This window comes from Lysobacter sp. M2-1 (assembly GCF_022662495.1).
In the GTDB taxonomy this organism is placed as follows: Bacteria; Pseudomonadota; Gammaproteobacteria; order Xanthomonadales; family Xanthomonadaceae; genus JAKPBU01.
This window is the reverse complement of the sequence record NZ_JAKPBU010000011.1, coordinates 113,728-171,398: the sequence shown is the minus strand read 5'-3', so window position 1 is coordinate 171,398 and position 57,671 is coordinate 113,728. Positions and strand designations below refer to the sequence as shown.

Sequence of the window (57,671 nt, the reverse complement as noted above, 5' to 3'; positions counted from 1 at the left end):
GGACACGCAGACTACCGGCTGTTGCGGTGTCTGTTCGAACCCAGGCGACGTCCAGTCGCGCGGTGCCAGGATCCGCAGCAGCGAGCCCCGTTCGCGACATCGGGCCGGTGGTCGTCGGCTGACTTCGGCAAAGCGCGCATAGTCGCCGCGGCTGACATTTCCGTCGGCGATCGCGACGCTTCCTGCCCTGGTGCGCAGCAGGGTCCAGCCACGTTCGCGCGGCATGGGCTGCGCGGCGACCCGTTCGGCCTGTGGGGCGATGGCGATTGTGGTCCCGCGCAGGCGCGATGGATCGAGACCGAGCTTGCGCGCGTCCGCGACGATACCGGCTACTGCATCCCGGTCCCCCTTTTTTACGGCTTCGTCGACACGCGTCTGCAATGCATCGGTGACTTGCGATTCCATCCGCAGCAGGGCCTGCGGCTGCGTGGCTCCGTTGGCTCTGGGCAGGGCAATACGCTCGGACAGCGCGCGCGCGCGCGTAATCGCTTCCACGGCGGGCGCGGTTTCGCCGCGTCCGAGGGTGCGGACCGCCTGCTGGGCGAGCGCGGCGATCAGTTCGCCCGCAACCGGGGCCAGGCGCGGGTGGGTGGGATCGGCCTGCGCAGCGGTCATCAGGCTTTCGTAGGCGTTGTCGCCCCGCGGCGTGGTCCAGCGCTCCTGCTCGATCTGCGCTTCGGCGGCCACGAGCCAGCGCTCGGTGGCAGATTCCGGCAGGGGACGCTTCAAGGTATCCAGGCCATCGACGGCCAGCGCCTGCGTCCCCTGCTGCGCGGCCGCCCCGGATGCCGGTGACGTACTGCCGGCTGCCGGCGTTGCGGAACCAGCCACGCCGCGTTGCGGCGAGCCCCAGGGCCAGGCCATGAAACCGGCCACCAACGCGAGCAGCACCGCGGCGGCCCCTGCCCAGGGTAGCCAGCGTTGCGCGTCGCCCGAAGTGCCGTGGGCGTGCTCCGGCACCTTGGCGAGCGCCGCGCGCATTTCCTTCGCGCTGGCGAATCGCGCCTCCGGCGTCTTGGCCAGCGCGCGATCGAAGAACTTCTGCCAGTGGCGCAGCTCCGGCGGCAGGCGCGGGATCGGTTCCTGCGCGTGCTGCAGGGCCATCGAGAGGGCATCGCCGGCGTTGTACGGCAGGCGTCCGGTGAGCATTTCCCAGCCCAGCACGCCCACGCTGTACACATCCGCGCGACCGTCGACGTTGTGCCCGCGCGCCTGCTCTGGCGGCATGTAGGCGGTACTGCCGACGGCCAGGCCGGCGGTGGTGACACGGGTGCCATAGCCGCGGCGCAGGGCGATGCCGAAATCGGCCAGCAGCGGCCGGTCGGCGTCGTCGAACAGCACGTTCTCGGCCTTCACGTCGCGGTGCACCACCCCGCGGCTGTGCGCGTATTCGAGCGCGGAGAGCAGTGCATCGAGGATCGAGCGTACCTGCGCCGGATCGGCGCCGAAGGCGCGCTGGCCCACGTGCCCGCGCGCCAGGTAGGGCATGGCGTAGTAGGGCAGCCCGTCGCGGGTGCGGCCGACCTCGAAGATGCCCACGATGTTGGGATGGTCGAGCCGGGCGATGGTGCGTGCCTCGTTCTCGAAGCGCCGGCGGCTGATCTCGTCGGTCAGCGCCTCGGGCAGCATGACCTTGAGCGCGACTTCCCGGTCGAGCGAGATCTGGCGCGCGAGGTACACGGTCGACATGCCGCCATAGCCGAGCACGCGTTGCAACCGGTATCCGAAGATGTCCGGCAGCGCGGGATTCTGGCCCGAAATGGATGGGTCGCGATTCATGTCGTCCCCGGGTCGACAGCGGCGAGGATACGCCGCGCCGCGGGCCGGCAACCACCGGCCGGCGGCTTCCCGCATGGTTTCAACGGTTTTTGCGACGGACGTACAGCTGCTTGCGCACGCGCACCCGGCATCGCCGGCGAGTGCGGGGCGGCCTGCTGCGGACAGGCGATGGCAGGGCGCGCGATGCCGTCCCCGGGCCGCTTACACCAGCAACAGCGAAGACATCTTGCGACGGTAGCGGCCGACCAGATCCTCGTCCTCGACCACGCGGAAGGCATCGATCAGCGCCTTCTTCGGCAGTCCGTCGTTCCAGTCGCGGTTGCGGCGCAGCATCTCCAGCAGCTGCTCGAGCCCGGCTTCGGCGTTGCCGGCCACGAGTTCGTGCGCACCCAGCAGGTGCCGCGCGCGCAGATCGTCCGGATCCGACGCGATCGCCGCCTGCAGGGTCTGTGCCGGCGGCGCGTCCTTGAGCAGGGCGGCAAATCCCAGGCGCGCGCGCGCCTTCACGGCGCGCTCGTCGGTGGACAGGTTGGCGGGCAGGGCGTCGAGCAGGGTTTCGGCCTCGGCCGCCGCGCCGGTCTTCAGCAGCGCCAGGGCCAGGTCCAATCGGTGCCCGGCCTGGTCGGGCTCGGTTTCGACCAGCTTGCGCAACCGCACCACCTCGGCATGCGGGTCGGGCGGCGGCGCTTCCGCTTCGATGGTCGGTTCGGCGGCTTCGGCCGGCGCGATCCCGTGGTGGGTGAGGAATTCGCGCACCTGGCCTTCGGGCAGCGCGCCCTGGAAGCCGTCGACGATCTGCCCGCCCTTGACCAGGAAGACGGTGGGGATCGAGCGGATCTGGAAGGCCGCGACGATCTGCTGTTCGTGCTCGGTGTCGACCTTGGCCAACACGAACCCGCCATTGAACTCGGCGGCCAGCTTCTCCAGGATCGGCCCGAGGGTCTTGCACGGACCGCACCAGTCCGCCCAGAAGTCGACCAGGACCGGGGTTTCCAGCGATTTCGCCAGCACCTCGGTCTCGAATCCGGCGGTGGTGGCATCGAAAACGTGGGGATTGCGTACGTCTGCGGGCATCGGGGGATCCGGGGTGGGAGCGGACCGAGATTGTGCCAGCCGCCTCGCGATGCAAGTCCGCGCTCGCCGAAGCCGGCATTTCCGGCGCAAGGCATGATTGGCGCGGAACGATGGCCAGCGAGGGGTCCGATGGGTGGGAGCGCCATGCACGAATTACAGCGCCGCCTGCCATGGCTGGCGGCGCTGCTTTGGCTCGCCGCGGTGGCGGGTTTCGGCATGGCCTCGCCGGGCTACTCGCAGCTGGTGCATCCGGTGGCGCTGCTGGGGGCCCGCGGCGAGCCGCATGCGCTCGCCTTCAATCTGCTGGGGTTCCTGGCACCGGGCGTGATCCTGGCGTGGTGCGCGTTCGCCTGGCGTTCGGCTGCGACTGCGGACGGCTGGATGGCGCGGATCGGGCTGCAACTGTCGATGCTGTCGGCCCTCGCCTTCGCCGCGCAGGGCGTGCTGCCGCTGGATCCCTACAACCTGCTCGCGCCCGCCAGCCGCCTGCATGCCGTCGCGTGGACGCTCTGGTGGGTGGCGTTCGTGCCGGGCGCGCTGCTGCTGGCGGCCGCCGTCGCGCGTCGGCGCCTGGCCGGCCTGGCGTTCGCGCTGCTGTTGCCGGCGTGCGCGCTGTACGGCGTGGCCCTGATGCCCGCGCCGCTGGCTCAGCGCGTCGCCTTCGCCCTGTGGTTCTGCTGGTGGCTGCTGCTTCCCGCTAACCGTGGCGCAGTTTCATCGCGAGGATGACCGAAGCGAGCACGAAGGTGATCGCGTTCGACACGATCATCGGCCATGAGCCGAGCACCAGACCGTAGCCGAACCAGAACACGACGCCGATGGTGAACACCACGTACATCCCCAGCGAGATGCCCCGCGTGTCGCGCGTGCGGATGGTCTTGAGCGCCTGCGGGACGAAGGCGATGGTGGTCAGGGTCGCGGCGACGTAGCCCAGCCATTCCATCTTGATTCTCCTGCAGGGTTACTGCGTCGGCGTCTTGTACACCACGCCATCCTTCATCACGAAGTCGACGTTCATCACAGCGTTGATGTCGGCCAGCGGATCGCCAGGAATGGCGATGATGTCGGCGCGCTGCCCGGCTTCCACCACGCCCTGGTCCTCGACGCCAAGTACTTCGGCGGCGCGGATCGTGGCCGCCTGCAGCGCGTATGCGGCCGGTATGCCGGCCTCGTGCATATAGACGAATTCACGCGCGTTGTCGCCGTGCGGCCCCACGCCCATGTCGGTGCCGAAGGCGATCTTCACGCCCGCCTTGTAGGCCTTGGCCGCGGTGTCCTGGATCTGCGCGCCGATGCGCGCAGCCTTGGGCCGTACGATTTCGGGAAAATAGCCGTCGACCTTGGCCTTGTCAGCGACGAACCGGCCGGCATAGATGGTCGGCACGTACCAGGTGCCCTTGCGCTTCATCAGCGCCATCAGCTCCTCGCTCATGTAGGTGCCATGCTCGATGCTGGTCACGCCGCCCTCGACCGCCCGGCGCATGCCTTCCTCGCCGTGCGCGTGTGCGGCGACCTTGTAGCCGTAGTCCCGCGCCGTGTCGACGATGGCGCGGACCTCTTCCACGGTGAACTGCGGCGCGTCGCCTGATTTTGCGTAGCTCAGCACGCCACCGGTGGCGGTGATCTTGATCACGTCGCTGCCTTCCTTGTAGCGCTGGCGCACCGCCTGGCGGGCCTCGTCGATCGAATTGACCACGCCCTCGGTCGGGCCGGGCGGGCCGACCAGGTGCGAGAGCTCGGAGTTGTAGCCGTTGGTGGGGTCGGCATGGCCGCCGGTGGTGGCGATCGACTTGCCGGCGGCGAAGATGCGCGGTCCCCTGACCAGGCCCTGGTTGATCGCGTCGCGCAGGTGCGGGGCGACTTCGCCGCCGAGGTCGCGCACGCTGGTGAAGCCGGCCATAAGGGTCTTTTCCGCATATCCGACGGCGCGGAACGCGAAATCGACGTCGTCCAGGCGGAAGCCTTCGGAATAGCTCTGCGGACTGGACTGGCTGGCCATGTGCACGTGCAGATCCGTCCAGCCCGGGCTGCAGGTACGGCCGGACAGGTCGATCGCGGTCGCGCCCGGCACCTGCACCTTGCCGGGGAGCACTTCGGCCACCTTGCCTTCGCGAACCACCACCGTGCGTGCGTCCAGCAGCTGCCCGCTGCGGCTGTCGAACAGGCGTTCGCACTGCAAGGCTTGCGCAGGCGCGGGCGCCGGAGGCGCCGCGGCTACCTGCACAGAGCAGACCAGCCCCAGTACGCCAGCCACGCAGGACGCTGTTCTCATGTCCGACTCCGTCGAGAGGAGGGGCGATGGTGCCACGCATGGCAGGGTTTTGTGCGCTGCGGTAGGCTGTCCGGCCGCTTCCACGCCCAGTCTTCCGTGCCCTCCGAGCCCGCCGCCTACGATCCCCGGACCATCGAGCCCGCCGCCCAGCATTTCTGGGAGGCCACAGGCGCCTTCGAGGTGGACGAATCCTCGCCCAAGCCCAAGTACTACTGCCTGTCGATGCTTCCGTACCCCTCGGGCGCGCTGCATGTGGGTCACGTGCGCAACTACACCATCGGCGATGTGATCAGCCGCTACAAGCGCATGACCGGCTACAACGTGCTGCAACCGATGGGCTGGGACGCGTTCGGGCTGCCGGCCGAGAACGCCGCGATCAAGAACAACACCGCGCCGGCCAAGTGGACCTACGCCAACATTGCGCACATGCGCGAGCAGCTCAAGGCGATGGGGTATGCCATCGACTGGACGCGTGAATTCGCCACCTGCACGCCCGAGTACTACGTGCACGAGCAGCGCATGTTCGTGCGCCTGATGCAGCAGGGCATCGCCTACCGCAAGAACTCGGTGGTGAACTGGGATCCGGTCGACCAGACCGTGCTGGCCAACGAGCAGGTGATCGACGGCCGCGGCTGGCGCACCGGTGCGGTGGTGGAGAAGCGGGAAATTCCGCAGTGGTTCCTGCGCATTACCGACTACGCGCAGGAACTGCTCGACGGACTGGATGCGCTCGACGGATGGCCGGATTCGGTCAAGACCATGCAGCGCAACTGGATCGGTCGCAGCGAAGGGCTGGAGATCCAGTTCCGCATCGAAGGCGAATCCGAGCCGCTGACTGTGTTCACCACCCGCCCGGACACGCTCATGGGCGCAACCTTTCTGTCGATCGCGGCCGAACATCCGCTGGCGGTGAAGGCCGCCGCAGCGGACCCGGGGCTGGCGGCGTTCATCGCCGATCTGCGCAAGGGCGGCACGTCCGAAGCCGAGCTCGAGACCCAGGAAAAGCGCGGCATGGACACCGGCCTGCGCGCGCTGCACCCGGTCACCGGCGAGGAGCTACCGGTGTGGGTCGCCAACTTCGTGCTGATGGGCTACGGCACCGGCGCGGTGATGGCGGTGCCGGGCCACGACCAGCGCGATTGGGAATTCGCCAAGGCCTATGGGCTGCCGATCCGGATGGTGGTTGTTCCCACGGCCGTCCGCGACGCGCTGGCGCAGGTCACCGCCGATATCGGCAGCGACGCCGATCCGATGGGCGCGGCGCTGGGCGAACGCGCGCCGGTCGATGCCTACGACACCGGCGCCGCGGTACAGGTGGTCCAGGATTTCGTGCGCAGTGTGCAGGAAGAGGGCGCCTATACCGAGCGCGGCTTCCTGGTGAACTCCGACGAATACAACGGCATGGACTTCCAGGCCGCGTTCAACGCGCTGGCGGCGAAGTTCGAAGCCGAAGGCCGCGGCACGCGGCGGGTGAACTTCCGCCTGCGCGACTGGGGCGTCAGCCGCCAGCGTTACTGGGGCTGCCCGATCCCGGTGATCTATTGCGACGCCTGCGGCGCGGTGCCGGTGCCCGAGGACCAGCTGCCGGTGGTGCTGCCCGAAGACGTCGCCTTCAGCGGCGTGCAGTCGCCGATCAAGGCCGATCCGCAATGGCGCAAGACCATCTGCCCGCGCTGCGGCGCGGCCGCCGAGCGCGAGACCGATACCTTCGATACCTTCATGGAGTCGAGCTGGTACTACGCGCGCTACACCTCGCCGGGTGCGGAATCGATGGTGGACCGGCGCGCGAACCACTGGCTGCCGGTGGACCAGTACATCGGCGGGATCGAACACGCGATCCTGCACCTGATGTACTTCCGCTTCTACCACAAGCTCATGCGCGACGCGGGTCTGGTGGACAGCGACGAGCCGGCCACGCGCCTGCTCACCCAGGGCATGGTGGTGGCTGAAACCTTCTATCGCGAGAAGGCGGATGGGTCCAGGGACTGGGTCAATCCCGCCGACGTCGAGCTGCTGCGCGACGAGCGCGGCCACGTCGCCGGCGCGACGCTGAAGGCCGACGGCCAGCCGGTGGCGATCGGCGGCATCGAGAAGATGTCCAAGTCCAAGAACAACGGTGTCGATCCGCAGCTGCTGATCGATCGCTACGGCGCGGACACCGTGCGCCTGTTCTCGATGTTCGCGGCGCCGCCGGAGCAATCGCTGGAATGGAGCGATGCCGGAGTCGAGGGCATGGCGCGCTTCCTGCGCCGCCTGTGGCGGGAACTGCACGCGCACGTGGCCCAGCCCGATCATCCCCCGGTCGATCCGCCTGCGCTGGATGCGGTGCAGAAGACCCTGCGCCGGCACGTGCACGAAACCATCGCCAAGGTGGGCGATGACTACGGTCGCCGCCATGCCTTCAACACCGCGATTGCCGCGCTGATGGAACTGCTCAATCATGTCGGAAAGTTCACCGACATGAGCGACCAGGGCAGGGCGGTGCGGCATGAGGCGTTCGAGGCGATCGTGCTGCTGCTCAATCCGATCACGCCGCATTTCTCGCATGCCGCATGGCAGGCGCTGGGCCATCCGGAGACGCTGCTGGAGGACGCGCCCTTTCCCAAGGCCGATCCGGCTGCACTGGTGCGCGACGCGGTGACCCTGGCGGTCCAGGTCAACGGCAAGCTGCGCGGGCAGATCGAAATGCCGCTCGACGCCTCGCGCGAGGCGATCGAAGCGGCCGCCATGGCCGAACCGCGGGTGGCGATGGTCCTCGAGGGCCTGGCGGTACGCAAGGTGATCGTGGTGCCCGGCAAGATCGTCAATATCGTGGCGGGGTAAGCCCCTGTAGTGGCTTACCCCCTGAAGTTTCGTGCCGAAACTTTGGGCCCCACGCCTTGGCCTCCATACCCCCATTCGCACTGCGCGCGAGACGTTCCTTCCGTTGGAGCGGCGTCAGCCGCGATTGCTTGGCCAAGCCAATCGGTACAAGCCCCTTCGCGGCCCGCCTGAACCCGATACGCACGCCAGCCTTGCCGCATACCGCCGGCTCGTCCAGACTTCGCGCATGACCAGATTCCTGTTTGCGGCCGTGGCCGCGCTTGCACTCTCCGCCTGCGGGTTCCATCTGCGCGGGGCGCTCGAGCTGCCCGCGGATGTCGGCGAGATCCGGGTCGTGGCGAAAGATCCGTACAGCCCGCTGGCCGAGTCGCTGGCCCAATCGCTCGATCGCGTCGGCGGACAGGCCAGGGCCGACGGACCGAAGGAAGGCGTGTCGACGCTCAACATCCTGTTCGAGAAATGGGGCAATACGCCTATCTCCGTCGACGTGCAGGGCCGCGGCCAGGAGTTCAGCCTGCGCTACGCCACTATTTTCGATCTGCGCCGTGCCGACGGCACGGTGGTGGTACCGGAGCAGTCGATCGAACTGTCGCGCGACTACATCTCGGTGCCGACGCGATCGGAAGGAACCGAGAGCGAGCGCGAGATCCTCACCCGCGAAATGCGTCGCGAAATGGTCTCGGCGATCCTGCGCCGGATCGACGCGGTGACCAAGGCGCCGCAGCCTGCCGCGTCCAGCACTGTGGAATCGCCCTGACGGGCATCGCGCCACTTCCGCCATGGAGTTGACGCCCGAACGCCTGGTCGCGCAGCTCGACAACGAAACGCTGCGCCCGGCGTACCTGATCGCTGGCGCGGAGCCGCTGCGGGTGCTGGAGGCCGCCGACGCCGTCCGCCTGCGCGCGCGGGCGCAGGGCATCGGCGAGCGCGAAATCTTCGACGTCGATGCCCGGTTCAACTGGAGTCTGCTCGAAGCCAGCCTGCGCGCGCCCAGCCTGTTTTCCGCGCAGCGGTTGCTGGAAGTCCGCCTGCCCAGCGGCAAGCCTGGCACCGACGGGGCCAAGGTCCTGGGCGGGTTCTGTGCCGATCCGCCTCCGGACGTTGTGTTGCTGGTGACCTGCGACGAGTGGAGCCGCCAGCATGGTGGCAAGTGGAGCGAGGCGATCGCGCGTGTCGGCCATGTGGTCGTGGCCTGGCCAGTCAAGGCGCACGAATTGCCGGAATGGATCGAACGCCGCATGCGTGCGCGCGGCCTGCGCGCGAATCGCGATGCGGTCCAGGTGCTGGCCGAGCGCGTCGAGGGCAACCTGCTCGCAGCGGCTCAGGAGATCGACAAGCTCGCGCTGCTGGACGAAGGCGCGACGATCGATGCTGCGCGCATGGAATCGCTGGTGGCGGATGCCGCGCGCTTCGACGTGTTCCGACTGCTCGATGCCGCGATGAATGGACAGGGCGCCCACGCAGCGCGGATGCTGGCCGGCTTGCGCGCCGAGGGCATTGCGGTACCGGCGCTGCTCGGGATGGTGGCGATGGAGTTGCAGCGTGCTGCGGCGTTGGCCCAGGTGCAGGCCCGTGGCGGAAACCTGGCGGCGGAATTCAAGGCGCAGCGAATCTGGGATTCCAAACAGGCCGCGTACAAGCGCGCGCTGGCGCGGCACGATGCCGCGCGCTGGGACGAGTTCGTCGCCCGGATCGGTCGCGTCGACCGCGCCGCGAAGGGCCGGGGGGACGGCGATCCCTGGCAGCAGCTGGAACGGGTGCTGCTGGCGGTGGCCGATGCGAAGGCCGCACGGCTGGTTGCAGGCTGAGATGCCTTTCTGGATGAAGTGCGCGGCTCGCAGGCCGTGACCGCTGCTCGCATGCTACGCATCCTGTATGGCGGAACCTTCGACCCCGTGCACTGCGGGCATCTGGGCGTCGCCCGCCATGCGCGCGATGCGCTGGACGCCGAGGTCCGGCTGATGCCCGCGGCCGATCCGCCGCACAAGGGACCCACGCATGCGAATGCCGCGCAGCGTAGCGCCATGCTGCAACTTGCAGTCGCTGACGAGCCCGGCCTGTGCGTGGACCTGCGTGAGCTGCAACGCGATGGTCCTTCGTATACGGTGGATACGCTGCGTGCGCTGCGTGCTGAAGTCGGCCCCGGCCAGCCGTGGGCGATCCTGGTCGGCGCCGACAGCTTCTGTGCGCTCGACAGCTGGAGCCGCTGGCGCGAACTGTTCGACCTGGTCCATCTCGTGGTGGCAGCGCGTGCGGGCAGCGCGCTCGGGGAACTCTCCGGGCCCGTATCGGAGGCCGTCGCGGGCCGCTGGGCGCGCTCGCCGCAGGAGCTACATGCCTCGGCGGCAGGCAGGGTCTTCATCCTGGACCAACCGATATTCCCGCAGTCGGCCAGTGCCCTGCGGGCCCGGATCGCCGCCGGCGAACCCTGGCGCGACTGGGTTCCGGCGGCGGTCGCGGGCTACATCGACCGTCACGGGCTCTACCGATGATCCGCCGGTATAATTTCCCCGCGGATTTCCGCGCCGATCGCGAGCACCAGCGCCCTTGACCAGCAACGCCCAAGTCATCAAGACCCGTCTTCCCAACCCGCCGCCGCCGGTCGATGTCCTGCTCAGGCAGGTGCATGCCGCGGTCGAGGAACTCAAGGCCAGGGATGCCGTCGAGATCGACGTGCGTGGCAAGAGCAGCGTCTGCGACTACATGGTGATCGCTTCGGGCACCTCGACCCGGCACGTCAAGTCGATCGCGGACGAGGTGGTCAAGTTCGCCAAGAAGCTCGATGTGCAGCCGCTGGGCGTCGAGGGCGAACGCGAGGCCGAGTGGGTCCTGGTCGATCTGGGCGACGTCGTCGTGCACGTGATGCTGCCGCGGGTGCGCGAGTTCTATGCGCTCGAGCGTTTGTGGACGGTCGGCGACCAGCCACCTGAGGTCGATCTCTCCGAAGCGGGCCGGTAAGAGCTCCCCACCGCATCCGAAAGAAAAACGGCGCCTTGCGGCGCCGTTTTAATGTTCCGGGCTTGCGTAACGCCTACAGCGGGCCGTGCAGCCACGGCCCGGTGATGGCGAAGGTGATGCCGGGCGTCTGGATGTTGACGAACAGCGTGCGGCCGTCGGGACTCCAGCATGCGCCGCAGAACTCGCTGCCGCGATGGTCGCCCTCCTCGACCTGCTTGTCTGCGCCGGCGATCTGGGTCGAGGTGAGCTCGACGTTGTTCTTGCCCAGGTAGAAGGATTCGCCGCCGCGGGTCAGGCCGATCAGGCGCGCGCCCGGTCCGTACTGATCGGGACTCTCGCCACCGTCCTCGCACAGCACCACGCCGCCGCGCGGGCTGACGGTGATGTTGTCGGGATTGTGGGCGGCCAGCTGATTTCCGCTGACGAACAAGGCCTTGAGACGCTGCGTGGCGAGGTCGAGCACCCAGACCGATCCATTGCCGCGTCCCTTGCGGCCGCTGCTGTCGGTACCGGTACTGGTATCGATGATGAACATCTTCCCGTGCGCGTACCAGATGCCCTCGCCGCGGCTCATGCGCAGGCCGCCCTCGGCCCAGCCCTGCGCGAACGGGCCGCTGAGCGTGTCGCCGGCAGAGACATCCGGAAAGCCGGAAGGAGCGACGATGCTGTCCAGATCCGGATCGGGGATGTCAACCCATTCCAGGTCGAACACGTCGCCGATCGAGGCCACCGTCAGGTCGGCGTTGGGCCGGCCCTTGGCGCGCGCGGCCTGCAGCCGGCCACCGTTTTCCAGGGAGCCGTAACGTCCGCTGCGGTCGTTGGGAACGAAACGATAGAGGCCCGACTTGTTGCGATCGTCTTCGGTCAGATAGACGTAGCCGGTGCGCGGATCGATCGCCACCGCCTCGTGCGAGAAGCGCCCCAGGGCGATCAAAGGCCGGCCGTTGGTACGCTCGGCGTCGGGGTGCACCTCGAACACGTAGCCGTGCTTCTTGCCGGCGCTGGAGACAGCGTTGGTCTTGACCTCCTCGCAGGTGAGCCAGGTACCCCACGGGGTCAGGCCGCCGGCGCAGTTCACCACCGTGCCGCCGAGGCTGGCTTCCACGCCCAGCCATTCGCCGTTGCGGTAGCGCAAGGTCGTGGTGCCGCCGCCGGCGAGATTGCCGCCCCCGACGTCGCCGGTGTCGTACACGCCGGGCGCGCCGATCGGGTTGGAAACCGCTCCGCGCTCGTGGTTGCGGATCAGCACGAGTTCCGGGCCGTGTCCCTGGCCGCGTCCGTTGCGGCCGACGCCGTGGGCGTGGCCGCGACCGGTGGCCATGACCGCCATGCCGTCGTGACGGTCGGGGCAGGGCTGGCCATCGGCCATGACGTCGCCGCTCCAGGCGAAGGTGCTGTAGGCGAAGCCCGGCGGCAGCTGCAGCAGCGACAGTCCCGTGACCGCATCGGCAACCGGCGCCAGCGGTCCGTACGGACTGGGTACCGGCGCGAGCCGGGTCGGGTCGCCGGCGGCGATCGCCTGGCGCGAATACAGGCCGCCGAGACTGCCCACGGCACCCATGGCCATCATCGCGGCTGAGCCCTTGAGCAGCTGGCGGCGGGACGGGTTGATCGAATTCATCTGTCGCACTCCTGGCGGTTCGCTGGGGGAGCGCAGACCGTAGGCGCTGTGGATAACGCAGCGATGACAGTCCGATGACGCAGCAGGCGCAGCGGATAAGATCCGTGCGATGAAAGCCCGTCTTATCGCCGTGGGCGAACGTGCGCCGGCCTGGGTCGCGCAAGGCTTCGCCGAATACCGCAAGCGCCTCTCGCACTGGTTGCCGCTGGAACTGGTCGAAGTGGAACCGGGCCTGCGCGGCAAGGGCCGCGATCCATTGCGTGCGATGGCCGATGAGGGACAGCGCGTGCTTGCCGCATTACCGAAATCGCCGCACGTGGTGGCGCTCGATGGCCGCGGGTCGGCATGGTCGTCGGAACAGCTGGCGCAGCGCCTGGCTGCATGGCGCGAGCAGGGCCGCGATCTCGCCTTCCTGATCGGTGGCCCCGAGGGCCATGCGGCCGAGGTTCGTGCGCGGGCGGACGAGAGCTGGTCGCTCGGCGCGCTGACACTGCCGCACATGCTCGTGCGATTGGTGGCGGTGGAGCAGCTGTACCGGGCAGCGGCGATGCTCGCCGGGCATCCTTACCACCGCGCCTGAGCGGGGAAGGTTACTCGGCGAACGGTTCGGATCCGCGCGGCGTGCAACGACGAAACCCCGCCTATCGGCGGGGCTTCTACTTCCTGATGAGCGGCACGGGCGTCGGGATCACTGCAGCTTGAAGTCAATCGGCACCAGCCCGATCGCCTGGACCGCACGCCCATCCTTCATCGCCGGCCGGAACGTCCAGCGGCGCAGGATGTGCTGCTGCGCGGCCCGGTCGAGCTCGCGATTGCCGCTGCTGCGATGGATGCTGACCTGCAGCGGTTTTCCGTCGACGTCCACCAGCACCTGCAGCAGCACCTGGCCCTCGATCCGGTCGGTCAGCGGACGGCGGGGATAGGACGGCGGTGGGGCGGAGGCGTATTCGAGGCGCACGCCTGCGATGGGTCCCACTTCGGAGATGGGCGGTGAGATAGGCCCCGGGTCGGCCAACGGCTCGACGGGCAAGTCGACGGACGAACCCTGGTCGGTGATGACGGGCGGATCCACGGTCGGAGTCGTGATCCGGGGCTCGACCACGGGCCTGACAGGCTCGGGCTGGGGTCTGGTGACCGGCACGCGCTCGGGCTTCTCGGGCGGTTGCTCCTTCAGCTCAGGCAGCACCCAGCGAAATGGTACCTCTTCGATGACCGGTGCCGGCGGCGTCTGCATCGGCATCATCAATGCCATTAGCAAGGCGATGTTGAGCGCGATTGCCCCGGCGATGCCGAGGATGCGGGCCGGATTCGGATGGACTCTGGAGAACAGCGATTGCGGGGCGGACTGCACGAGCACCATGGCGCACCTCCTGTGATTGACCGCGTGGCGAACGTATCCGGAACAACGCGCCGGTAGAGGAGGCGGGGTTGGCTTGGGACCGCATCCTGCGCCGTCGCTGCCTGTTGCGCTTCCACGCTGCGGCCGGTCCGACACGAACGGCAAGCGGTCGCCGATGGGTGGCGTGGCACAAGCGACGAATGGTAATCATTCGCATCGACAGCCGTCAGAGCCGCGTACAAGGTCCGCGTCCACGCCGCGCAGTCGGAACTGATACGACAAGCCCGCCAGTGGGCGGACTCGTCGGTCAGGCGCGCGCGGCGGTCAAACCGCCGGGTCCGGATCGCGGTCGAGACCGCCCTCGTCGGGATTGCGTTTCTCGGGTGCCGGCGGGCGCTGAGCATCGTCCTTGTCGCGCGGCTGCGGTTCGGCATAGCCCGGATTGCGCCCACGTCGTGGATCCGGGGTCGGTGGAGTGGTCTTGCGTTGCGTCACGCTCAGTTCCCCAGCTCGAAGACCACATCGAGGTTGGCCGACAGTGCGGTTTCGCCGGGAGAAATCGCGGTGTCCGCCTCGGCCTTGCCGCGCGCCATTGCCACCATCGGCATCGGTACCGGCGGGCGAAAGCCGCCGCCCTCGCTGATGCTGACGATCCGGCGGACCTTCACTCCCAGCGACTTGGCGTACATCTCGGCCCGCGCCTGGGCTTTTTTCAAGGCCGCCTGGCGGGCTTCGTCGTAGGCCGCTTCGGGCTGGTCGATCTCGAAGTTCGGGCCATTGACCTGGTTGGCCCCGCTGGCGACCAGCGCGTCTAGCACCTTGCCCAGTTTCGACAGGTCGCGGACCTTGATGTTGACGGTATTGCTGGCCTGGTAGCCGGTGATGATCGGCGCCTTGTTTTCTTCGTAACGGTAGTCCGGATTGAGATTGACGCCCGTGGTCTGGGTATCGCGCTCGGCGATCCCCGCGGCGCGGATCGCGGTCATGACCTTGTCCATCTGCTCGGCATTGGCGCGCATGGCGGCATTGGCATCGGCCGCGCGGGTGACCACGCCGGTGGACACCGTGGCCACGTCGGGAACGCGCCGCGCTTCGGCCTGGGCCGAGACCGACAGCAGGGTGCCGTCGTTGGAAATCGCGTAGCTGCCGCTCTGGGGCGGTGTGTTCTGGGCGGATGCGGTCATTGCGGAAGTTCCCAGGGCAAGGGCCGCGGCGAGCAGCAGCGGACGGACGACGTAACGGGGCATTGTGATCTCCATGAAAGTGGCTGCAGGGTCTGCAGGCAGCGGTGAACGCTTCGTGAGCCGTGCCGGGGTTGCACGCCTTCAGCGGACAGTCGGCCTGGTTGCGCAGGGTATCCTTCCCCGATGCTGCATCTTGCCTCGCAATCCCCCCGCCGGCGCGAACTGCTCAGCCGCCTCGGCGTGCCGTTTGGCGTCCTCGATCTGGAGATTCCGGAGCAGCGTGCACCCGGCGAGCCGGCAGAAGAGTACGTACGCCGTGTGGCCCGCGAGAAGGCAGGTGCCGGATTGCTTGAGGTGATGACGGTCCCCGGCGCGGTGGTGCTGGGCGGCGACACCGAAGTGGTGCTGGACGACGAGGTCTTCGGCAAGCCGCGCGACGAGGCCGATGCCGCGGCCATGTTGCGGCGCCTGTCGGGGCGCACCCATCGCGTGATCTCGGCGGTATCGCTGGTGTCGGCCGACCGCGAGGCGCAGGCGGTGTCGACCTCGGAAGTGACGTTCGCCGAACTCGACGACGCGGCCATCGAGCGTTACGTGGCCAGCGGCGAAGCCATGGGCCGGGCCGGGGCGTATGCGATCCAGGGCACTGCGCAGACTTTCATTTCGCACCTTTCGGGGAGCTATTCCGGGGTGATGGGCCTGCCGCTGTACGAAACCGCGTGCCTGTTGCAGGAATTCGGCCTACGGCCGGGTGGCGACAAGGGCGGTGTGTCCCGGCCTGCGGGGCAGCACGCGTGACCGAGGAGATCCTGGTCAACGTCACCCCGCGCGAGACCCGCGTGGCCGTGGTCGAGAACGGCATGCTGCAGGAGCTGCACATCGAGCGCGGCTGGAGCCGCGGCGTGGTCGGCAACATCTACAAGGGCCGGGTCCAGCGCGTCATGCCCGGCATGCAGGCCGCCTTTGTCGAGATCGGACTCGAGCGTGCCGCGTTCCTGCACGCCAACGACATCTTCCGCCCCACGCCGGTCGCCGGTGCCAGCATCCAGGAAGGCGATGTCGCCCTGCCGGCGCCGGCGCCGCGCCCGATCACCGAACTGGTGCGCGAAGGCCAGGACATCGTGGTGCAGGTGCTCAAGGACCCAATCGGCAGCAAGGGCGCGCGCCTGACCACGCAGCTGAGCATTCCCTCGCGCTACCTGGTGCTGCTGCCGCAGTCGCAGGTGATCGGCGTTTCGGCGCGCATCGAGGACGAGGAGGAACGCGCGCGCCTGAAATCGCTGGTGTCGGAACTCGCGCCGAGCAGCGCCCAGGGCTATATCGTGCGCACCAATGCCGAGTCGCAGCCTTCCGAGGCGCTGGCCGAAGACATCGCCTACCTCGGCCGCGCCTGGGCGCTGGTCGAGGCGCAGGTGCAGGAAAGCCGCACCGGCAGTTGCGTGTATGAGGACCTGAGCCTGCCGCTGCGCGCGGTGCGCGACCTGATGCGCCGCGATGTCGAGAAGGTCAAGGTGGACTCGCGCGAAACCTGCGATCGCCTGCGCACCTTCGCCGCGCAGTACATGCCCGGCCTGGCCGAGAAAATAGAGCACTACGGCGGCGCGCGCCCGATTTTCGACCTGTACGGCGTCGAGGACGAGATCCAGCACGCGCTCGAGAAGGAAGTGCCGCTGAAATCGGGCGGCTACCTGGTCATCGACCAGACCGAGGCCATGACCACGGTCGACGTCAACACCGGTTCCTTCCTCGGCCAGCGCAACCTCGAAGAGACGGTATACCGCACCAACCTGGAAGCCGCGCAGTCGGTCGCGCGCCAGCTGCGTCTGCGCAACCTGGGTGGGATCATCATCATCGACTTCATCGACATGGTCGATCCCGAGCACCGCCGCCAAGTGCTGCGCACGCTCGAAAAGTCGCTGGCGAAGGACCATGCCAAGACCACGGTCTACGACTTCTCGCCGCTGGGCCTGGTGGAAATGACCCGCAAGCGCACGGTCGAGAGCCTGGAACGGCAGCTGTGCGAGCCCTGCCACGAGTGCACCGGCCGCGGCATGCTCAAGACCGCCGAGACCGTGACCTACGAGATCTTCCGCGAGATCACCCGCGCGGTGCGCCAGTTCGAAGCCGCGCGGCTGCTGGTCATTGCGTCGCCGAAAGTCGTCGCGCGGATCACCGACGAGGAATCCACCGCAGTCGCCGAACTGGAGGAATTCCTCGGCAAGTCGATCCGCTTCCAGGCGGACGAGCAGTACCTGCAGGAGCAGTTCGATGTGGTGCTGCTGTAAAGCCGGGATCGGGGATCGGGGATTGGGAATTCGTGAGAGCAAGGAGCTTTTGACGTTCCGAATCCCGAATCCCCAATCGCCAATCCCGGCGCGCGCAGCGCGCATCAGCGGAGCGCATCGCTGATGCACTTGCGCTGGCTGCAGCGATTGCGTCGCGCGCATCATGGCGTGGCGTATCTGGTGACCGCCGTGCTGGTGCTGATGGCGCTGGTGGGCCTGGCGGCGACCCAGATCCTGCCGCTGGCCGAGCGCCACCCTGACCGCGTCGCCGGATGGCTGAGCGACCGTGCAGGACGTCCGGTCCGTTTCGATGCGGTCGACACGCAATGGACCCGGCGCGGACCGCTGCTGAAGCTTGCGAACCTGCGGATCGGTTCCGGCGCAGAGGAGATCACGATCGGCGATGCCGAGATGCTGGTCTCCCAGTACTCCGGGTTGCTGCCCGGCCGCTCGTTCACCGAGCTGCGCGTACGCAACCTGGATCTCACCCTCGAACGCGAGACCGGTGGCCGTTGGCGCGTGCGCGGCCTGCCCGGGCAGCAGCGCCCCGGCGGCGATCCGCTGGCCTCATTGCAACGTCTGGGCGAACTGCAGGTGATCGGCGCGAAGCTGCATGTGGTCGCGTCGTCGCTGGGCCTGGATACACGGGTGCCGCAGGTGCACCTGCGGCTGCGGGTGGAGGGCGATCGGGTGCGTGCGGGCGTCCGCGCATGGATGCGGCCGGGCGGTGCGCCGGTCGACGCGGTCTTCGACTTCGACCGCAAGGCCGGTGACGGCCAGGCCTGGATCGCGTCGCGCCGCACCGAACTCGCGCAGTGGTCGCCGTTGCTGCGCTATGCGGGCGTGAGCGTGGAGGCCGGCGGTGGTCGCGCGCAGGCGTGGGCGAAGCTGCGTGCGCACCGTGTGGTGGGCGTGTTCGCGGATCTTGCGCTGCAACGCGTCGAGCTGCAGGGCGAAGCAGCGCGTCCCGGAGCAGCGCTGCCGCGGGTCAGGCTCGATCGCGTGCGCGGCAAGTTGCAATGGACAACGGTGGACGGCGGCTGGCGGCTGGACACGCCGCTGCTGGAATTCGCCGATGGCGCGGGTGCGCCGCGCCTGCAACGCGTCACGATCGCAGGCGGCAGCAGGAATGTGCTGCTGGCTGCGCGCATCGATGCTGCGCCGTTGATTGCGGTGACGGCGTTGAGCGACCGCCTTGCGCCTGGCCTGCGCGGATGGCTGCAGGCGGCAAGACCGGAGGCCACGCTCACCGACATTCGCGCCGTCGGCGTGCGTGGCGGCGCGCTCCAGGTCAATGGCCGCCTGGCCGACACCGGCTTCCAGCCGGTGGCAGGCGCTCCGGGGTTGCGCGGGCTGGGTGGGGAATTGCTGGGCGACGCCGACGCGTTGGACTTCCGTTTCGATCCGGCTTCGGCGGTGACCGTGGACTGGCCGCGTGGATTCGGCGTCGCGCATCGCATGTCGTTGCGCGGCAATATTGTCGGCTGGCGCGAGGGGGCGGGATGGCGCGCGGAAACCTCCAGCCTGTCGGTGCGCGGGCGCAACTACGGCGTCGACCTGCGCGGAGGCTTGTGGTTCCAGGGCGACGGCACCCGTCCGCGGATGGACCTGGCCGCCAACGTCGGCCCGGCGCCGGTGGTGGCCGCCAAGGGATTCTGGTTGCGCCACGGCATGCCGGCGGCCGCGGTGCGCTGGCTCGATACCGCGCTGCTCGGTGGCACCGTGCAGGGCGGACGGGCGCTGGTCTCCGGCGATCTGGACGATTGGCCGTTCCGTAGTCGCGACGGCCAGCCGGCGAATGGCGTGTTCCATGCCTCGGCACACATTCGGAATGCGGTCGTGAAGTTCCAGCCGGAATGGCCGGCGGCCGAACGCATGGACGCGGAAGTCGACTTCATCGCGGATGGGTTCCGGGTGCGCGGGCAACGCGCATCGATCGCGGGGGTAACGATCGGCAGCTTCGATGCCGGCATCGAGCATTTCGGTCGTGCGGTGCTCACGGTGGATGCGAACGCCGCGACCGATGCCTCGCGGCTGCTCGACCTGCTGCGACAAAGCCCGCTGCGCAAGGCCCATGGTGAAACCCTCGCCAACATCGAGGCGACCGGCCCTGCGCGGGTGGAGTTCGGGCTTCAGCTGCCACTGCATCGCGGCGCGCCGCCATCGGTGATGCAGGGCACGGTCGCCTTGCAGCGCGCCCGGCTCTCGGAGAAGCGCTGGGACCTGGCGTTCGCCGACGTGAGCGGCAGCGCGCGCTACGGGCGGGGCGGCTTCGATGCCGACGGGCTCGAGGTCGTGCACCAAGGCCGGCCGGGCCGGCTGGCGCTGCGGGCCGGCGAGTATGTGCGCGATGAGCGCCAGGCTTTCGAAGCCGAACTCGACGCACAGCTGAGCGCGGAGGATCTGCTCGATCGTGCACCTGACCTGCGCTGGTTGCGGCCCAGGATCAGCGGGACGTCGGCATGGACCCTCGCCATGGGCGTGCCCAAGGCAGGCGCGTCGCCGGCGGCGCCGAGCAGGCTGCAGCTGCGCTCGAACCTGGTCGGCACCACGCTGACGCTGCCGGCGCCGTTGGACAAGCCCGCGTCGACTGCGCTTCCGACCACGGTCGACGTGGCGCTGCCCCTGGGCGAGGGCGAAGTCGCCGTGGCGTTCGGCAACCGGCTGGCGCTGCGCGCGCGCAGCCGTGGCGGACAGACCGGAGTGCGGGTCGTGCTGGGTGCCGGTCGGGTCGACGCCGCGCCGCCACCCTCGGGCCTGGTCGCCACCGGGCGCAGTGATCGCCTGGATGTGATCGACTGGGCGGCGCTCACGCGTGGGGGCGGTCCTGCAGCAGCAGGGGCGTCGCCCCCTTCGGCGTCATCCGCAGCGACGAGCGGGGGCGTGCCCCTGCGTTCGGTCGATGTGACCGTGGCAGGTCTGCAGCTGATCGGCGCCAGCTTCCCCAACACCCGCCTGCGCGCCGCGCCGGCAACCGGCGGCACCGCGGTGCGTATGGAGGGGAGTGCGCTCAGCGGTGCCTTCATGCTGCCGCAGTCCGCCGCCGAGGCGATTGCCGGCCGCTTCGAACGCCTGCACTGGCGCGCGGCGAGCAAGGCTGTGACCGGTGCGGCTCCTGCTGCGACGCCGTCTCCTATGCCTAATGAGCGCGCCCCGGCTGCGAATGAGCGCGCCCCGGCTGCGGACGACACCGATCCGTCCAAGGTTCCGCCGTTGATTCTCGTGATCGACGATCTGCGCTTCGGCGACGCGCGCCTGGGCACGGCCAGCCTGCGCACCCAGCCGGTCGCTGCGGGCATGCGCATCGTCCAGTTGCAAACGCGTGCCAAGGGGCAGTCGATCGACATCAGCGGCGACTGGATGCGGCGCACCGGCAGCATGCAGACGCGTCTGGACGGGCGCTGGCAGAGCGAGAACTTCGGCGCGCTGCTGGGTGCATTCGGTTTCCGGCAGATCGCCAAGGGCGAGGGCGAGGTCCGGCTGCAGGCGCAATGGCCGGGCAGTCCGGCGACATTCCGCCTCGCCGACCTGGCGGGCGACATGCGCCTGGACCTGCGCGACGGCCAGCTGGTCGAGGTCGAACCTGGAGCCGGCCGCGTGCTGGGCCTGCTCAGCATCGCCCAGCTGCCGCGCCGTCTGGCATTCGACTTCCGCGACTTTTTCGACAAGGGCTTCGCGTTCAACAAGATCAGCGGACAGGTGCACTTCGGCGGCGGCAATGCGCGCAGCAACGATCTGAACATCGACGGGCCCGCCGCCGAGATCCGGATCCGCGGCGCGGCCGATCTTCGGGCGCAGACCTACGACCAGACCATCGATGTGTTCCCCAGGGCCGGCAACCTGCTGACGGTGGCTGGCGCGATCGCGGGCGGGCCGGTCGGCGCCGCAATCGGTGCCGCGGCCAATGCGGTGCTCAACAAGCCCCTGGGCCAGCTGGCGGCCAAGTCCTATCGCGTGACCGGGCCGTGGAAAGATCCCAAGGTCGAAACCATCAGCCGGGGCGACGCCGCAGCCGTCACCAAGGAACCGCCCGGTTGATTGCGTCGCCGTTAGTCGCAATCTCTTCAACCTGCCATCCCGTCGCCGGCAGCGCGAATCGATGCCTGCAGTCGGGATGATGGTCCTCCAATTACGGGAACGCCCAGCCTGATGTCCAGCTCACTCCAGATCGCCCAGTCCCGCCTGCTGCTGCCGGCCGGCCTCGACACCCAAGGCCTCGACCGCACCTTCGGCAGCCTGCTCGGGCCGGGCATCGATTTCGGCGATCTGTATTTCCAGCACTCGCGGCGCGAGAGCTGGACCGTGGAGGACGGCATCGTCAAGGAAGGCGCGCATTCGATCGAGCAGGGCGTCGGCGTGCGCGCGATCAGCGGCGAGAAGACCGGGTTCGCCTATTCCGACGACATCAACGCCGAGGCGCTGCTGTCGGCCGCGCAGTCGGCGCGCGCAATCTCGCGCGACGGCCGCTCGCACGCGCAAGGCACTCTCGCGCCCGGCGCGGGACGCAGCCTGTATCCGGCCCAGGATCCGATCGATGTGCTCGGCAACGAGGCCAAGGTCGAGGCCCTGCGCCGGGTCGACAAGCTGCTGCGTGCGCTCGATCCGCGGGTGCAGCAGGTGGTGGTCGGGCTGACGGGCGGCGTCGACACCGTGCTGGTCGCGCGCAGCGACGGCGTGCTGGCCGGCGACGTGCGGCCGCTGGTGCGGCTCAATGTGCAGGTGATCGTGGAACACAACGGCCGCCGCGAATCGGGCTATGCCGGCTACGGCGGCCGCTATTCCTACGCCGAGCTGCTCGGTGAAGGCCGTCCGGAAAAATTCGCGCGCGAGGCGCTGCGTCAGGCGCTGGTGAACCTGGAGGCGATCGACGCACCTGCAGGCGTGATGCCGGTGGTGCTGGGCAGCGGCTGGCCAGGCGTGCTGCTGCATGAGGCGGTGGGACACGGACTCGAAGGCGATTTCAACCGCAAGGGCACTTCCACGTATGCCGGGCGCATGGGCCAGCGGGTCGCTTCGCCCGGCGTCACCATCGTCGACGACGGCACGCTCGATGGACGCCGCGGCTCGCTCAACATTGACGACGAAGGCACGCCGACGTCCTGCACCACGCTGATCGAGGACGGCGTGCTCACCGGCTACATGCAGGACACGCTCAATGCACGGCTGATGGGGATGGCGCCCACGGGCAACGGCCGGCGCGAATCGTTCGCGCACCTGGTGATGCCGCGCATGACCAACACCTACATGCTCGCCGGAACCCACGATCCGGACGAGATGATCCGTTCGGTGAAGAAGGGCCTGTACGCGGTGAACTTCGGCGGCGGCCAGGTCGACATCACCAGCGGCAAGTACGTGTTCTCCGCGACCGAGGCCTACCTGATCGAGGATGGCAAGGTCACCGCGCCGGTCAAGGGCGCCACCCTGATCGGCAACGGTCCCGAAACCATGCAGCGGGTAAAGATGATCGGCCACGACATGGCGCTGGACGATGGCGTGGGCGTGTGCGGGAAGGACGGACAGAGCGTGCCCGTGGGCGTGGGCCAGCCCTCCCTGCTGATCGACCAGCTGACCGTGGGCGGGACGCGGGCGTGATGAAACCGGGAGACGGGAAACGGGAGAAGGGAGACGGAAAAGCGCTAGCGTTCGGACGCTTCGTTTGCCTCGTCTCCCGTTTCCGGTCTCTCGTGTCCCAGCAGTTCCCGCAGTTCGCGGAACAGCTCGCGAAACGCTCGCGGCGGCTTGTTCTTCGCACGTTCTTCGAGCGCGTTGCGGATCAGTTGCCGCAGTTGCTGGCGATCGGCGCCGGGATGCTCGTCCAGCAGCGCGGACAGCGCGGCATCGCCGTCGGCCAGCAGGTGCTCGCGCCAGGTTTCGGCCCGGTGCAGCAGGGCGGTTTCCTGGCGCGCCGCCTCGCCGCCGGCTTCCATCGCGTCGCGGATCGCAGCCAGGACCTCGTTGTCTTCGCCGCGCATGCGCTTGGCGATGAACGCCACCTGGCGCTTGCGCGCGCCATGCGCGGTGATGCGCCGGAGGTCGGCGAAGTGCGGCAGCAGGTGTTCGGGCAGCGGCAGCTTTTCCAGCTGGCTGGCGCTGTGCTCGCCCAGCTGATTCACCAGCGCGAGCACGTCCAGCGCATCGCGCCGCTGCTGCTTGCGGCTCGGGCCGAGGTATTCGCCGCTGTCGTCGTCGCGTCCGCGCATCGCCTCTCCATCGTCCCGGGGCTCCCCGGCACCTGCCGGCGGGTAGGTGCAGTCCGAGCGCACTCGAGACCTGTACACACACCGCCTTGTTGCGAATCTAGGATAAGCCATTGAACGCAGTCATCGATTCCGCCATCCACGACGACAGCCGCGACAGGCTCGGCCAGCTCGAGGGGATCGCCGCGCAGCTGCTTGAGCGTGCACGCGCCCAGGGTGCTTCGCAGGTGGAAGTGTCGTGCTCCGACCAGCGCGGCCTGAGCGTCAACGTGCGCATGGGCGGCGTGGAGACGGTCGAATCTAATCGCGACCGCGGCATTTCGGTCACGGCGTATTTTGGCCAGCGCAAGGGCAGCGCGAGCACCGCGGACCTGCGCGAGGAGAGCCTGGTCGCGACGGTGGCCCAGGCCTGCGCGATCGCGAAGTTCACCGAGGACGATCCCGCCGCGGGGCTGGCGGACGCCGCGCTGATGGCGCGCCCGCCCGCGGAGGGCAGGTTTCCCGAATTCGACAGCTGGCACCCGTGGTCGATCGACGCCGATCGCGCCATCGACTTGGCGCTGGCCTGCGAAGCCGCCGGGCGCGACGCCGACCCGCGGATCGAGAATTCCGACGGCGCCTCGGTGTCCACCGGCGAGTCGCTCAGCGTCTATGCCAACTCGCACGGTTTCGTCGGCCAGGAACGCGGCACCCACCATTCCATCGGCTGCGCGCTGATCGCCGGGCGCGGCGAGGCGATGCAGCGCGATGGCTGGTACAGCACGGCACTTGCCGCGGAGGACCTGGAAACGCCGGCGGCCATCGGACGCCAGGCGGCCGAACGCGCGGCTTCGCGCCTGGACGCGCGGCAGCTGGCGACGACCGAGATGCCGGTGCTGTTTTCGGCGGAGATGGCGCGCTCCCTGGTCGGACATCTGGTGGGCGCGGTCTCGGGTGGGGCGTTGTACCGGCGTGCGAGCTTCCTGGTCGATGCGGCCGGGCAGCAGCTGTTCCCGGACTGGTTCTCGATCGTCGAGGACCCGTTCCTGGCGCGCGGCTTCCGCTCGGCGGCGTTCGATTCCGAAGGCGTCGCGACCGCCCGTACCGCACTGATCGAGGCCGGCGTGCTGCAGCGCTACGTGCTGGGCAGCTATTCGGCACGCAAACTGGGTCTGGCGACGACGGCGAACGCCGGCGGCGTGCACAACCTCCTGATCGGTGCCAATGCCGCCGGGCGCGACGCCCAGGTGGCCGGCATGTCCCGCGGGCTGCTGGTCACCGAGCTGATGGGCCAGGGGGTGAACAACGTCACCGGCGACTACTCGCGTGGCGCGGCCGGCTTCCTGGTGGAGAACGGTGCGATCGTCCACCCCGTCGACGGCATCACCATCGCCGGCAACCTGCGGCAGATGTTCGCCGCGATCGAGGCGGTCGGCAGCGACGTCGACCCGCGCTCGCATATCCGCACCGGGTCCATCCTGGTCGGGCGGATGACCGTCGCCGGCGCACAATGAAGTAGAGTCGCATCACGCCACGCCACGGGAGCCAGCGATGAGCCAATGGGACGATGCCACCACCCCGCCACCCGCCCCCGAAGGGACCCCCGATGCCCAGGAACGCCAGTGGGCGATGTTCGCCCACCTGTCCGCGATCGCCGGGGGCCTGCTGACCAGCAACACGCTCGGCGGCATCGGCTGCGTGCTCGGGCCGTTGATCATCTGGCAGATCAAGAAGGACACGATGCCGTTCGTGACCGACCAGGCCAAGGAAGCGCTGAACTTCAACATCACCGTGGCGCTCGCGCTGCTGGTACTCGTGCTGCTGGGCATCGGCACCCTGGGCATCGGGTTCGTGGTCACCGCGCCGCTGATGCTGATCCTTGGGGTGGCCGCGCTGGTGTTCATCGTGATCGCGGCGGTCAAGGCCAACGATGGCGTGGCCTATCGCTACCCGTTCGCGCTGCGCCTGGTGAAGTGAGCCGCGTGCGCGAACGGTTGTTACGCTGTAACTAGGTCGAACGTTGGCTTGAGCGCCGGCGCCGCGACCGCATTTGGTTTAAGCGACCGGAATCCTTCCGGGAGGAGTCGACGATGGAAAACACTGTCCAACCGAGCACGGGTCAGACCACGTCCCCGACCCAGAGCGATCGCCAGTGGGCGGCCGGGGCGCATGCCGGGGCCCTGGCGCTCGCGCTGCTGACCAGCTGGGCCGCGGGCATCGCGGGCGCGGTGGCCGCGTTCGTGGTGTGGATGGTCGTGCGCGACAAGTCCGCCTTCGCCGCGGAACATGCCCGCGAAGCGCTGAACTTCAACGTCAGCATGTTCATCTACGCGGCGATCGCCGTGGTGCTGGTGATCTTCACCCTCGGCATCGGCATCATCGTGGCGCTGCCGGTGTGGATCGTGCTCGGCCTGATGTGGCTGGTGTGCAGCCTGATCGCCACGTTCAAGGCCTACGACGGCCACATGTACCGCTATCCGCTGACGATCCGCCTGTTCAAATGAACCGCTACGCGGGGCGGCGCGAAGCCGCCCCGCGATGTCGTCGGTCAGCGATCGCGCTCGACGACCAGACGTGCGAGCGCACGCAGCGCGGCTGCGTTGTCGTCGAGGTCGGCCAGCGCTGCTTCCATTTGCGCTGAAAGCCTGCGCAATGTCTCGCGCGAGCCCTCGGCTCCGATCAACGACGGGAACGTGGTCTTCGCCTGCGCGGCGTCCTTGCCCGCGGTCTTGCCGAGCGTGGCGCTGTCGCCTTCCACGTCGAGCAGATCGTCGCGTATCTGGAAGGCCAGTCCCAGCGCTTCGGCATAGGCGTCCAGGCGTGCGCGCACCGGCGCATCGGCCTGCGCCGCGATCGCGCCGAGCCGCACCGACGCGCGCAACAGCGCGCCGGTCTTCATCGCGTGCAGGCGCTCGAGGGATTCGAGCGTCACGGTGGGGAAAGAAAACGGCTCATGCAAGCGGGTTTCGTCGGCGCGCTGCGGCGCGGCTGACGAATTTGCAGGCGGGTGCGGCCGCGGCGCGGTCGCGTCGATGTCCAGGGCCTGACCGCCGCACATGCCGGCGGCGCCCGCGGCGTTCGCCAGTTCCGCGAGCATGGCGAGGCTGGTTTCGGCCGGCAGCGCGGCCCGCGCCAGTTGTTCGAAGGCGAGGCTTTGCAGCGCGTCGCCAGCGAGAATCGCGGTCGCCTCGCCGAAGGCCACATGCACCGTGGGCTGGCCGCGGCGCAGGGCGTCGTCGTCCATGGCGGGAAGGTCGTCGTGCACCAGCGAATAGGCGTGGATCAGTTCGACCGCGGTGGCGGCAGGATCCAGCCGCTCCAGGTCCGTACCGAGCGCGGCGCCGGTGGCGTACACCAGCAGCGGGCGCATCCGCTTGCCGCCGAGCAGCGCCGCATGGCGCAAGGCCGCGTGCAGGCGGCGGGGCTCGGTCTCGGGGTCGGGCAGGGCCGCGGCGATGGCGTCGTCGACCCGCTGCCGCCATCGGGCGAACAGCGCGTCCAGCGCTGGCGACTCACGCATCCGGCGCGTTGCCGGGCTGGAAGGGTTCTGCGGTGGCCGGGTCGGCGGGATCGCTGAGCAGCTTGACCCGTAGCTCCGCTTGCTCCAGAGCCGCCTGGCAGTGCCGGTACAGGCCGACGCCGCGCTCGTAGGCCGCCAGCGACTCCTCCAGGCTCATTTCGCCGCGCTCCATCTGCTCCACCAGCGTTTCGAGCGCCTCGAGCGAAGCCTCGAAATTGGCGACGGGAGAGGCTTCGTTTTCCGGCTTGCGCGGCATGGCGCGGAGTTTACTGCAGCCACAGGTCCATCGGCAGGGCTATCGGCATGCGGGTGCGCCGCATTCCTGTTAGGCAGTTCCATCAGGTGCTCAGGAATCCCGCGCTGGATTCTCCGCCGCCGGTGACCACACCAGGCGCGCACCGCGCTCGCGCAGCCAGCTGTCGAACGCGGCCGAATACAGCAGATCTCCGGCCGCGAGCAGATTGCCCGCCGCATCCGACAGCAGCGGCAACCGCTTGCGCTCCCACGGCGGCACGCCGAGCTCCTGCAGCACATGCTTGAGCGCGTGCGAATGGGTGCGGCCTGGCAGGACGATGCGCTCGCCGCCGACGCGTGCATGCAGGTGGACGTCGGTGTCGAATGTACAGGCCACGTCCAGTTCCAGCCGATCGCCGGTAGGCAGGACCAGTGGCGCGTCCATGGACCATGTCACCGACCAATCCGCTGGCAGCGCCTCGCGTTCGTGGTCGGCATACAGCAGATCGCGCCAGCGGTGGATGACGGCGCCGGCCCAGGCGAATTCGGCTTCGGTGTCGGCAGCGGCGGGGAGAAGTTCGGACTCGATCCGGGCGATGCCTTCGCCGGGCAGCGGCGGCAACTCCAGGATCGCGATCCAGCGGCGCAGCACGCGGGCGCGGCGGGCCGGTGGCAGCGCGAGCAGCGGCGCCAGCTGCAGCGCGTGGGGATCGGCTGTCCGCGCGGTGGCGAGTGCGCGCGCGTCTTCGGCTTCGAGCAGTTCGACCGATGCGGCCTGCAGGGACGCAACACGTGCGAACGCCGCATCGGCCTGCGGCCAGCGTTCGCGCAGCGCCGGCAGCACGCGCTGGCGCAGGAAATTGCGATCGAGGCTCGTATCGGCGTTGGAGTCGTCTTCGATCCAGTGCAGACCGTGCGCGTGCGCGTGGTCGCTCAGCGCAGCGCGCGGAATGTCCAGCAACGGCCGCCACAACCAGCCCTGCGCAAAGGGCCGCCACGGCCGCATCGCGGCCAGACCATCCGGCCCGGACGCGCGCAGCGCACGCAGCAGGAAGGTTTCGGCCTGGTCGTCGCGATGATGCGCGAGCGCAAGCACTTCGCCCGGCTGCAGCTCCCTGGCGAAGGCCGCGAGCCTGGCCACGCGCGCGGCGCCTTCCAGGCCATGGCCGCTATCGCGTCGAACCTCGACCCCGATCACCGAGAGCGGCACATCGAAGGTTGTGCACACCTCGCGCACGTGTGCCGCCCAGGCATCCGCCTCGCGATGCAGGCCGTGATGCACGTGGACCGCGCGCAGGCCTGTCGCGCGCACCTGTGCGGAGGCCGCCAGCAGGTGCAGCAGCACGGTCGAGTCCAAGCCGCCGCTGAATCCCACGAGCACCGGCGCCTCCGGCGCGGCGATGTCGAGGCCGTCAGTCGTGGAAGGGCGGGGCGGCCGTGTGCCTGGCATGCGTGAGTGGCGGTGCCGCGACCCGCAGTGGCACTGGCCACTGCGGGGTCCAGCGGCGTCAGGCCGTCTCGATCTGCAGCCCGCCAGTGATCCGGGCCGCCAGGTTGAAGATCAGGGCGTAGATCGCCCCGCCGATGAAGCCGAACACGGCATACATGATCGGAAACAGGACCAGCCCCACCACGCCCATGCCGGCGCCGAACGCGGAGCCTTCCAGCCCTGCGCCGCCGTGCGTTGCCTGCATCATCGTCATGACCGCCGAGCCGAACAGCAGGAAGACTACTGCGACCACCAGGCCGGCGACCGCGCCGATCACGGCCGAATTGATCGCCAGCGACAACACCCCGACTTTCCTGATCAGCATGCCCAACTCCCCATGGCGCCGCGGAACCGCGGCATAGCACTTTAGCGCGGCGGCGCCAGGGGCAAGCAGGGGGCCGCGCTCAGGCGGCTTCGTATGCGCCGTAGCCGCGCAGGCGCTTGTAGCGCTGGGCCAGCAGCTTGTCGATGGGCAGCGCCTCGAGCACGTCGAGTTCGTTCATCAGCACCGCCTTCAGGCGCGTGGCCATCTGCTTCGCATTGCGGTGCGCGCCGCCGATGGGTTCGCGGATGACCTTGTCGACCAGGCCGAGTTCCTTGAGCCGTTTCGCAGTGAGCCCCAGTTGTTCGGCGGCGTCCTTGGCCTTGTCCGCCGATTTCCACAGGATCGAGGCGCAGCCTTCGGGCGAGATCACCGAATAGGTGCTGTATTCGAGCATCAGCGTGCGGTCGCCCACGCCGATCGCCAGCGCGCCGCCGCTGCCGCCCTCGCCGATCACGGTGCAGATGATGGGCGTGCGCAATTCCGCCATTTCCAGCAGGTTGCGGGCGATGGCTTCGGACTGGCCGCGTTCCTCGGCACCGATGCCCGGATACGCACCCGGCGTGTCGATGAAGGTGAGCAGGGGCAGTTTGAAGCGCTCGGCCAGCTTCATCAGCCGCAGCGCCTTGCGATAGCCCTCCGGCCGCGGCATGCCGAAGTTGCGCCGGACCTTGGCCTTGGTGTCGCGACCCTTCTGATGGCCGATGATCACCACGCTGCGACCGTCGATGCGGCCCAGGCCGCCGACGATGGCGGCATCGTCGGAGTAGGCGCGGTCGCCGGCGAGCTCCTCGAATTCGTCGCAGAACGCACGGATGTAGTCGTTGGTGTAGGGCCGCTGCGGATGGCGCGCGAGCTGCGAGATCTGCCACGGCGACAGGTCGCGGAAGATGTGCGCCGTGCGCTGGCGCAGCTTGGCCTGCAGGGTGCGGACCTCGGAGTCGATGTTGACCGCGGGCCCGGTGCTGGCATGGCGCAGGTCCTGGAGCCTGGCTTCGAGGTCGGCGATCGGCTGTTCGAAGTCGAGGTAGTTCGGATTCATCGGCGAAGTCTAGCGGAACGGGGGCGGGCGGCCCGTACCCGGCGGTAGGGTGTGAGGGCGTTCGAGTCCGCTCGCGTGGGTCAATGCGCCCAGGGCTTGGCCATCGCCACCTTGACCGCGCGCACGCCGGGCTGGGTGCGCAGCACCGCGGGCAGGTCGGCGTCGACGCGGACGCCCTCGCTGCCGTTGAGATCGAGCCTGCCCTGCGCGCCGTCCACGACCAGCTGGTAAAGCAGCGGCGTCTGACCTGGGCGGTGGCGGGCCAGGATCTCCTCGATGCCTGCCAGCGCACCGGGCGTGCGCAGGTCCAGGCTCATCGACAGCCGTTGCGCAGAGGTCTCGCACAGCTTGTGGTATTCCCAGCAGCGGCGCGCGCGCAGCGCGAACCCGCCGCTGAATTCGTCCTCGCGCAGGCCGCCCTCGACGACCAGGATGCGGTCGCGGGTCAGCAGCGCGGCGTACTCCAGATAGGCTTCGGCGAAGAACGCGCATTCGATCCTTCCGAGCCCGTCCTCCAGCTGCACGAAAGCCTGGCTGTCGCCCTTCTTGCGCAGGCCCACCACCTGGCCTGCGATGACCGCGGTCATCTCCGGGCGCCAGCCGCTGCGCGCGTCCTGCGGCCGGCCCTGCCACAGGGTGTCGAGGTCGCCCAGGGTGTAGCCGACCAGGGCGCGCAGCTCTTCGCGATACGGGTCCAGCGGGTGGCCGCTGAGGTAATGCCCGAGGGTGTCGCGTTCGCCTTGCAGCTTCTGGGCCAGAGACCAGTCCGGCGCCTGTGGCAGTTCGATCCGCAGCGCCGGCGCGGATTCGGCGAAGCCGCCGAACAGCGACACTTGACCTGCCTCGCGTTCGCGGGCGAGCTGGTCGGAGGCCTTGAGCACTTCCGGCAGCTGCAGCAGCAGCGACGGGCGGTTTGCACCGAGCGCATCGAGCGCGCCGGCGTTGACCAGCGCCTCGAGCACGCGCTTGTTGAGCCGGTTCGAGTCGACCCGCTTGCAGAAGTCGAGCAGGTCCGCGTACGCGCCGCCGCGCGTGCGTTCCTCCGCGATGGCTTCGCACGCGCCGCGGCCCACGCCTTTGACCGCGCCAAGACCGTAGCGGATGGTGCGATCGTCCATCGCTTCGAACATGTAGGTGGACGAATTGACGTCCGGCGGCAGCACGGTGAGCCCGAGCGTACGCGTCTCGTCGAGGAAACCGACCACCTTGTCGGTATTGTCCATGTCGCTGGACAGCACCGCCGCCATGAACTCGGCCGGATGGTGCACCTTGAGCCACGCGGTCTGATAGGCGACCAACGCGTACGCGGCGGAATGCGACTTGTTGAAGCCGTACTCGGCGAACTTCTCCATCAGGTCGAAGATCTGCGTGGCACGGCGCGGGTCGACGCCGCGCTGCGCGGCGCCGGCCTCGAACTTGGCGCGCTCCTTGGCCATTTCCTCGGGCTTTTTCTTGCCCATCGCGCGCCGCAGCAGATCCGCCTCGCCCAGCGAGTAGCCCGCCAGCACCTGGGCGATCTGCATCACCTGTTCCTGGTAGACGATCACGCCGTAGGTCGGCTTGAGCACCGGCTCGAGCGATTCGTGCGGATAGCTGACCTCGGTGTGGCCATGCTTGCGGTCGACCCATTCGCGGTCCATCCCGGAACCGAGCGGGCCCGGGCGGAACAGCGCCGCCAGGGCGATGATGTCCTCGAAGGTGTCGGGCCGCGCGCGCTTGAGCAGCTCGCGCATGCCGCGCGATTCGAACTGGAACACCGCCACGGTATCGCCGCGTGCGAACAGTTCGTAGGTCGCTTGGTCGTCCAAGGGGAGGGCGGTGATGTCGAGCGCGGCAGCATCTCCACGCCGCTGGTTGATGGCCTTCACCGCCCAGTCGATGATCGTGAGCGTGCGCAGGCCGAGGAAGTCGAACTTCACCAGGCCCACTGCTTCCACGTCGTCCTTGTCGAACTGGGTGACCGGGTTGCGGCCGCCGCCGTGGCCATCGTGTTCGGCGTACAGCGGGCAGAACTCGGACAGGGGACTGGGCGCGATCACCACGCCGCCGGCATGTTTGCCGGCGTTGCGGGTCAGGTCCTCGAGCTGCAAAGCCAGGTCGAGCAGGTCGCGGACGTCGTCCTCGTCGTTGTAGCGCGCGATCAGTTCGGGCGAGCGCCAGGCCTCATCGCGGCGGGATTTCTCGGTGCGTCCGAGCGCGTCTTCCAGGCCGATGCCCAGGGTCATCGGCACCAGCTTGGCGATGCTGTCGACGAAGCCGTAGGGATAGCCGAGCACGCGTCCCACGTCGCGCACCACCGCCTTCGCGGCCATGGTGCCGTAGGTGATGATCTGGCTGACCCGGTCGCGGCCGTACTTGGCGGCGACGTAGTCGATGACCTCGTCGCGCCGGTCCATGCAGAAGTCGATGTCGAAGTCGGGCATCGACACGCGTTCGGGATTGAGAAAGCGCTCGAACAGCAGGTCGTACGGCAATGGATCCAGGTCGGTGATGCCCAGCGCCCAGGCCACCAGCGAACCGGCGCCCGACCCACGGCCGGGGCCGACCGGGATGCCATGGTCCTTGGCCCAGTTGATGAAGTCCGCCACGATCAGGAAGTAGCCGGCGAACCCCATCCCCACGATCACGTCCAGCTCGCTCTGCAGCCGCTGTTCGTAGGGCGAGACGCCGTGCTCGGGCGGCGGCGGATGCTTCTCCAGCCGACGTGCCAGTCCGTCGCGGGCCTCGCTGCGGATCCAGCTTTCCAGGGTGTGGTCCGACGGCACCGGAAACGCCGGCAGGTAATAGGTGCCCAGGCTCAGCTCGAAGTTGCAGCGGCGCGCCAGTTCCACGGTGTTGTCGACGGCGTCCGGCACGTCGGCGAACAGCGCCGCCATCTCCTCCGGGGATTTCAGGAACTGTTCTGCGCTGTAGTCGCGCGGGCGGCGCGGATCGTCGAGCACCCGCCCCGAGGCGATGCACACGCGCGCCTCATGGGCTTCGAATCCGTCGGCATCCAGGAAGCGCACGTCGTTGCTGGCGATCACCGGGACGCCGCACGTCGCCGCGGCGGCGAGGGCGAAGGCGTTGAACGCGTCTTCGCCAGCCAGCCCGCAGCGGGTGAGTTCCAGGTGCAGGCGGTCGCCGAAGACCGACTGCCAGCCACGCACGACCTGTTCGGCCTGGTCGTGACGGCCTCCGGCGGCGAGCTGCCCGGCCAGACTGTGACGCCCCCCGATCGCGAACAGACCGCCGACCTCGTCCTGCAGCCATTGCGGCCGCAGCACCACGCCGTCGTGGCGCTGGCCTTCCATCCATGCGCGGCTGAGCAGGCGCGACAGTTCGAGATAGCCGGCGCGGTCGCGGCAGAGCAGGGTGAGGTCCCACAGCTTGCCGTCGCCGTCGGCCACGCACACGTCGGCCCCGGCGATCGGCTTGATCCCGGCCTTCTCCGCTTCCCGGTAGAACTTGACCAGGGCGAAGAGGTTGTTGCGGTCGGTCACCGCCACTGCCGGCTGCTGCAGGGCAGCGCAACGCGCAACGAGTTCCGGTATGCGGATCGTCGAATCGGCGAGCGAGTACTCGCTGTGCAAGTGGAGATGAACGAAGCGGGCGGGCATCGGCGGAGCCGCTGGATGAGTCCGCAGGTTAGGGCCGGCGACTGGCCCGGACAAGGCTTGACAGGCATGGGATCACGCAGGCGCCACGCGCCGGAAAAAAAGGGCCGCCGAGCCGGGCGGCCCTTGAATCGGCAGGCGTCGCTCAACGCTTGGCGGTCCCGCTGGCGTCGATTTCGAGATCCGTGGCATGCCTGGATTCGATGCGCGAGTACCGCTGATCGGCCAGCCGACTGGCCCCGGGGGCAGCGACTAGAAAAGCGCCGTCTGTCCGCACTCCCGCACCGGAGCGAAACTACGCCGGTGCTGGGGGCACGGCCCGTATGCGCGCAAGGCGGCGAAGTGCTCCGGGCAGCTGTAGCCCTTGTGGCGGTCGAAGCCGTATTGCGGGTAAAGCGCGTGCAGTTCGCGCATGCGCCTGTCACGCGTGACTTTGGCGAGGATCGACGCCGCCATGATCGCGCGTTCGCTGGCGTCCCCGCCAACGACCGTTTCGGCACGGCAGCCCAGGCCGCGCGGCAGCGCATTGCCGTCGATGCGCGTCAGGTCGCAGGCGTGCTGCACTGCTTCGATCGCGAGGCGCATGCCGAGCATCGTCGCGTGGTAGATGTTGAGGCGGTCGATGTCCTCGACTTCCACGGACACCACGTGCCAGGCCAGCGCGCGCTCGACGATGCGCGGATAGAGCGCTTCGCGGCGCTGCGGCGACAGGCGCTTGGAGTCGTCGAGCCCGTTCACCGGCGTGCGCACGGCGGGGAATACCACCGCTGCGACGACCACGGGCCCGGCCAGCGGCCCGCGCCCGGCTTCGTCGACGCCGGCGATGCGCAAGGGCGGTTGCGGCGGACCGGGGTCGGGGTGAAAGCTGCCGTCCATGGCCGGATTATGGCGCGTTCGCGGCCAACAGCTCCGTGACCGCCTCGGCAGCGCGCTCCGAAGCGTTACGACGTAGCGCCTCGTGAATCGCGCGGAACCGCGGTCGCAACGCGGCCACGGCTTCGGGCTGTTCGAACCAATGCAGCACCGCCGCTGCCAGCCGGTCTGGCGTGCAGTCGTCCTGCAGCAGTTCGGGCACCAGGGCTTCACCGGCCAGCACATTCGGCAGGCTGACGTACCGGGTCTTGAGCAGGCCGAAGGCGCGGACGATGCGATAGGTCGTCGGCGCGATCCGGTGGCCGACCACGATCGGCCGCTTGGCCAGCATCGCCTCGAGCGCGGCAGTGCCCGAGGCGAGCAGGACAACGTCGCTGGCGATCATTGCCTCGCGGGCGTGAGCATCGAGCAGCCGGACCCGGCGCGCGAGCGCTGGGTGGCGGGCCAGTTCGGCGCGGATCGCTTCGGCGCAGGCTGCATTCGCGGCGGGCACCAGCACCTGCAGGCCGGTGACGCGCTCGGCGACCCGGGATGCCGCCCGCAGGAAATCCGGCAGCATGCGCGCGATTTCGCCCAGCCGGCTGCCGGGCAGCAGCGCCAGCACCGGATCGTGAAAGGCGATGCCCAGCGCGGCGCGGGCCTGGCCGCGGTCGGGATCGAGCGGCATGGCATCGGCCAACGGATGGCCGACGAAGCGCGCGTCGACCCGATGCCGCGCGTAGATGTCCGGCTCCATCGGGAACAGGCACAGCACCCGGTCGGCGCTGCGTCCGATCTTCGCCGCGCGTCCCTCGCGCCAGGCCCAGACCGACGGGCTGACGTAATGCACCGTGCGCAGCTCGCGCGCCTTCAGCCAGCGCTCGACGCCGAGGTTGAAGTCCGGCGCGTCGATGCCGACGAATACATCCGGCTTCCATGCGAGCACGCGCTCGCGGAATTCCCGGCGCAGGCGCAGCAGACGCGGCAGGTGCGAGAGCACTTCGCTCAGCCCCATCACCGCCAGTTCCTGCGCGTCGTGCCAGGTCTCCATCCCCGCCGCGCGCATCGCCTCGCCACCGATGCCCGCGAACGATGCATCGGGGAATCGCCGGTGCAGCGCCTCGATCAGGCCGGCGCCGAGCTGGTCGCCCGAAGACTCGCCGGCGCACAGCGCGATCCTGAGGCCGCGTTCGGTGGTGGGGATGGGGGAATTGGGCACGTCGGTTGCTCTGGTCGTTACGGCCGTCCGGGCCGGATTCGCATGGCCCGAGTCCGGCCGCGAAGGCCACCGAACGGATCGTTCGCGGTTTTCATCTCAGCAACGGACGCTCGCCGGCTTCGATGAACGCGAGCATCGCCCGCACGTCGTCGCTGTCGCCGGCGATCTCGGCCAGCTGTGTCTTGGCTTCGTCAAGCTTGGCGCCGGACATGTACAGGGCGCGGTACGCGCGCTTGATCGCAGCCACGCGCGCTGCGTCGAAGCCGCGTCGCCGCAGGCCCTCGCTGTTGATCCCGCGCGGCCGGCCATAGCCCTCCTGCGCGACCATCACGAACGGAGGCACGTCGCCGTTGACGAACGCACCCATGCCGACGAAGGCGTGCGCACCGATGCGGCAGAACTGGTGCACCCCGGCGAACCCGCTCAGGATCACGTGATCGTCCACGCTCACGTGGCCGGCCAGGGTGGCATTGTTGGAGAACACGCAGTGGTTGCCGACGATGCAGTCGTGGGCGACGTGGGTGTAGGCCAGGATCCAGTTGTCGCTGCCGATCCGGGTCACACCGCCGCCCCCACCGGTGCCGCGATTGATGGTGACGAATTCGCGGATGACGTTGCGATCGCCGATCTCCAGCCGCGAGTCCTCGCCGGCGAACTTCTTGTCCTGTGGCTCGCCGCCGATCGCGGCGTGGCCGACGATCCGGTTGTCGCGTCCGATCCGCGTGGGCCCAAGCACGCTGCAATGCGGCCCGATACTGGTGCCTTCGCCAATCTCGACGTCCGCGCCGATCAGGCTGAAGGCGCCGATGCTTACGCTGGCGCCGATCCTGGCGGAGGGATCGACCGAGGCGCTCGGATGAATGCCAGGTGCGGTCACCGCCCGGTTATTCCCTGATTTCTGCGCACAGGATCTCGGCGCAGGCCACCTGTTCACCGTCCACGCGCGCAACCCCGGCGTACAGGGTCATGTTGCGGATCTCGCGCTTGATCGTCACTTCCAGCTCCAGCCGGTCGCCGGGCACCACCATGCGCGAAAACTTGGCTTCATCAACCTTGACCAGGTAGGACAGCGTGCCGTCGGAGGTGCCGTTGCGTGCGAGCTGGGTCAGTACCCCACCGGCCTGCGCCAGCGCCTCGATCACCAGCACGCCGGGCATCACCGGGCGACCGGGGAAATGGCCCTGGAAATACGCTTCATTGGCTGAAACGCTCTTGTGGCAGACCACGCGGCTGCCCGGCCCGAACTCGACCACGCGGTCGATCAGCAGGAAGGGATAACGGTGCGGCAACAGCTTGTGGATTCCGTTGACGTCGATCGGCAGATCGACGGCCTGCGGGGTCGGGGTCGGGCCCATCATGTCTCCTGGTTGCTTGCACCGCGGTCGCCGGTGCCGATGCGTCGCGCGAGCGCGTCGAGCTGCTTGAAGCGCGCCGCGCTCCTGCGCCAGCTGCGATTGTCCATCAGCGGTGTGCCGGAAGAATACTCTCCCGGCTCGCGGATCGAGTGGGTGACCAGGCTCATGGCCGTGATCACCACGCGGTCGCAGACCTCCAGATGGCCGAGTACCCCGGCGGCGCCGCCGATCAGGCAATAGCGGCCGATGCGCGCGCTGCCCGCGACGGCCGAGCAACCGGCCATGGCGGTATGCGCGCCGATGCGCACGTTGTGGCCGATCTGGATCTGGTTGTCCAGGCGCACGTCCTCCTCGAGCACCGTGTCGTCCAGCGCGCCGCGATCGATCGTCGTATTGGCGCCGATCTCGCAGTCGTCGCCGACCACCACGCCGCCAAGCTGCGGCACCTTCAGCCAGCGTCCGCCTTCCATTGCCAGGCCGAAGCCGTCGGCGCCGAGCACCGCACCTGGATGCACCAGCACGCGTTCGCCGAGCCGCACCCTGGTCACCAAGGTGACGCGCGCGACCAAGCGGCTGCCTGCGCCGATCTCGCAGTCCTCCCCGATCACGCAGCCCGGACCGATCACCGCGCCCGCACCGACACGGCTGCGCGCGCCGATGCTCACGAACGGCCCAACCTGGGCGCCGGGATCGACCCACGCGCTGGAGTCGATCGCGGCGCTCGCGTGCACGCCAGCGTCGAAGGGGACGGTCGGTTCGAACAGCGCAGCGATGCGCGCGAAGGCTGCGTAGGGATCGTCGGCCAGCAACGCGGTGCCGGCGTAGCCGTCCGCGTCCGCAGGGCGCATGACCACCGCGCCTGCCTGCGACGCATCGAGCTGTGCGCGATAGCGCGGGTTGGCCAGGAACGCCAGCTGCTGCTGCTGCGCCTGGGCCAGCGTGGCGACACCGATGAGTCGGACGTCGCCGTCGCCCCGCAACTGCAGGGAGAAGCGCTCGGCCAGTTCCCGTGCGGCGTAGCTGGAAGGGGAGAACATCGGCAAATGTTACCGCGCCGCGGCCATCGCTCCCGCTGCGCCTGCTCCCGAGCCGCCGCAGCGGCCTGGACCCTGGCGCGGATCAGCCCATCCGGACGGCGAATCGCCGGGCACGGCCGGGGATGCTCCTGCAAGACGGGTGGTTCCCAGGCGGCCGCCTGGAGCTGGCTCCTGCAGGCAACAACGAATGGCTTAAAACGCGCCGCCGAAGGTGAACTGCAGACGCTCGATCTCGTCGCCTTCCTGGATCAGATCGCCGTCGTCGTCGCGGATCGCATCCTGCTTGCGCAGCGGAAATGCGTAGCTGATCGAGATCGGGCCCACCGGCGCGCGCCATAGCAGGGCGATACCGGCCGATGCGCGCAGTTCGCCGGCATCGAAGCTGTCGGTATCGGCGAAGACGTTGCCGAAATCCAGGAACGCCGAAACCCGCGCCGATGGCGTGTCGAGCAGGGTCGGGAAGATGAGTTCCAGAGAACCTACGGTCTTGACCGAACCGCCGATCGGCTGCTCGAGCGGCTGGCCGGGCGAAATCGCGACCCGCGGACCCAGGGTGTTGTCGCGGAAGCCGCGCACCGAACGCACGCCGCCGGCGTAGAAGTTCTCGAAGAACGGCAGTCCATCGGCGGTGACCGTCTTCGTAAAGTCGGGCGACGTGGTATCGCAGGGGACGCTCGGATCCGGTCCGGGCACCCACACCGACGGCGTATCAGGATCGTTGTCCGTATCCTGGTAGGAACCATTGGTGAAGCAGATGTTGCGCGAAACCGAATCGCCGTAGCTGTCGCCGTAGCCCAGTTCGGCACGGGTGTTGAGCACCAATGCGCGGCTGAGCGGCCAGTACTTGGAGATTTCGTAGTTGAGTTTGAAGTACTCGACGGTGGAGCCCGGCAATGCGATCTCGGCCGAGACCCGCTGGTACATGCCGCGGGTCGGAGAAAAGTAGTCGTTGCGGGTGTCGCGCGCCCAGGCCAGTTCGCCGCGCCAGGCATGGAAGGTCCGCTGGTCGAGGGCGTCGATGTAGTCGATGATCACCTGCGGCGTGGAGCCGGCGAAGGCGAAGATCTGGTTGCTGTCCAGGCCCAGCGCCGCGGACACGGTGTCGAACTCCGTGATCGGCAGGCCCGCGACCACCTGACCCTGGCGGCTCGTGGACGAATACGAGACGGTGTTGAAGTCCGAGTTGTCGAACTCGCGCCAGGCCAGGTTGTAGCCCAGCGACATGCCGTTGTCGGTGAAGTAGGGGTTGAGGAAGGAGAACGAATACCGCTGCAGATAGCTGTTGCGGTTGGCCTCAACCGCGACCCGGTTGCCGCTGCCGAGGAAGTTGTTCTGTGAGAGCTGCACCGAGGTCGACACGCCGGTCAGCTGGGAGTAGCCCAGACCGAACACAAAGCTGCCCGATGTGGTTTCGGTGACGCTGACCACCAGGTCGACCTGGTCGCTCGTGCCCTGGACCGGTTCGGTCTGGACATCGACGCTGCCGCTTTCGAAAAAGCCGAGTTGCTGCAGGCGCACCTTGGAGCGATCGACCGCAGCCTGCGAGTACCAGCTGCCTTCGAACTGGCGCATCTCCCGGCGCAGGACCTCGTCCGACGTGCGGGTATTGCCCTTGAACACGATCCGCCGCACGTTGACGCGCGGACCGGGCTGGACCTGGAAGTTGATGCCGACGGTGCGCTTGTCGCGGTCGATGGTGGGCACCGGGTTCACCTGGGCGAAGGCGTAACCGATGTTCGCCAGGCTGTTGGTGATCGACTCGGACGTCAGCTCCAGCAGGCGGCGGGAGAAGATTTGCCCTTCCTTGACCAGCAGGCGGCGCTCGACTTCTTCCTTCGGCAGCACCGTATCGCCGCTGACCTGTACGTCCGCCACCGTGTACTGCTCACCTTCGGTGAGCCCCGCGGTGATGAACATGTCGCGCTTGTCGGGGCTGATCGCGACCTGGACGCTGTCCTCGCTGAAGTCGACGTAGCCACGGTCGAGGTAGTAGTTGCGCAGCTTCTCGCGATCGCCCTCGAGCTTTTCGCGCGAGTACTGGTCGTCGCGCCGGTACCAGCTGAGCCAGTTGCTGGTGCGCGATTCCCAGCTGTCCAGGATCTCTTCCTGCTCGAATTTCTCGTTGCCGATGAGGTTGATGTGCCGGATCTTCGCGGCCTTGCCCTCATCGACAGCGATGGTCACGTCGACGCGGTTGCGATCGAGCTGCGTCACCGTGGGCGTGATCTGGACGTTGTATTTGCCGCGGTTGTTGTACTGCCGGGTGAGCTCCTGGGTGACGCGATCCAGGCTCAGGCGGTCGAAGGTGTTGCCTTCGGCCAGGCCGATGTCGGCCAGCCCTTTGGTCAGGTCCTCGGTCTTGATGTCCTTGTTGCCGCTCAGGGTCAGCTTGTTGATCGCGGGACGCTCGACCACGGTGACGACCAGGATGTTGCCTTCGCGATCCAGCCGCACGTCTTCGAAGAAGCCGGTCTTGTACAGGGCGCGGATCGCCTCGGCTGCGCGACCCTGGTCGACGGTATCGCCACGCTCGATCGGGAGATAGGTGAACAGGGTGCCGGCGCCGATGCGCTGCAGTCCGTCGACCCGGATGTCGCTGACGGTGAAACCGGGATCCGGTGTCTGGGCGGTTTCAACCGGAGGTGTGATGCCGAAGGCGGCTTGCGGATCGGTGGCCGGCTGCTGGGCGCCAGCGGGGCCGACGACCGCGGAGGCCAGGGCCAGGGCAAGCAGGTGGCGGCGGGGAGCGCGCGTCTTCGGGCTGGGCGTCATCAATACATTCCGGATGGGAGGCAGGCCGTGCGGCGGGAACCGGGCATGTGAATTCCGCCCAAAGCAGGGGCCGGCAAGGTTGCACAAACCGATTGCCGGCCCCGGAAACCGGTCCTGGAGATACCAGACCGCTAACGGACGAAGTTGTTCACGATGTCGTTGTAGAACGCCAGGCCCATCAAACCGGCCAGGAGGGCAAGGCCGACATATTGCCCTGCGGCCATCGCACGTTCGCTTAACGGGCTGCCTTTGACCAATTCAATAAGGTAATACAACAGGTGACCCCCGTCCAAGAGCGGGATCGGCAGGAGGTTGAGGATGCCCAGGCTCAGGGACAGCAGCGCGAGCACCGTCAGGTACCACGCGGGTCCAAGCTGGGCGTAGGCATTGGCGGTGCGGGCGATCGTGACCGGTCCGCCCACCGTGTTCTGCACCGAGACCCGGCCACTGAACGCGCGGCCGATCATCGCGAACAGCTGCTTGGCCTGGTACTGGCCTTCGCGCAACGCAGCCGGCATCGCGGCGATCGGACCGTAGCGCTGGACCGCGTCTTTCGGCGGCAACTCGCTGCGTGGTACGGGTGCGATGCCCAGCCTCCAGTAGCGACCTCCGCTGCTGCTGGCAGCCCGCTCCGGCGCCAGCGACAGCGCGAAACGTTCGCCGTTGCGTTCGACTTCCACCATCGCCGGCTCGCCGCGGGCGCCGACGGCCTGAACCTGCGGGCCGATGTCGTCAAACCAGGCGATCGGCACGGCGTCGATGGCCAATACGCGGTCGCCGGCGCGCAGGATGCCCGTGGCGGGCGTGCCTGGCGACACCTCACCGATCACCGGCGGCAATAGCGCGTGACGCGGGGTCAGGCCGACGCCGTCGAGCAGCAGCCGCTCGTCCATACCTTGCGGCAATTCCGATAGGCGCAGGTGACGGGTGTGCGGCTTGCCATCGGCGTCGCGAACCCGCAGCTCGACATCGCTGCGGTCCAGCGCCGCGGGCAGCAGTGCCATCTGCAGTTCGCCCCAGGTCGGGGTCGCGCGATCGCCCACCGCATCGACGGTGTCGCCGCGCGCAAGGCCAGCCTCGGCCGCGATGCCTTCGACGTTCCCGACCACCGGTGCGTAGTCGGGCCGGCCAACCACGAACATCGCCCATAGCAGGATGACGCAGAGCAGCAGGTTGGCCACCGGACCGGCCAGGACGATCGCGATCCGCTTCCACACCGACTTGCGGTTGAAGGCTCCATCGAGCTGGTCGGCGGGAACATCGCCTTCGCGCTCGTCGAGCATCTTCACGTAGCCCCCGAGCGGAATCGCCGCGACCACGTATTCGGTGCCGTCCCGGCCGAGGCGCTTCCACAGCGGGCGACCGAAACCCACGGAGAACCGCAGCACGCGTACGCCGCAGCGGCGTGCAACCCAGTAATGGCCAAATTCATGGAAGGTGACCAGCACACCCAGGCTGACGATCAGCCACCACACCGATCCGAGGATTTCCGTCACCGATTGCTCCGAAACTGCGCCCTGCCGGGTATGGGCCCGCACATGGGCCAATTCGCCGGACGATTATCCGCCATTCGGCTCATCCACGATGCGCCAGCCTGACCACCGCCTGGTCGGCGTCCCGCCGGGCCTGCGCATCCGCTGCCAGCAGCCCATCGAGCGAGCCGTCCGTGTCGTCGACGCGGGCGAGGGCGGCTTCGACCACCTCGGCGATCGACAGGAAAGCGATCCGGCGCTGAAGAAACGCTGAAACCGCCACCTCGTTGGCCGCATTGAGCACGGCTGGCGCGCTGCCGCCGGCTTCCAGCGCCCTGAAGGCGAGGGCCAGGCAGGGAAAGGCGTCCAGATCCGGTTGTTCGAAGTCCAGTCTGCCGTGTACCGCGAGATCCAGCAGGGCGACGCCGGATGCGATGCGCCGCGGCCAGGCGAAACCGACCGCCAGCGCGGTGCGCATGTCCGGCAGGCCCATTTGCGCCAGGGTGGATCCGTCGATGAAATCCACCAGCGAATGCACCAGGCTCTGTGGATGCACCAGCACTTCGATGCGGCTGCGCGGCAGGCCGAACAGGTGGTGGGCCTCGATCACCTCCAGGCCCTTGTTCATCAGGGTGGCCGAATCGACCGAGATCTTCGGACCCATCGACCACTTCGGATGCGCGATCGCCTGCTCCGGGGTGACGTCCGCCAGCGAGGCGCGGCTGCGACCGCGGAACGGGCCGCCGGAGGCGGTCAGCACGATCCGGCGCAGGGCCTGGTCGTCGCGCTGCGCCGGCAGGCACTGGAAGATCGCATTGTGCTCGCTGTCGATCGGTATGACGGTCGCACCCGAGGACCGCGCGGCTTGCATCAGCAGGTCGCCCGCCAGCACCAGGGATTCCTTGTTCGCCAGCAGCAGGCGTTTGCCCGCGCGGGCCGCGGCGAGCGTCGAGGCCAGGCCCGTGGCGCCGACGATCGCCGCAACCACGGTGTCGCACCCATCGCCGCCGACAAGCACGTCCAACGCCTCGTCGCCGGCATGGGCCTGGGTGGAAAGACCGGCATCCCGGAGTCCGTCGCGCAGCCGTGGATACAGCTGGGGATCCGCAATCACGGCGTGCTCCGGGCGATGGCTCGCGCACAGCGCCACCAGTGCGTCCACCTGGCGGCCGGCCGCGAGCACGCTCGCGCGCAGGCGGGCCGGATGGCGCGCGATCACGTCCAGCGCGGACGTGCCGATCGAACCGGTCGCGCCGAGGACGGCGATGCGCTGCACCGGCTCTGGACTGGGTGTGGAAGGCACTTGAGGAGACATCGGCTTATGCGTGGACAGCGTCTGCGCGTGCGCGAGGCCGTTGCCGTATCCCGACGGTCAGAACCCGAGCCACAGCTTGCCCAGCACGAACACAGGCAGTGCCGCCAGCACCGCATCGATGCGGTCGAGAATGCCGCCGTGGCCAGGCAGGATGTCGCCCGAGTCCTTCACCCCGATGTGGCGCTTGAGCAGGCTTTCGAACAGGTCGCCGACCACCGAAGCCAGGAAGGTGGCGAGCGTCACCGCAAGCACCAGGGGCAGCTGTTGTACGGTCGCCCCTGCATACCAGGCGAAGCCGGCGGCGACCGGCAACGCGCACAGCATTCCGCCGATCAGGCCTTCGACCGTCTTGTTGGGGCTGATCCGCGGGGAGAGCTTGTGCTTGCCGAACTTGCGCCCGGCGAAATAGGCGCCGGTGTCGCCGGCCCAGACGATCGCCAACGCGACCAGCAGCCAGCGGTGGCCATTCGGCTGGGATGCGTGCAGCAACGCCATCGCGCACCACGCCGGCACCACCGCCAGGGTGCCTGCGGCGAGCTTGAACACGCGCGCGTGGGTGTCGTGGTCGGATGCGAAGCGGTAGTGCTTCAACCACAGGCAGGCGAGCAGCCACCAGATTACGCCTATGACCACCGCCAGCTGGAACAGCACGAGCGTGCCGCCGCTGCTGGTGCGCGAACCCCAGGCCAGGGCCACCATCAGCAACAGGTTGGCCAGCAGCAGGATGGTGCGCGCCAGCGAGTCGTCGACGTCGGCCAGCTTGAACCATTCCCACAGTCCGACCAGGAACAGCGCCGCGGAGATCGCCACCAGCCAGGGCGTCGGCAGCAGCAGGATGCCTGCGATCGCGAACGGCGTCATGGCCAGGGCGGTGAGCACGCGGGTCCGGGTCATGCGTCGGCCTTGTCCTGGTGGTGGGTCGAGGGGATGGGCTGCGCCAGGTCACGCACCTGGTCGCCGGTGAGGCCGAACCGGCGCTCACGCCCCGCGTAGTCGTCCAGCGCGCGCCGCAGTGTGGCGGCATCGAGGTCCGGCCACAATGTTTCGGTGAACCACAATTCGGTGTAGGCGAGCTGCCAGAGCAGGAAATTGCTGATGCGGTGATCGCCGCCGGTGCGGATGAACAGGTCGGGTGCGGGCAGGTCGGCCAGCGCCACGCGCGCGCCCACTGCCGCTTCGTCGATCTGGTCCGGGCGCAGCCGGCCGGCGGCGACGTCCTCGGCCAGAGTGCGCGCAGCGTGCGCGATGTCCTGGCGACCGCCGTAGCTCGCGGCAATGTTCAGTCCGAGCCTTGCATTGTCCCTGGTCTGCGCCTCGGCGGCGGCCATGCGCTCGCGGATCTGCGGGGTGAAGCGGGCGCGCTCGCCGATGAAGCGGATGCGCACGCCGCGGCGGTGCAGCTCGTCCACCTCCCGCTCCAGCGCGCCGATGAACAGCTTCATCAACCCGCCGATTTCTTCGTCCGGCCGGCCCCAGTTCTCGCTCGAGAACGCGAACAGGGTCAGCACCTCGATGCCTTGCTCCAGGCAGAAGTCGACGCAGACGTTGACTGCGCGCGCTCCGGCGCGGTGGCCGATGATCCGCGGCCGCCTGCGCTTCTGCGCCCAGCGGCCGTTGCCGTCCATGATCACGGCAAGGTGGCGGGGGACGGGATCCGGGATTGGGGATTCGGGATTGGTCAAGGCAAGGGCCTGCAGGCGTTGCTGTCTATGCTGTCAGCGAATCCCCAATCCCGAATCCCGGCCTTTTCAGACCGCCATCAGCTCGGTTTCCTTCGCCTTCACGACTTCGTCCACATCCTTGATGGCCGCGTCGGTCAGCTTCTGGATATCGTCTTCGCTGCGGCGCTCCTCGTCCTCGGTGATCGCCTTGTCCTTGAGCAGTTCCTTGACCTGGTGATTGGCGTCGCGGCGGATGTTGCGGATCGCGACCTTGGCGTCCTCGCCTTCGCCGTGCACCACCTTGGACAGTTCCTTGCGGCGCTCCTCGGTGAGCGCAGGCAGGTTCAGGCGGATGGTCGTGCCCGCAGTGTTGGGAGTCAGGCCCAGGTCGGAAGCCAGGATCGCCTTTTCCACCGCGCCGACGATCTGCTTTTCCCACGGCGTGATGGTCAGCGAGCGGGCATCGGTCACGGCGACGCTGGCCACCTGCGACAGCGGCACGTCGGAGCCGTAGTAGTTGACCCGGATGTGTTCGACCAGGGCGGTGGATGCGCGCCCGGTGCGGACCTTCACCAGGGTGTGCCGGAGCGCCTCGATGCTCTTGTGCATGCGCGCCTGCGCGTCCTTCTTGATGTCGTTCACGCTCATCGCCCGCTCCGGTCGTTGGTCAGCCGCGGGATTATAGGGGAAGGGCCGCAACGGGCTGGCGTGCGCGACCGCATGCGGGCAAAGACGAAGGCATTGATGTTGCGGATAGTCCAGGAACAGCCCGCGGGCGGCGTTTCAGGCGCGCTGCGGCGCGTTCGGGTCGGTCGCAGGCGTGCTCGATCGCGGCGCGGCTTCAATGCGCATGCGGCGCGCGGTCGTGCAGGTCGTGGGCGCAGGCGGCTCCGTATTCGATCTGCAGGGTCGGGTGGTTGATGCCGAACCGCTCGTCCAGTTCATGGTTGAGCCTGTCGATGAAGTGGTCGTGGTCCGCGCCCTGCGCGCGTACCAGGTGCGCGGTCATCGCGATCTCGCCGGCGCCGAGCGACCAGATGTGCAGATGGTGCACAGCCTGCACGCCGGGCTGGGCGACCAGGAAGTCATGGACCTGGGCACGGTCGAGCCCACGCGGAACCGCGTCCATGGCCGCGTCGAAGGCGTCGCGCAGCAGGCCGAAGGCGCCCAGGGCCACTACCGCGCCGATCAGCAGCCCGGTCACCGGGTCCAGCCACTTCCAGCCGAACGTGAGCATGCCGATGCCGGCAAGGACCGCGACCAGTGACACCGCGGCATCGGCCATCAGATGCAGGAAGGCGCCGCGGCGATTGAGGTCGTGCGCATGTCCTTCGCGCACCAGCCAGGCGGCGCCCAGGTTGACCCCGATTCCCAGCGCCGCCACCACGATCACCGGCAGTGCTGGGATCTCGGGCGGCGCATCGAACCTGCGGATCGCTTCCCAGGCCAGTGCCCCGGAAAACGCGACCAGCAGGACGGCGTTGGCCAGGGGGGACAGCAGGGTGGCACGGCGCCAACCGTAGGTATGCCGTTCGGTGGGCGGCCGCTTCGCGATCGCCGCCGCCGCCCAGGCCAGGGCAAGTCCCATGACGTCGCCAAGGTTGTGCAGCGCATCGGATAGAAGGGCTAGCGAATCGGTCGCGATCCCGTACCCGGCCTCGAGCGCGGTGTACGCCAGGTTGATCAGCGTTACCCACGCGAACGTGCGGGTGGCCGAGCCGTGGTCGTGGCTATGCATGCGGAGCAGGGTGCCATCCGCGCGAGCGCGGACACAATTTCATCGAGGCGGCATCATCGACGAAGGAGGTGCGCGCGCGCGGCTTCAGTTCCTGCCGCGCACCAGGGTGCCGATGTCCTCGCCGCGCAGGATGCGCAGCAACACGCCCGGCTCGCTCATGTCGAAGATCCGCAACGGCAGGTCGCTGTCGCGGGCCAGCGCGAACGCCGCGGTGTCCATGACCTGCAGGTCGCGGGCGAGCACGTCGTCGTAGGTCAGCGTGCTGTAACGGATCGCGTCGGGATGCTTCTTGGGATCCTTGTCGTATACCCCGTCCACCTTGGTCGCCTTCAGCAGCAGGTCGGCCCCGATCTCGATCGCGCGCAGGGCGGCACCGGAATCGGTGGTGAAGAATGGATTGCCCGTGCCCGCGGCAAAGATCGCGATGCGGCCTTTTTCCAGGTGCCGGATCGCGCGACGGCGGATGTAGTCCTCGCACACGTCGTTGATCTTGATCGCGCTCATCACCCGGCACTTCGCGCCGAGCTTCTCCAGCGCATCCTGCATCGCCAGCGCGTTGATGACGGTGGCGAGCATGCCCATCTGGTCGCCGGTCACCCGGTCCATGCCGCCGGCGGCCAGCCCGGCCCCGCGGAAAATATTGCCGCCGCCGATCACCAGCGCCACCTCGGCCCCCGCCTCGCGCGCCTCGATGACCTCGTGGGCCAGCCGGTGCAGCACCTTCGGGTCGATGCCGTAGTCCTCCTCGCCCATCAGGGCTTCGCCCGACAGTTTCAACAGGATGCGGCGATAGGCGAGTGGGGGCATGGAAACTCCGGACGGCGTATTCAGGGTCTCATTGTAGTGGAGCTGAACGCCTAGAGACCTGACGGCACACACTGCCGTCGCATCTGGTCGGTCAGGCAGATCATCTCCATCTGCGTTGTCGGTTCAATAATCCGATTTGCACCGGTCGGGTCGCTGCGGCATCGCCTGGGCGGTCCCGGGCACACGAGGCCCTGGCGGCGGCTGCAGGAATGGCCTGTCCGCCGTCACGCCCGTTGCGAAAGTCAAAGCGTACTATCGAGTCGATGCCGTCCTGAGCGTTCGGCACAGGGATCCCGTGGGAACTCAAGAAGACCGGATTGCCCTTGCCGTGGCGCAACGGGCCGGGGAAGGGGCGGACGCGGCCCGGACCGCCGGCGCGATCGTCGCCCTCTGGGAACAGGTCGAGTCGGCCCTGACGCCGATCATCGGGCAACGAGGTGTGGCCGCGCTCTACAGACGCAGCCTGTACCTCGCCGCCGCGGCTCATCCCTGGCTCGAACCGCAGCAAGGCCCGCAGGCGACGATGGACCTCGCGGCCCTGAAGTCGGCGATGACCCGGCAGGACAGCACCGATGCCGCTGCCGGCGGAGTCGCCGTGCTGCAGGCTTTCCAGACCCTGCTGATCAGTTTGATCGGCTCCTCGCTCACCTTGCGGCTGCTCGACGCCGTGTGGACACCTCCTTCCCCCTCCAGCGGCTCACCCACGCAGGACCCATCGCAATGACCTCTGTCACCATCAACCGCCTGGCCACCGGCGTGCCGGGCCTGGACGACGTGCTGGGCGGCGGCCTGCCGGAATTCTCGTTCAACCTGATCGCCGGGCCGCCCGGTAGCGGCAAGACCACGCTGGCGCACCAGATGATGTTCGCGCTGGCGACGCCGCAGCGCCCAGCGCTGTATTTCACCGTGCTCGGCGAGCCACCGCTGAAGATGCTGCGCTACCAGCAGCAGTTCGCGTTCTTCGACAGCGCGCAGATCAACCAATCGGTCCGCTTCATCAACCTCTCGGATGAAACCAGCGCAGGCGATCTGGACCGGGTGCTGCGCCGCATCGTCGAAGCGATGGAGACGCACGCCCCGGCGCTGGTGTTCGTGGACTCGTTCCGTTCGGTGGTACTTGCCAGCGACGCAGCCGGCAACGCGCACAACCAGTTGCAGCAGTTCGTGCAGCATCTCGGCATGCTGATGACCAGCTGGCAGGCCACGACCTTCCTGATTGGCGAGTACTTCACCGAGACAGGTCCCAACCCGATCTTCACCATCGCCGACGGCCTGATCTGGCTGCGCCAGAGCGTGGAGCGCAACTCCATGGTGCGCAAGATGGAGATCATGAAGATGCGCGGGCAGCCGACACTGCCGGGCCTGCACACCTTCCGCATCGGTGCGGCCGGCATCCAGGTATTTCCCCCGGCGCGGGTGTCGAGTCCCCTCCGCGAACCCAAGCCGGCCCAATCCGTTGCGCGTCTCCACATGGGCGTGCCGCGCCTGGACGACATGCTGGGCGGCGGCCTGCCGCGCGGATATTCGCTGCTTGTGGCGGGGCCCTCGGGTTCGGGCAAGAGCATCCTCGCCGCCGCGTTCCTGGCCGAGGGCGTGCGCAGCGGCGAAGCGGGCGTCATCGCCGTGTTCGAGCAGCGCCCGGACCATCTGCGCAACCGCCGGCTTGCCGAGCTGATCGCCGCCGATCAGGTCGGGCTGGTGGACACGCGCGCGCCGGATCTGTCGATCGACGAGATCGTGCTGCTGATCCTGGACGAAGTACGCCGGCGCAAGGCCACCCGTGTGGTCGTCGATTCGCTCTCCGGTTTCGAGCTCGCCCTGGCGCCGACGTTCCGCCACGATTTCCGCGAGAACCTCTCGCGCATGGCCGCCGCGCTCGCCGCCGCCGGGGTCACCGTGCTGATGACCTCCGAACTCGAGGACCGCTACACCGACCTGCGCTTCAGCCCTTACGGCACTGCGTTCCTGACCGACGCCATCATCGTGCAGCGTTACATCGAGGTGGAGAGCCGGTTACGGCGGGTGATGGCAGTGGTCAAGGTGCGGGCGAGCGGGCATTCGGACGAGTTGCGCGAATACGCCATCGACGAGGGCGGCATCCGAATCGGCGAGACGCTGCCCGATCAGGAGGGACTGCTCGGTGGCAGGCCGACAAGCAGGCACGCGCCCGGTCCGAAACCCGCGACCAGCGACGATGACGGCTAGGCGCGCGTCATGAAGACCACCCCCGGCAAGGACGAGTCCGCGGCCGCGACAGCCGCGGGGCAACTGGCGCGACTGCGGGCGCAGGCCGGGCAGGCGCGTGCCGCGCTCGCGCGGCTGCGGCAACGGGTGTTCGAGGCGGAGCGCCGCCCCGATGGCGGCCGTGAAGCGCAGCTGGTCGAGGCCAACGAGCAGCTGCTGTGCTCGGCGCTGTCGGCCCGCAACGACGCCGACGCGTGCGCGCTTACGCTGCAGGAAATGTCGCGATCGCTGCGGCTCGATGCCCTGACCGAACTGCCGAACCGACTGCTCCTGCTCGACCGGTTCGCGCAGGCGATCGCGCATGCGCATCGCCATGGCACCCGCCTGGCGCTGTTGTTTCTGGACATCGACAACTTCAAGCAGGTCAACGACACCTTCGGACACGCGTTCGGCGACGAGGTGCTGAAGCTGGCCGCCCGGCGTCTGGCGGAGTCCGTGCGCGACGTGGACACCGTCTCCCGCCACGGCGGCGACGAATTCCTGATCCTGCTCACCGAGATATCGCAGGTTGGCGATGCCGTCGACGTGGCCGGGAAGCTGACGGCGGCACTGGGCGTTCCCGGATGCGTCGATGGGCACGAGTTTCGCCTCAACGCGAGTATCGGCATCAGCATCTACCCCGATCACGGGGAGGATGCCGATACGCTCATGGCGCGCGCGGACTCCGCCATGTACAGCGCGAAGCGGCGCGGACTGGGCAATTGTCTTTTCGGCGAGGACTGTGCCGGCGAGCAGACAGATCCGGTGGAGCCAGCGGATGCGCGGCCTCTTACGCAGTACGAGCGGACGCTGCTCGAGCACGATCGCCAGCATGGCCAATTGCGCGAAGCAAACGCTGAACTGGTGCTCGCCGCGCTGACCGCCCAGGACCTGCAGGCCGCCGCGGAACGTGCGCAGCAGCAGCAGAAGGAGTTCCTGGCGGTGATGGCGCACGAGCTGCGCAACCCGCTGACGTCGATCCGCCTGGCGTCGACCATGCTCGCGCAGTCCGGCACCAGCGATCCCGTTCGGATGCAGGCCATCATCGAGCGCGAAGTGACGCGCATGTCGCGCGTGGTTGGCGACCTGCTCGATGTTTCGCGCGCCAACACCGGCAAGCTGCGGCTTGAGCGGCGTGTCGCCGATCTGGCCGGAATCGTCGACGCGGCCGCCGTTGCCAGCGGGCCGGCGATGGAACTGCGCCGGCAGCGCTTCACGGTGCAGTTGCCAGCGCGCGCGGTGGCCCTGGATGTCGATCCGGTGCGGCTCGTCCAGGTGCTCGGCAACCTGCTCGACAACGCATCCAAATACACCCCGGAGGGTGGTGAGATCGACCTTGCCGTCGCGATCGTCGGCGACGCGGTGGAGATGACCGTGTCAGACAGCGGAATTGGCATCAGCGCCGAGGTCCTGCCGGAGGTGTTCGAGCCGTTCGTGCAGGACGGACACGCGATCGGTTTCAACGGTGTCGGCCTCGGCATCGGGCTGACCGTGGTGCGCGAACTGGTCGAAGCGCACGGCGGCAGCGTGGTCGCGACCAGCAGCGGCATCGGCCAGGGCAGCCGCTTCGTGGTCAGGCTGCCGTTGGGCGGATAGGCGGCCCGGTTCCAGAAACAAGAAAGCCGCGGAAGTCCGCGGCTTGTCCTGTGCTGGGCCCGGTGGGGTTCAGGCCAGGCCGGCCTGCTTCATCACTTCGGCAGCGAAGTCGTCTTCCTTCTTCTCGATGCCTTCGCCCACGGCGAGGCGGACGAAATTCAGGACCTCCGCGCCGCCGGCGGCCTTGAGCGCGGCCTCGACGGTCTGGTTGGTGTCCAGCACGTAGGGCTGGCCGGTCAGCGTGACTTCGCTCACCGTCTTGCCGACCTTGCCGGCGATCATCTTCTCGAGGATCTCCTGCGGCTTGCCGGATTCCTTGACCTGGGCCAGGGCGATCTCCTTCTCGCGCGCGACGAACTCGGCCGGCACGTGCGCAGGCGAGATGTAGGGCGGGTTCATCGCGGCGATGTGCATGGCCAGGCCGCGGGCGAGCTCGGCGTTGCCGCCCTTGAGCTCGACCAGCACGCCGATGCGGCCGCCGTGGACGTAGGCGCCGATGGTGTGGGCCGATTCCAGGCGCTGCATGCGGCGCAGCTGCACGTTTTCGCCGAGCTTGGCGACCAGTGCCTGGCGACCTTCCTCGACAGTGGCGCCCTGCGAGGTGCTGGCGGCCTTGAGCGCCTCGACGTCGGCGGCGCCGTTGCCCAGCGCGGTCTTCGCCACTTCCTCGGTGAAGGCCAGGAAGTTGCTGTCCTTGGCGACGAAATCCGTCTCCGAGTTGATTTCGACCAGCACCGCCTTGCCGCTGTCCTGGGCCATCGCGATACGACCCTCGGCGGCGACGCGGTCGGCCTTCTTGTCGGCCTTGGCCAGGCCGGTCTTGCGCAGCCAGTCGGCGGCGGCCTCGATGTCGCCGTTGTTCTCGGTGAGCGCCTTCTTGCACTCCATCATGCCGGCGCCGGTGCGCTCGCGCAGTTCCTTGACCATGGAAGCGGTGATGTCAGCCATTGCTTGGGACCTCAAAAAAGAAAGTAGGGCGGGATGAATCCGCCTTCGAAAAATCGGAACGCGCGGCCGTTCCCGAATGGGACGGCGAGCGGGTGGGCACCCGCCCTAGGCGAGGACCGGCCACCCAGCGTGGCGCGGCCAGGTTGCGCCGCGATTACTCGGTGGGCGCGTCGGCGGCCGGCTCGGCGTCGGCTTCGACCGCTGCGGGCTTGGCTTCCGGCAGGCCGTCGTCCTTGGCCGAAGCGCGCTTGGGCGGCGCGGCCTTCTTGGCAGGAGCCTTGCGGGCGGCCTTGCGGTCGACCGGATTGCCCTCGGCGTCGAGTTCGACGAACTCCTCCTCACGCACGGTCGCGGCCTGCGGCGCGGCGGCCTTGCCTTCCAGGACGGCGTCGGCGGCGGCGCGCGCGTACAGCTGCACGGCGCGAATGGCGTCGTCGTTGCCGGGGATGGCGTAGTCGACCAGCGCCGGGTCGTAGTTGGTGTCGACGACCGCAACCACCGGGATGCCGAGCTTCTTGGCTTCCTTGATCGCGATGTCCTCGTGGCCGATGTCGATCACGAACAGCGCGTCGGGCAGGCGGTTCATCTCCTTGATGCCGCCCAGCGAGGCCAGCAGCTTCTCGCGCTCGCGGCGCAGGCCCAGGACCTCATGCTTCACCAGCTTCTGGAAGCTGCCGTCGGTTTCGCCCGCTTCCAGCTCCTTCAGGCGCGAGACCGAGGCCTTCACGGTACGGAAGTTGGTCAGGGTGCCGCCCAGCCAGCGCTGGGTCATGTACGGCATGCCGCAGCGCTCGGCTTCTTCCTTCACCGCCTCGCGCGCGCTGCGCTTGGTGCCGACGAACAGGATCATGCCGCGCTTCTGGGCGATGCCCGAGATGAAGTTCATCGCGTCGCCGAACAGCGGCACGGTCTTCTCGAGGTTGATGATGTGGATCTTGCCGCGGGCGCCGAAGATGTACGGCGCCATCTTGGGGTTCCAGTAGCGGGTCTGGTGGCCGAAATGGACGCCGGCTTCCAGCATCTGGCGCATGGTGATCTGGGGCATTGCTTGAAACTCCGAAAGGGAACCTGCCGCCAGGGTCGGTAAGGCGGTCCGCCGTGCACGGGGCAGGGCGATCGGTTCCGGGGTTGGGCCTCCCCGCCGCTCCGTGTCCAGATCCCACGTCGTTCGGACGCGGGACACCCCGGCACGGGTGTTTGCAGCGGGTGTGAATTCGACTGCCCGGTTGGGGGCTGCATCCGTCGTGGACGGCCTGCCGACCGATCTGGCCGGAAAAGCCGCGGAATTCTAGCCTGTGGCGGCTTCGCTGGCAAACACACCCGGCCCAGCGCTCCGCATCGGCGATAATGTCGGCATGGGCATCCAACTCAAGACCCCCGAAGATATCGAGAAGATGCGCGTCGCCGGCCGCCTGGCCGCCGAGGTGCTGCAGGTCGTGGCTCCGCACGTGAGGCCCGGCGTGACCACCGAGGCGCTGGACCGGATCTGTCACGACCATATCGTTCAGGTCCAGGGAGCGATCCCGGCCAACGTGGGCTACCGCGGATTCCCCAAGACCGTGTGCACCTCGGTCAACAATGTGATCTGCCACGGCATCCCGAGCGAGGCGAAGGTGCTCAAGGAAGGGGACATCGTCAATATCGACGTCACCGTGATCAAGGACGGCTGGCATGGCGATACCAGCCGCATGTACTACGTCGGCACGCCTTCGGTGATGGCCAGGCGGCTGGTGGAAGCCACCCGCGAGGCCATGTTCCGCGGCATCCGCGCGGTGAAGCCGGGCGCGACCCTGGGCGACATCGGCCATGCGATCCAGGAGTACGCCGAAGGCCAGCGTTTTTCGGTGGTGCGCGAGTACTGCGGGCACGGCATCGGCAAGGTCTACCACGACGAGCCGCAGGTGCTGCATTACGGCCGTGCGGGCGAGGGCGTGGTGCTCCGGCCGGGCATGACCTTCACCATCGAACCGATGATCAACGAAGGCACGCGCCATACCCGGGTGCTGCCCGACGGCTGGACCGTAGTCACCAAGGATCGCAAGCTGTCCGCGCAGTGGGAGCACACGGTGGCAGTGATCGATGATGGCGTGGAGATCCTGACCCGCGTCCCGGGGGACGATAACGACCTGTGACCGCCTCCGCCGCAATCCCGCCTGCGGCGGTCGCCGAGCCGCAGGCTGAAGCGGACTTCATCGCCGGGGTCCGCGAACGCCTGAAGCAGGGCGACGCGGCGCTGGCCGCGCGGTTCGACGCTGGCGAGGACGTGGATCGCCTGACCCGCGCGCGCTCGGCCATGTTGGACTCCTTGGTACGCGAGGCCTGGGTCCGCTGCATGGGTGATGCGCCGGACATCGCGCTGTTCGCGGTGGGCGGATACGGCCGCGGCGAGCTGTTTCCGCAATCCGACATCGACCTGCTGGTGCTGGCCGGCCCTGAAGCGCAGGCCGTGCATGCCGATGCCCTCTCGCGATTCTTCGCGCTGCTTTGGGATGCCGGGCTGCCGGTCGGGCATGCGGTGCGTTCCCTGCAGGATGCGGGCGACGCGGCGCGCGAGGACATCACCGTGATGACCGCGCAGCTCGAGGCCAGATTGCTGCATGGCGATGCCGACAGCATCGCGGCGCTGGCCGACGCGATCGCGCCGGAGAAACTCTGGGCAGCGCGGGACTACTACTTCGCCAAGCGCGAGGAGCAGCGCCTTCGGCATGCGCGTTTCGGCGATACGTCGGACAACCTCGAGCCGAACCTCAAGGATGGCCCCGGCGGCCTGCGCGACCTGCAGACCCTGCGCTGGATGGCGATGCGGGTCTCGGGCGTGCGCGATCTGGAGTCGCTGATCGCGCTGGGCCAACTGGGCGGGGACGAATTCGGCACGCTCGACCGCGAGCGCCGCGCGCTGTCGCGCCTGCGCTGGGGCCTGCACCTGGTGGCCGGCAAGCGCGAGGAACGGCTGCGCTTCGACCACCAGAAGGCGCTGGCCGCGCGGCTCGGCCACCAGGACGATGCCGATAACCTCGCCGTCGAACAGATGATGCAGGGCTTCTATCGCAGCGCCGCGCGGGTGCAGCGCATCGGCGATCGCCTGCTGCAACGTTTCGAGGAACAGCTGGAAGGCGAGGGCGAACCCGAGCCGATCGATGCGCAGTTCGAGTTGCGGCGAGGTTACCTGTCGCTGCGCGATCCGGGCTGGCCGTATCCGGGCACGGACCGGCTGATGGATGCCGTGTTCGCGCTGTTCGCGACCTGGGCCGCCAATCCCGCGATCCGCGGGCTGCATTCGGGTACGGCGCGCGCGTTGGCCGAAGCGCTGAAGTTCCTGTCTGCGTATCCGCAAGCCACGCAGACGGAGCGGGACCGCTTCATGGAGCTGCTGCGCGGCCCGCAGCCGGTGCGCACGCTCGAGCGCATGGCGCGTTTAGGCGTGCTCAGCCGCTGGTTGCCGGCATTCGCGCGCGTGTCCGGCCGCATGCAGTTCGATCTGTTCCATGTCTATACCGTCGACCAACACACGCTGGCGGTCCTGCGCAACGTTGCCGGGTTCGCATCCGGCGTCGACGAGCGTTTCGCCATCGCCCACGACGTCTGGCCGCGCCTGCACAAGCCCGAGCTGTTGCTGCTCGCGGCGTTGTTCCACGATATCGCCAAGGGACGCGGCGGTGATCATTCGGAACTCGGCGCGGTGGATGCGCGCGACTTCTGCCGGGCGCACGGACTTTCGAACGGCGACGGCGAGCTGGTTGCGTGGCTCGTCGAGCAGCATCTGCTGATGTCCACAACCGCCCAGAAGCAGGATATCGCCGATCCTGAAGTGATCCATCGCTTTGCCGACAAGGTGCGCGACCGCGAGCGACTGGACTATCTCTATCTGTTGACCTGCGCGGACATCGCCGGCACATCGCCGAAGCTGTGGAACGCCTGGAAGGACCGGCTCCTGGCCGACCTGTACTCGGCGACGCGGCGCGAGTTCCGGCGCGGGTTGGAGCATCCGGTGGCCGCCGGCGAACGCATCGCCGAGACCCGGGCATCGGCCCAGGCGCTACTCGAAGCACAGGGCCTCCCAGCCGAGGCGGTGGAAGCGCTGTTCGAACGGATGCCGCCGCAGGCCTTCCTGCGCGCGCGACCCGACCAGATCGCGTGGCAGGCGTCGGCGCTGCAGGGACTGGCGCACGGTGCGACCCGCGTTCGCGTGCGACCCATCGGCGAGGCAGTGCAGGCGCAGGCTCTGGAAGTGTTCGTGCACTCGCCCGATCGGGACGGGCTGTTCGCGGCGATCGTGGCCACGCTCGATCGCCTCGGTCTCGCGGTGCAACGCGCACGGATTTTCGATGGGCCTGGCGCGACCATTTTCGACAGCTTCGAGGTGCTGCCGACCGATCCGGCGCGTCCGGTCGCATCCGCCGATCTCGAGCGCAAACTGCATGCGGTGCTGTCCGCGCCGCTGGACATGATCCGCCCGGCGCGGCGCACCCAGCCTCGGCACCTGCGACATTTCCGGATCGTGCCGCAGGTCGGCTTCGAAGAGACCGCCGCCGGCCGCACGGCGATGGGTCTGGTCTGCACCGACCGCCCCGGCCTGCTGGCCGACATCGCCCAGGTGCTGCGTGCGCAGCGCCTGCGCGTGCACGATGCGCGCATCGCAACCTTCGGTGAAAAGGCCGAAGACGTGTTCCACCTCACCGACGAGCGCAACCTGGCGCTCGATCCCGACCGCCAGCATGCGCTGCGTGAAGCGCTGCTGCAGACCCTCGACGGAGACCCGAACCGATGAGCCCACCGGGCAGGAAGAAGACGCCAACGAACCGCCCCGCAAAGAAGTCCGCAGGGGGCAGGGGCCCGCGCAAAAAACTGGCAGCGCAGGGGCCGGGCATCGACGAACTGAAGTTCACGATCGACAGCGCCTGGGAACGCCGCGCCGCGCTGACGCCCGACGAGATCGACGGCTCCACGCGCCCGAGCGTCGAA

At 68.5% G+C, this 57,671-nt stretch carries 50 protein-coding genes (2 of these 50 only partly in view); 20 read left to right on the top strand and 30 right to left on the bottom strand.

Annotated elements, in window-relative coordinates:
• Together MC375_RS16030 and trxA are read right to left on the bottom strand one after the other, a co-directional pair.
• Nucleotides 1-1,779: the 5' portion of a bifunctional serine/threonine-protein kinase/formylglycine-generating enzyme family protein gene (locus MC375_RS16030; RefSeq protein ID WP_242104424.1), read on the bottom strand. 255 nt of this gene lie to the left of the window's left edge; only the first 1,779 of its 2,034 coding nucleotides appear in the window; the start codon lies at nt 1,777-1,779; its stop codon lies off the left edge, out of view.
• A 201-nt stretch (nt 1,780-1,980) separates the two neighbouring features.
• A complete protein-coding gene (gene trxA / locus MC375_RS16025; protein WP_242104423.1) occupies nt 1,981-2,853 on the bottom strand; it encodes a thioredoxin in 873 nt (290 codons plus the stop codon).
• Between the two features lie 144 nt (nt 2,854-2,997).
• On the opposite strand from trxA, the gene MC375_RS16020 reads away from it, so the two are divergent.
• A complete protein-coding gene (locus tag MC375_RS16020) occupies nt 2,998-3,582 on the top strand; it encodes a DUF998 domain-containing protein (RefSeq protein WP_242104422.1) in 585 nt (194 codons plus the stop codon).
• Here the strand turns inward: MC375_RS16020 and MC375_RS16015 are convergent.
• Together MC375_RS16015 and MC375_RS16010 are read right to left on the bottom strand one after the other, a co-directional pair.
• On the bottom strand, nt 3,551-3,796 hold the full coding sequence (locus MC375_RS16015) for a SemiSWEET transporter (RefSeq protein WP_242104421.1): 246 nt from the start codon (nt 3,794-3,796) through the stop codon (nt 3,551-3,553). The two genes, MC375_RS16020 and MC375_RS16015, sit on opposite strands and share 32 nt — an antisense overlap.
• An 18-nt stretch (nt 3,797-3,814) precedes the next feature.
• Nucleotides 3,815-5,125 carry an amidohydrolase family protein gene (locus MC375_RS16010; RefSeq protein ID WP_242104420.1) on the bottom strand — a complete coding sequence of 437 codons (1,311 nt, stop codon included), beginning with the start codon at nt 5,123-5,125 and terminating at the stop codon, nt 3,815-3,817.
• Between the two features lie 96 nt (nt 5,126-5,221).
• Between MC375_RS16010 and leuS the strand changes: the two genes are divergently transcribed.
• From leuS to rsfS, 5 genes are all read left to right on the top strand, one after another.
• Nucleotides 5,222-7,948, top strand: a complete 2,727-nt coding sequence (gene leuS / locus MC375_RS16005; protein ID WP_242104419.1) for a leucine--tRNA ligase — start codon at nt 5,222-5,224, stop codon at nt 7,946-7,948.
• A gap of 226 nt (nt 7,949-8,174) precedes the next feature.
• Nucleotides 8,175-8,705 (top strand): LPS assembly lipoprotein LptE, encoded by a 531-nt coding sequence (gene lptE, locus MC375_RS16000; RefSeq protein WP_242104418.1) that lies wholly within the window; start codon nt 8,175-8,177, stop codon nt 8,703-8,705.
• Nucleotides 8,706-8,727: 22 nt separating this feature from the next.
• Nucleotides 8,728-9,756 carry a DNA polymerase III subunit delta gene (gene holA, locus MC375_RS15995; RefSeq protein WP_242104417.1) on the top strand — a complete coding sequence of 343 codons (1,029 nt, stop codon included), beginning with the start codon at nt 8,728-8,730 and terminating at the stop codon, nt 9,754-9,756.
• A gap of 51 nt (nt 9,757-9,807) precedes the next feature.
• Nucleotides 9,808-10,440 (top strand): nicotinate-nucleotide adenylyltransferase, encoded by a 633-nt coding sequence (gene nadD, locus MC375_RS15990; protein WP_242104416.1) that lies wholly within the window; start codon nt 9,808-9,810, stop codon nt 10,438-10,440.
• Nucleotides 10,441-10,495: 55 nt separating this feature from the next.
• Nucleotides 10,496-10,906: a ribosome silencing factor gene (gene rsfS, locus MC375_RS15985; RefSeq protein WP_242104415.1), complete on the top strand. Its 411-nt coding sequence runs from the start codon at nt 10,496-10,498 to the stop codon at nt 10,904-10,906.
• Between the two features lie 73 nt (nt 10,907-10,979).
• On the opposite strand, the gene MC375_RS15980 is transcribed toward rsfS, so the two are convergent.
• Complete coding sequence (locus MC375_RS15980) at nt 10,980-12,527, bottom strand: alkaline phosphatase PhoX (RefSeq protein WP_242104414.1); 1,548 nt, start codon at nt 12,525-12,527, stop codon at nt 10,980-10,982.
• 109 nt (nt 12,528-12,636) lie between these two features.
• Here MC375_RS15980 and rlmH point away from each other — a divergent pair, with 109 nt between their 5' ends.
• Nucleotides 12,637-13,107 (top strand): 23S rRNA (pseudouridine(1915)-N(3))-methyltransferase RlmH, encoded by a 471-nt coding sequence (rlmH, locus tag MC375_RS15975; protein ID WP_242104413.1) that lies wholly within the window; start codon nt 12,637-12,639, stop codon nt 13,105-13,107.
• Nucleotides 13,108-13,215: 108 nt separating this feature from the next.
• On the opposite strand, the gene MC375_RS15970 is transcribed toward rlmH, so the two are convergent.
• The 3 genes from MC375_RS15970 to MC375_RS15960 all read right to left on the bottom strand — a co-directional run bounded on the left by MC375_RS15970 (nt 13,216) and on the right by MC375_RS15960 (nt 15,113).
• A complete protein-coding gene (locus tag MC375_RS15970; protein WP_242104412.1) occupies nt 13,216-13,887 on the bottom strand; it encodes an energy transducer TonB in 672 nt (223 codons plus the stop codon).
• Nucleotides 13,888-14,190: 303 nt separating this feature from the next.
• Nucleotides 14,191-14,361 (bottom strand): hypothetical protein, encoded by a 171-nt coding sequence (locus tag MC375_RS15965; RefSeq protein ID WP_242104411.1) that lies wholly within the window; start codon nt 14,359-14,361, stop codon nt 14,191-14,193.
• Nucleotides 14,362-14,363: 2 nt separating this feature from the next.
• Nucleotides 14,364-15,113, bottom strand: a complete 750-nt coding sequence (locus tag MC375_RS15960) for an SIMPL domain-containing protein (protein WP_242104410.1) — start codon at nt 15,111-15,113, stop codon at nt 14,364-14,366.
• Nucleotides 15,114-15,233: 120 nt separating this feature from the next.
• Here MC375_RS15960 and MC375_RS15955 point away from each other — a divergent pair, with 120 nt between their 5' ends.
• From MC375_RS15955 to tldD, 4 genes are all read left to right on the top strand, one after another.
• A complete protein-coding gene (locus tag MC375_RS15955; RefSeq protein ID WP_242104409.1) occupies nt 15,234-15,848 on the top strand; it encodes a Maf family nucleotide pyrophosphatase in 615 nt (204 codons plus the stop codon).
• Nucleotides 15,845-17,335, top strand: a complete 1,491-nt coding sequence (gene rng, locus MC375_RS15950) for a ribonuclease G (RefSeq protein ID WP_242104408.1) — start codon at nt 15,845-15,847, stop codon at nt 17,333-17,335. Before MC375_RS15955 ends, rng begins: the two co-directional genes overlap by 4 nt.
• A gap of 123 nt (nt 17,336-17,458) precedes the next feature.
• Nucleotides 17,459-21,373: a YhdP family protein gene (locus MC375_RS15945; RefSeq protein WP_242104407.1), complete on the top strand. Its 3,915-nt coding sequence runs from the start codon at nt 17,459-17,461 to the stop codon at nt 21,371-21,373.
• A 108-nt stretch (nt 21,374-21,481) separates the two neighbouring features.
• Nucleotides 21,482-22,927 (top strand): metalloprotease TldD, encoded by a 1,446-nt coding sequence (gene tldD / locus MC375_RS15940; RefSeq protein WP_242104636.1) that lies wholly within the window; start codon nt 21,482-21,484, stop codon nt 22,925-22,927.
• A gap of 44 nt (nt 22,928-22,971) precedes the next feature.
• Here tldD and yjgA read toward each other — a convergent pair whose 3' ends face one another.
• Complete coding sequence (gene yjgA / locus MC375_RS15935; protein WP_242104406.1) at nt 22,972-23,535, bottom strand: ribosome biogenesis factor YjgA; 564 nt, start codon at nt 23,533-23,535, stop codon at nt 22,972-22,974.
• Nucleotides 23,536-23,645: 110 nt separating this feature from the next.
• Here yjgA and pmbA point away from each other — a divergent pair, with 110 nt between their 5' ends.
• The 3 genes from pmbA (at nt 23,646) to MC375_RS15920 (ending at nt 26,015) form a co-directional block, all read left to right on the top strand.
• On the top strand, nt 23,646-25,025 hold the full coding sequence (gene pmbA, locus MC375_RS15930; protein ID WP_242104405.1) for a metalloprotease PmbA: 1,380 nt from the start codon (nt 23,646-23,648) through the stop codon (nt 25,023-25,025).
• Between the two features lie 37 nt (nt 25,026-25,062).
• Nucleotides 25,063-25,488 carry a DUF4870 domain-containing protein gene (locus tag MC375_RS15925; RefSeq protein WP_242104404.1) on the top strand — a complete coding sequence of 142 codons (426 nt, stop codon included), beginning with the start codon at nt 25,063-25,065 and terminating at the stop codon, nt 25,486-25,488.
• A gap of 113 nt (nt 25,489-25,601) precedes the next feature.
• Nucleotides 25,602-26,015, top strand: a complete 414-nt coding sequence (locus tag MC375_RS15920; RefSeq protein ID WP_242104403.1) for a DUF4870 domain-containing protein — start codon at nt 25,602-25,604, stop codon at nt 26,013-26,015.
• A 44-nt stretch (nt 26,016-26,059) separates the two neighbouring features.
• On the opposite strand, the gene MC375_RS15915 is transcribed toward MC375_RS15920, so the two are convergent.
• The 19 genes from MC375_RS15915 to pyrH all read right to left on the bottom strand — a co-directional run bounded on the left by MC375_RS15915 (nt 26,060) and on the right by pyrH (nt 47,942).
• On the bottom strand, nt 26,060-27,031 hold the full coding sequence (locus tag MC375_RS15915; RefSeq protein WP_242104402.1) for a polyprenyl synthetase family protein: 972 nt from the start codon (nt 27,029-27,031) through the stop codon (nt 26,060-26,062).
• Nucleotides 27,024-27,287 (bottom strand): exodeoxyribonuclease VII small subunit, encoded by a 264-nt coding sequence (locus MC375_RS15910; RefSeq protein ID WP_242104401.1) that lies wholly within the window; start codon nt 27,285-27,287, stop codon nt 27,024-27,026. The genes MC375_RS15915 and MC375_RS15910 overlap by 8 nt, the downstream gene beginning before the upstream one ends.
• 90 nt (nt 27,288-27,377) lie before the next feature.
• Nucleotides 27,378-28,715 carry a tRNA lysidine(34) synthetase TilS gene (gene tilS, locus MC375_RS15905; RefSeq protein WP_242104400.1) on the bottom strand — a complete coding sequence of 446 codons (1,338 nt, stop codon included), beginning with the start codon at nt 28,713-28,715 and terminating at the stop codon, nt 27,378-27,380.
• Nucleotides 28,716-28,773: 58 nt separating this feature from the next.
• Nucleotides 28,774-29,079, bottom strand: a complete 306-nt coding sequence (locus tag MC375_RS15900; RefSeq protein WP_242104399.1) for a hypothetical protein — start codon at nt 29,077-29,079, stop codon at nt 28,774-28,776.
• Nucleotides 29,080-29,158: 79 nt separating this feature from the next.
• Nucleotides 29,159-30,118, bottom strand: coding sequence for an acetyl-CoA carboxylase carboxyltransferase subunit alpha (locus MC375_RS15895; protein WP_242104398.1), 960 nt, complete (start codon nt 30,116-30,118; stop codon nt 29,159-29,161).
• A gap of 80 nt (nt 30,119-30,198) precedes the next feature.
• Complete coding sequence (gene dnaE / locus MC375_RS15890) at nt 30,199-33,717, bottom strand: DNA polymerase III subunit alpha (RefSeq protein ID WP_242104397.1); 3,519 nt, start codon at nt 33,715-33,717, stop codon at nt 30,199-30,201.
• A 249-nt stretch (nt 33,718-33,966) separates the two neighbouring features.
• Entirely contained in the window at nt 33,967-34,590 is a 624-nt protein-coding gene (locus tag MC375_RS15885) for a ribonuclease HII (RefSeq protein WP_242104396.1), read from the bottom strand.
• 7 nt (nt 34,591-34,597) lie between these two features.
• Nucleotides 34,598-35,785 (bottom strand): lipid-A-disaccharide synthase, encoded by a 1,188-nt coding sequence (lpxB, locus tag MC375_RS15880; RefSeq protein ID WP_242104395.1) that lies wholly within the window; start codon nt 35,783-35,785, stop codon nt 34,598-34,600.
• 91 nt (nt 35,786-35,876) lie between these two features.
• Nucleotides 35,877-36,662, bottom strand: a complete 786-nt coding sequence (lpxA, locus tag MC375_RS15875; RefSeq protein WP_242104394.1) for an acyl-ACP--UDP-N-acetylglucosamine O-acyltransferase — start codon at nt 36,660-36,662, stop codon at nt 35,877-35,879.
• A gap of 7 nt (nt 36,663-36,669) precedes the next feature.
• Nucleotides 36,670-37,140, bottom strand: coding sequence for a 3-hydroxyacyl-ACP dehydratase FabZ (gene fabZ / locus MC375_RS15870; RefSeq protein ID WP_242104393.1), 471 nt, complete (start codon nt 37,138-37,140; stop codon nt 36,670-36,672).
• Entirely contained in the window at nt 37,140-38,177 is a 1,038-nt protein-coding gene (lpxD, locus tag MC375_RS15865) for a UDP-3-O-(3-hydroxymyristoyl)glucosamine N-acyltransferase (RefSeq protein ID WP_242104392.1), read from the bottom strand. The genes fabZ and lpxD overlap by 1 nt, the downstream gene beginning before the upstream one ends.
• A 192-nt stretch (nt 38,178-38,369) precedes the next feature.
• On the bottom strand, nt 38,370-40,949 hold the full coding sequence (gene bamA / locus MC375_RS15860) for an outer membrane protein assembly factor BamA (protein WP_242104391.1): 2,580 nt from the start codon (nt 40,947-40,949) through the stop codon (nt 38,370-38,372).
• Between the two features lie 131 nt (nt 40,950-41,080).
• On the bottom strand, nt 41,081-42,445 hold the full coding sequence (gene rseP / locus MC375_RS15855; protein WP_242104390.1) for an RIP metalloprotease RseP: 1,365 nt from the start codon (nt 42,443-42,445) through the stop codon (nt 41,081-41,083).
• Nucleotides 42,446-42,524: 79 nt separating this feature from the next.
• Nucleotides 42,525-43,736: a 1-deoxy-D-xylulose-5-phosphate reductoisomerase gene (locus tag MC375_RS15850; RefSeq protein ID WP_242104389.1), complete on the bottom strand. Its 1,212-nt coding sequence runs from the start codon at nt 43,734-43,736 to the stop codon at nt 42,525-42,527.
• A 57-nt stretch (nt 43,737-43,793) separates the two neighbouring features.
• The gene (locus MC375_RS15845; protein ID WP_242104388.1) at nt 43,794-44,630 is read right to left on the bottom strand and encodes a phosphatidate cytidylyltransferase; all 837 of its coding nucleotides are present in this window, start codon (nt 44,628-44,630) and stop codon (nt 43,794-43,796) included.
• On the bottom strand, nt 44,627-45,418 hold the full coding sequence (gene uppS, locus MC375_RS15840; RefSeq protein WP_277929527.1) for a polyprenyl diphosphate synthase: 792 nt from the start codon (nt 45,416-45,418) through the stop codon (nt 44,627-44,629). The genes MC375_RS15845 and uppS overlap by 4 nt, the downstream gene beginning before the upstream one ends.
• Before the next feature lie 66 nt (nt 45,419-45,484).
• Entirely contained in the window at nt 45,485-46,045 is a 561-nt protein-coding gene (gene frr, locus MC375_RS15835) for a ribosome recycling factor (RefSeq protein WP_242104387.1), read from the bottom strand.
• Nucleotides 46,046-46,238: 193 nt separating this feature from the next.
• Nucleotides 46,239-47,135, bottom strand: a complete 897-nt coding sequence (locus tag MC375_RS15830; protein WP_242104386.1) for a cation diffusion facilitator family transporter — start codon at nt 47,133-47,135, stop codon at nt 46,239-46,241.
• Nucleotides 47,136-47,219: 84 nt separating this feature from the next.
• Nucleotides 47,220-47,942 (bottom strand): UMP kinase, encoded by a 723-nt coding sequence (gene pyrH, locus MC375_RS15825; protein ID WP_242104385.1) that lies wholly within the window; start codon nt 47,940-47,942, stop codon nt 47,220-47,222.
• A gap of 295 nt (nt 47,943-48,237) precedes the next feature.
• Here pyrH and MC375_RS15820 point away from each other — a divergent pair, with 295 nt between their 5' ends.
• The 3 genes from MC375_RS15820 to MC375_RS15810 are packed head-to-tail and all read left to right on the top strand — an operon-like array spanning nt 48,238 to nt 51,761.
• Nucleotides 48,238-48,666: a hypothetical protein gene (locus MC375_RS15820; protein ID WP_242104384.1), complete on the top strand. Its 429-nt coding sequence runs from the start codon at nt 48,238-48,240 to the stop codon at nt 48,664-48,666.
• On the top strand, nt 48,663-50,147 hold the full coding sequence (locus tag MC375_RS15815; RefSeq protein ID WP_242104383.1) for an ATPase domain-containing protein: 1,485 nt from the start codon (nt 48,663-48,665) through the stop codon (nt 50,145-50,147). Before MC375_RS15820 ends, MC375_RS15815 begins: the two co-directional genes overlap by 4 nt.
• 9 nt (nt 50,148-50,156) lie before the next feature.
• A complete protein-coding gene (locus tag MC375_RS15810) occupies nt 50,157-51,761 on the top strand; it encodes a diguanylate cyclase (RefSeq protein ID WP_242104382.1) in 1,605 nt (534 codons plus the stop codon).
• A gap of 69 nt (nt 51,762-51,830) precedes the next feature.
• On the opposite strand, the gene tsf is transcribed toward MC375_RS15810, so the two are convergent.
• A complete protein-coding gene (gene tsf, locus MC375_RS15805) occupies nt 51,831-52,709 on the bottom strand; it encodes a translation elongation factor Ts (protein ID WP_242104381.1) in 879 nt (292 codons plus the stop codon).
• A gap of 154 nt (nt 52,710-52,863) precedes the next feature.
• On the bottom strand, nt 52,864-53,754 hold the full coding sequence (rpsB, locus tag MC375_RS15800; RefSeq protein ID WP_242104380.1) for a 30S ribosomal protein S2: 891 nt from the start codon (nt 53,752-53,754) through the stop codon (nt 52,864-52,866).
• A 310-nt stretch (nt 53,755-54,064) separates the two neighbouring features.
• On the opposite strand from rpsB, the gene map reads away from it, so the two are divergent.
• The 3 genes in view from map to dapD are tightly spaced (at most 59 nt apart) and all read left to right on the top strand, a layout consistent with a single transcriptional unit that may run on beyond the window.
• Nucleotides 54,065-54,841, top strand: coding sequence for a type I methionyl aminopeptidase (map, locus tag MC375_RS15795; protein ID WP_242104379.1), 777 nt, complete (start codon nt 54,065-54,067; stop codon nt 54,839-54,841).
• Between the two features lie 59 nt (nt 54,842-54,900).
• A complete protein-coding gene (gene glnD / locus MC375_RS15790) occupies nt 54,901-57,477 on the top strand; it encodes a [protein-PII] uridylyltransferase (protein WP_242104634.1) in 2,577 nt (858 codons plus the stop codon).
• On the top strand, nt 57,474-57,671 hold the 5' end (the start) of the coding sequence (dapD, locus tag MC375_RS15785) for a 2,3,4,5-tetrahydropyridine-2,6-dicarboxylate N-succinyltransferase (RefSeq protein WP_242104378.1). Its footprint extends 735 nt past the window's final position; the window shows 198 of its 933 coding nt (coding positions 1-198); the start codon lies at nt 57,474-57,476; its stop codon lies off the right edge, out of view. Before glnD ends, dapD begins: the two co-directional genes overlap by 4 nt.

Coding starts and splice junctions, on each gene's coding strand:
- trxA (WP_242104423.1), bottom strand. CDS start 2,853: ATGCCCGCAGACGTACGCAATCCCCACGTTTTCGATGCCACCACCGCC.
- MC375_RS16020 (WP_242104422.1), top strand. CDS start 2,998: ATGCACGAATTACAGCGCCGCCTGCCATGGCTGGCGGCGCTGCTTTGG.
- MC375_RS16015 (WP_242104421.1), bottom strand. CDS start 3,796: ATGGAATGGCTGGGCTACGTCGCCGCGACCCTGACCACCATCGCCTTC.
- MC375_RS16010 (WP_242104420.1), bottom strand. CDS start 5,125: ATGAGAACAGCGTCCTGCGTGGCTGGCGTACTGGGGCTGGTCTGCTCT.
- lptE (WP_242104418.1), top strand. CDS start 8,175: ATGACCAGATTCCTGTTTGCGGCCGTGGCCGCGCTTGCACTCTCCGCC.
- holA (WP_242104417.1), top strand. CDS start 8,728: ATGGAGTTGACGCCCGAACGCCTGGTCGCGCAGCTCGACAACGAAACG.
- nadD (WP_242104416.1), top strand. CDS start 9,808: ATGCTACGCATCCTGTATGGCGGAACCTTCGACCCCGTGCACTGCGGG.
- MC375_RS15980 (WP_242104414.1), bottom strand. CDS start 12,527: ATGAATTCGATCAACCCGTCCCGCCGCCAGCTGCTCAAGGGCTCAGCC.
- rlmH (WP_242104413.1), top strand. CDS start 12,637: ATGAAAGCCCGTCTTATCGCCGTGGGCGAACGTGCGCCGGCCTGGGTC.
- MC375_RS15970 (WP_242104412.1), bottom strand. CDS start 13,887: ATGGTGCTCGTGCAGTCCGCCCCGCAATCGCTGTTCTCCAGAGTCCAT.
- MC375_RS15960 (WP_242104410.1), bottom strand. CDS start 15,113: ATGCCCCGTTACGTCGTCCGTCCGCTGCTGCTCGCCGCGGCCCTTGCC.
- MC375_RS15955 (WP_242104409.1), top strand. CDS start 15,234: ATGCTGCATCTTGCCTCGCAATCCCCCCGCCGGCGCGAACTGCTCAGC.
- MC375_RS15945 (WP_242104407.1), top strand. CDS start 17,459: ATGCACTTGCGCTGGCTGCAGCGATTGCGTCGCGCGCATCATGGCGTG.
- yjgA (WP_242104406.1), bottom strand. CDS start 23,535: ATGCGCGGACGCGACGACGACAGCGGCGAATACCTCGGCCCGAGCCGC.
- MC375_RS15925 (WP_242104404.1), top strand. CDS start 25,063: ATGAGCCAATGGGACGATGCCACCACCCCGCCACCCGCCCCCGAAGGG.
- MC375_RS15920 (WP_242104403.1), top strand. CDS start 25,602: ATGGAAAACACTGTCCAACCGAGCACGGGTCAGACCACGTCCCCGACC.
- MC375_RS15915 (WP_242104402.1), bottom strand. CDS start 27,031: ATGCGTGAGTCGCCAGCGCTGGACGCGCTGTTCGCCCGATGGCGGCAG.
- MC375_RS15910 (WP_242104401.1), bottom strand. CDS start 27,287: ATGCCGCGCAAGCCGGAAAACGAAGCCTCTCCCGTCGCCAATTTCGAG.
- tilS (WP_242104400.1), bottom strand. CDS start 28,715: ATGCCAGGCACACGGCCGCCCCGCCCTTCCACGACTGACGGCCTCGAC.
- MC375_RS15900 (WP_242104399.1), bottom strand. CDS start 29,079: ATGCTGATCAGGAAAGTCGGGGTGTTGTCGCTGGCGATCAATTCGGCC.
- MC375_RS15895 (WP_242104398.1), bottom strand. CDS start 30,118: ATGAATCCGAACTACCTCGACTTCGAACAGCCGATCGCCGACCTCGAA.
- dnaE (WP_242104397.1), bottom strand. CDS start 33,717: ATGCCCGCCCGCTTCGTTCATCTCCACTTGCACAGCGAGTACTCGCTC.
- MC375_RS15885 (WP_242104396.1), bottom strand. CDS start 34,590: ATGGACGGCAGCTTTCACCCCGACCCCGGTCCGCCGCAACCGCCCTTG.
- fabZ (WP_242104393.1), bottom strand. CDS start 37,140: ATGGGCCCGACCCCGACCCCGCAGGCCGTCGATCTGCCGATCGACGTC.
- lpxD (WP_242104392.1), bottom strand. CDS start 38,177: ATGTTCTCCCCTTCCAGCTACGCCGCACGGGAACTGGCCGAGCGCTTC.
- bamA (WP_242104391.1), bottom strand. CDS start 40,949: ATGACGCCCAGCCCGAAGACGCGCGCTCCCCGCCGCCACCTGCTTGCC.
- MC375_RS15850 (WP_242104389.1), bottom strand. CDS start 43,736: ATGTCTCCTCAAGTGCCTTCCACACCCAGTCCAGAGCCGGTGCAGCGC.
- MC375_RS15845 (WP_242104388.1), bottom strand. CDS start 44,630: ATGACCCGGACCCGCGTGCTCACCGCCCTGGCCATGACGCCGTTCGCG.
- frr (WP_242104387.1), bottom strand. CDS start 46,045: ATGAGCGTGAACGACATCAAGAAGGACGCGCAGGCGCGCATGCACAAG.
- MC375_RS15830 (WP_242104386.1), bottom strand. CDS start 47,135: ATGCATAGCCACGACCACGGCTCGGCCACCCGCACGTTCGCGTGGGTA.
- pyrH (WP_242104385.1), bottom strand. CDS start 47,942: ATGCCCCCACTCGCCTATCGCCGCATCCTGTTGAAACTGTCGGGCGAA.
- MC375_RS15815 (WP_242104383.1), top strand. CDS start 48,663: ATGACCTCTGTCACCATCAACCGCCTGGCCACCGGCGTGCCGGGCCTG.
- MC375_RS15810 (WP_242104382.1), top strand. CDS start 50,157: ATGAAGACCACCCCCGGCAAGGACGAGTCCGCGGCCGCGACAGCCGCG.
- tsf (WP_242104381.1), bottom strand. CDS start 52,709: ATGGCTGACATCACCGCTTCCATGGTCAAGGAACTGCGCGAGCGCACC.
- rpsB (WP_242104380.1), bottom strand. CDS start 53,754: ATGCCCCAGATCACCATGCGCCAGATGCTGGAAGCCGGCGTCCATTTC.
- map (WP_242104379.1), top strand. CDS start 54,065: ATGGGCATCCAACTCAAGACCCCCGAAGATATCGAGAAGATGCGCGTC.